Origin of the sequence: Candidatus Pelagibacter sp., assembly GCF_052049935.1 — a bacterium.
Classification (GTDB): domain Bacteria; phylum Pseudomonadota; class Alphaproteobacteria; order Pelagibacterales; family Pelagibacteraceae; genus Pelagibacter.
Window position 1 is genome coordinate 172,316 of sequence record NZ_JBNGZA010000001.1, and the last position, 51,287, is coordinate 223,602.

General features: G+C 29.9%; 51 protein-coding genes, 2 tRNA genes and 1 other RNA gene (1 of these 54 cut by a window edge). 13 read left to right on the forward strand and 41 right to left on the reverse strand.

The annotated features are described in order from the left end of the window. The 6 genes from ACTT90_RS00810 to ACTT90_RS00835 form a co-directional block, all read right to left on the reverse strand. Positions 1–98, reverse strand: the beginning of a protein-coding gene (locus tag ACTT90_RS00810) for an ABC transporter ATP-binding protein (protein ID WP_440936999.1). The gene continues 688 nt to the left of window position 1, outside the view; 98 of the gene's 786 nt are visible here — the first part of the coding sequence; it begins with the start codon at positions 96–98; the stop codon falls past the left edge of the window. After that, positions 98–838 carry an ABC transporter ATP-binding protein gene (locus tag ACTT90_RS00815; RefSeq protein ID WP_440937000.1) on the reverse strand — a complete coding sequence of 247 codons (741 nt, stop codon included), beginning with the start codon at positions 836–838 and terminating at the stop codon, positions 98–100. The genes ACTT90_RS00810 and ACTT90_RS00815 overlap by 1 nt, the downstream gene beginning before the upstream one ends. Continuing rightward, positions 835–1,884 (reverse strand): branched-chain amino acid ABC transporter permease, encoded by a 1,050-nt coding sequence (locus ACTT90_RS00820; protein WP_440937001.1) that lies wholly within the window; start codon positions 1,882–1,884, stop codon positions 835–837. The genes ACTT90_RS00815 and ACTT90_RS00820 overlap by 4 nt, the downstream gene beginning before the upstream one ends. After that, positions 1,884–2,777 carry a branched-chain amino acid ABC transporter permease gene (locus tag ACTT90_RS00825; RefSeq protein ID WP_440937002.1) on the reverse strand — a complete coding sequence of 298 codons (894 nt, stop codon included), beginning with the start codon at positions 2,775–2,777 and terminating at the stop codon, positions 1,884–1,886. Before ACTT90_RS00825 ends, ACTT90_RS00820 begins: the two co-directional genes overlap by 1 nt. Before the next feature lie 68 nt (positions 2,778–2,845). After that, positions 2,846–4,087: an amino acid ABC transporter substrate-binding protein gene (locus tag ACTT90_RS00830; protein WP_440937003.1), complete on the reverse strand. Its 1,242-nt coding sequence runs from the start codon at positions 4,085–4,087 to the stop codon at positions 2,846–2,848. Positions 4,088–4,194: 107 nt separating this feature from the next. After that, a complete protein-coding gene (locus tag ACTT90_RS00835; RefSeq protein WP_440937004.1) occupies positions 4,195–4,809 on the reverse strand; it encodes a LysE family translocator in 615 nt (204 codons plus the stop codon). Between the two features lie 124 nt (positions 4,810–4,933). Between ACTT90_RS00835 and ACTT90_RS00840 the strand changes: the two genes are divergently transcribed. Then, positions 4,934–5,230: a TIGR03643 family protein gene (locus tag ACTT90_RS00840; RefSeq protein ID WP_440937005.1), complete on the forward strand. Its 297-nt coding sequence runs from the start codon at positions 4,934–4,936 to the stop codon at positions 5,228–5,230. 3 nt (positions 5,231–5,233) lie between these two features. Then, entirely contained in the window at positions 5,234–5,488 is a 255-nt protein-coding gene (grxC, locus tag ACTT90_RS00845; protein WP_440937006.1) for a glutaredoxin 3, read from the forward strand. Here grxC and msrB read toward each other — a convergent pair whose 3' ends face one another. From msrB to hflK, 19 genes are all read right to left on the reverse strand, one after another. After that, a complete protein-coding gene (msrB, locus tag ACTT90_RS00850; protein ID WP_440937007.1) occupies positions 5,489–5,860 on the reverse strand; it encodes a peptide-methionine (R)-S-oxide reductase MsrB in 372 nt (123 codons plus the stop codon). A gap of 3 nt (positions 5,861–5,863) precedes the next feature. Further along, positions 5,864–6,757, reverse strand: a complete 894-nt coding sequence (locus ACTT90_RS00855; RefSeq protein WP_440937008.1) for a histone deacetylase family protein — start codon at positions 6,755–6,757, stop codon at positions 5,864–5,866. After that, positions 6,758–7,711: a D-2-hydroxyacid dehydrogenase family protein gene (locus tag ACTT90_RS00860; protein WP_440937009.1), complete on the reverse strand. Its 954-nt coding sequence runs from the start codon at positions 7,709–7,711 to the stop codon at positions 6,758–6,760. Further along, positions 7,704–8,603: a DMT family transporter gene (locus ACTT90_RS00865; RefSeq protein ID WP_440937010.1), complete on the reverse strand. Its 900-nt coding sequence runs from the start codon at positions 8,601–8,603 to the stop codon at positions 7,704–7,706. The genes ACTT90_RS00860 and ACTT90_RS00865 overlap by 8 nt, the downstream gene beginning before the upstream one ends. Further along, positions 8,604–9,848 carry an NAD(P)/FAD-dependent oxidoreductase gene (locus tag ACTT90_RS00870; RefSeq protein WP_440937011.1) on the reverse strand — a complete coding sequence of 415 codons (1,245 nt, stop codon included), beginning with the start codon at positions 9,846–9,848 and terminating at the stop codon, positions 8,604–8,606. 60 nt (positions 9,849–9,908) lie between these two features. Continuing rightward, positions 9,909–11,027 carry a rod shape-determining protein RodA gene (gene rodA, locus ACTT90_RS00875; RefSeq protein WP_440937012.1) on the reverse strand — a complete coding sequence of 373 codons (1,119 nt, stop codon included), beginning with the start codon at positions 11,025–11,027 and terminating at the stop codon, positions 9,909–9,911. A gap of 2 nt (positions 11,028–11,029) precedes the next feature. Further along, positions 11,030–12,895, reverse strand: coding sequence for a penicillin-binding protein 2 (gene mrdA / locus ACTT90_RS00880; protein WP_440937013.1), 1,866 nt, complete (start codon positions 12,893–12,895; stop codon positions 11,030–11,032). Next, on the reverse strand, positions 12,888–13,406 hold the full coding sequence (locus ACTT90_RS00885; RefSeq protein ID WP_440937014.1) for a rod shape-determining protein MreD: 519 nt from the start codon (positions 13,404–13,406) through the stop codon (positions 12,888–12,890). Before ACTT90_RS00885 ends, mrdA begins: the two co-directional genes overlap by 8 nt. Continuing rightward, positions 13,399–14,655 (reverse strand): rod shape-determining protein MreC, encoded by a 1,257-nt coding sequence (gene mreC / locus ACTT90_RS00890; RefSeq protein WP_440937015.1) that lies wholly within the window; start codon positions 14,653–14,655, stop codon positions 13,399–13,401. The genes ACTT90_RS00885 and mreC overlap by 8 nt, the downstream gene beginning before the upstream one ends. Before the next feature lie 11 nt (positions 14,656–14,666). Further along, on the reverse strand, positions 14,667–15,704 hold the full coding sequence (locus tag ACTT90_RS00895) for a rod shape-determining protein (protein WP_440937016.1): 1,038 nt from the start codon (positions 15,702–15,704) through the stop codon (positions 14,667–14,669). After that, the gene (locus ACTT90_RS00900; RefSeq protein WP_440937017.1) at positions 15,705–17,276 is read right to left on the reverse strand and encodes a 2-isopropylmalate synthase; all 1,572 of its coding nucleotides are present in this window, start codon (positions 17,274–17,276) and stop codon (positions 15,705–15,707) included. It lies immediately after the preceding gene. Between the two features lie 78 nt (positions 17,277–17,354). Continuing rightward, a complete protein-coding gene (ilvC, locus tag ACTT90_RS00905; RefSeq protein WP_440937018.1) occupies positions 17,355–18,377 on the reverse strand; it encodes a ketol-acid reductoisomerase in 1,023 nt (340 codons plus the stop codon). Between the two features lie 20 nt (positions 18,378–18,397). Further along, the gene (ilvN, locus tag ACTT90_RS00910) at positions 18,398–18,946 is read right to left on the reverse strand and encodes an acetolactate synthase small subunit (protein ID WP_440937019.1); all 549 of its coding nucleotides are present in this window, start codon (positions 18,944–18,946) and stop codon (positions 18,398–18,400) included. A gap of 1 nt (position 18,947) precedes the next feature. Next, positions 18,948–20,714, reverse strand: coding sequence for an acetolactate synthase 3 large subunit (locus ACTT90_RS00915; protein WP_440937020.1), 1,767 nt, complete (start codon positions 20,712–20,714; stop codon positions 18,948–18,950). A 53-nt stretch (positions 20,715–20,767) separates the two neighbouring features. After that, entirely contained in the window at positions 20,768–21,676 is a 909-nt protein-coding gene (gene miaA, locus ACTT90_RS00920; RefSeq protein ID WP_440937021.1) for a tRNA (adenosine(37)-N6)-dimethylallyltransferase MiaA, read from the reverse strand. Further along, the gene (locus ACTT90_RS00925) at positions 21,677–23,080 is read right to left on the reverse strand and encodes a Do family serine endopeptidase (RefSeq protein WP_440937022.1); all 1,404 of its coding nucleotides are present in this window, start codon (positions 23,078–23,080) and stop codon (positions 21,677–21,679) included. Between the two features lies 1 nt (position 23,081). Further along, the gene (locus ACTT90_RS00930) at positions 23,082–23,267 is read right to left on the reverse strand and encodes a DUF2065 domain-containing protein (protein ID WP_440937023.1); all 186 of its coding nucleotides are present in this window, start codon (positions 23,265–23,267) and stop codon (positions 23,082–23,084) included. 11 nt (positions 23,268–23,278) lie between these two features. Continuing rightward, the gene (gene hflC / locus ACTT90_RS00935) at positions 23,279–24,154 is read right to left on the reverse strand and encodes a protease modulator HflC (protein WP_440937024.1); all 876 of its coding nucleotides are present in this window, start codon (positions 24,152–24,154) and stop codon (positions 23,279–23,281) included. Position 24,155: 1 nt separating this feature from the next. Continuing rightward, positions 24,156–25,259, reverse strand: coding sequence for an FtsH protease activity modulator HflK (gene hflK / locus ACTT90_RS00940; RefSeq protein ID WP_440937025.1), 1,104 nt, complete (start codon positions 25,257–25,259; stop codon positions 24,156–24,158). A 51-nt stretch (positions 25,260–25,310) separates the two neighbouring features. On the opposite strand from hflK, the gene ACTT90_RS00945 reads away from it, so the two are divergent. Beyond that, a complete protein-coding gene (locus tag ACTT90_RS00945; RefSeq protein WP_440937026.1) occupies positions 25,311–26,135 on the forward strand; it encodes an Mrp/NBP35 family ATP-binding protein in 825 nt (274 codons plus the stop codon). A 5-nt stretch (positions 26,136–26,140) separates the two neighbouring features. On the opposite strand, the gene ACTT90_RS00950 is transcribed toward ACTT90_RS00945, so the two are convergent. Next, on the reverse strand, positions 26,141–26,917 hold the full coding sequence (locus ACTT90_RS00950) for a hypothetical protein (protein ID WP_440937027.1): 777 nt from the start codon (positions 26,915–26,917) through the stop codon (positions 26,141–26,143). Between the two features lie 87 nt (positions 26,918–27,004). After that, positions 27,005–27,943 carry an FAD-dependent thymidylate synthase gene (thyX, locus tag ACTT90_RS00955; protein WP_440937028.1) on the reverse strand — a complete coding sequence of 313 codons (939 nt, stop codon included), beginning with the start codon at positions 27,941–27,943 and terminating at the stop codon, positions 27,005–27,007. 4 nt (positions 27,944–27,947) lie between these two features. On the opposite strand from thyX, the gene ssrA reads away from it, so the two are divergent. Continuing rightward, positions 27,948–28,246, forward strand: a transfer-messenger RNA (tmRNA) gene (gene ssrA, locus ACTT90_RS00960). A gap of 25 nt (positions 28,247–28,271) precedes the next feature. Here ssrA and ACTT90_RS00965 read toward each other — a convergent pair. After that, positions 28,272–28,357, reverse strand: a tRNA-Leu gene (locus ACTT90_RS00965). 55 nt (positions 28,358–28,412) lie between these two features. Here ACTT90_RS00965 and nadA point away from each other — a divergent pair. Continuing rightward, entirely contained in the window at positions 28,413–29,402 is a 990-nt protein-coding gene (gene nadA / locus ACTT90_RS00970) for a quinolinate synthase NadA (protein ID WP_440937029.1), read from the forward strand. Positions 29,403–29,408: 6 nt separating this feature from the next. Continuing rightward, positions 29,409–30,242 carry a carboxylating nicotinate-nucleotide diphosphorylase gene (nadC, locus tag ACTT90_RS00975; protein ID WP_440937030.1) on the forward strand — a complete coding sequence of 278 codons (834 nt, stop codon included), beginning with the start codon at positions 29,409–29,411 and terminating at the stop codon, positions 30,240–30,242. Between the two features lie 2 nt (positions 30,243–30,244). Here nadC and ppdK read toward each other — a convergent pair whose 3' ends face one another. From ppdK to ACTT90_RS00995, 4 genes are read right to left on the reverse strand one after another with little or no spacing between them, the layout of a single operon-like run. Next, positions 30,245–32,908, reverse strand: coding sequence for a pyruvate, phosphate dikinase (ppdK, locus tag ACTT90_RS00980; RefSeq protein WP_440937031.1), 2,664 nt, complete (start codon positions 32,906–32,908; stop codon positions 30,245–30,247). After that, complete coding sequence (gene glyS, locus ACTT90_RS00985) at positions 32,905–34,971, reverse strand: glycine--tRNA ligase subunit beta (RefSeq protein WP_440937032.1); 2,067 nt, start codon at positions 34,969–34,971, stop codon at positions 32,905–32,907. Before glyS ends, ppdK begins: the two co-directional genes overlap by 4 nt. A 2-nt stretch (positions 34,972–34,973) precedes the next feature. Next, complete coding sequence (locus ACTT90_RS00990) at positions 34,974–35,852, reverse strand: glycine--tRNA ligase subunit alpha (RefSeq protein WP_440937033.1); 879 nt, start codon at positions 35,850–35,852, stop codon at positions 34,974–34,976. Then, positions 35,842–36,648 (reverse strand): S49 family peptidase, encoded by an 807-nt coding sequence (locus ACTT90_RS00995; protein WP_440937034.1) that lies wholly within the window; start codon positions 36,646–36,648, stop codon positions 35,842–35,844. Before ACTT90_RS00995 ends, ACTT90_RS00990 begins: the two co-directional genes overlap by 11 nt. A 118-nt stretch (positions 36,649–36,766) precedes the next feature. Here ACTT90_RS00995 and ACTT90_RS01000 point away from each other — a divergent pair, with 118 nt between their 5' ends. Continuing rightward, a complete protein-coding gene (locus tag ACTT90_RS01000) occupies positions 36,767–37,780 on the forward strand; it encodes a polyprenyl synthetase family protein (RefSeq protein ID WP_440937035.1) in 1,014 nt (337 codons plus the stop codon). On the opposite strand, the gene pdxH is transcribed toward ACTT90_RS01000, so the two are convergent. Next, on the reverse strand, positions 37,777–38,403 hold the full coding sequence (gene pdxH / locus ACTT90_RS01005; protein WP_440937036.1) for a pyridoxamine 5'-phosphate oxidase: 627 nt from the start codon (positions 38,401–38,403) through the stop codon (positions 37,777–37,779). The two genes, ACTT90_RS01000 and pdxH, sit on opposite strands and share 4 nt — an antisense overlap. A 33-nt stretch (positions 38,404–38,436) precedes the next feature. Here pdxH and aroC point away from each other — a divergent pair, with 33 nt between their 5' ends. Then, positions 38,437–39,519, forward strand: a complete 1,083-nt coding sequence (gene aroC, locus ACTT90_RS01010) for a chorismate synthase (protein ID WP_440937037.1) — start codon at positions 38,437–38,439, stop codon at positions 39,517–39,519. 1 nt (position 39,520) lies between these two features. Here the strand turns inward: aroC and dxs are convergent, their stop codons facing one another. From dxs to ACTT90_RS01025, 3 genes are read right to left on the reverse strand one after another with little or no spacing between them, the layout of a single operon-like run. Beyond that, positions 39,521–41,434, reverse strand: coding sequence for a 1-deoxy-D-xylulose-5-phosphate synthase (gene dxs, locus ACTT90_RS01015; RefSeq protein WP_440937038.1), 1,914 nt, complete (start codon positions 41,432–41,434; stop codon positions 39,521–39,523). Further along, entirely contained in the window at positions 41,431–42,303 is an 873-nt protein-coding gene (locus tag ACTT90_RS01020; RefSeq protein WP_440937039.1) for a polyprenyl synthetase family protein, read from the reverse strand. Before ACTT90_RS01020 ends, dxs begins: the two co-directional genes overlap by 4 nt. Next, entirely contained in the window at positions 42,284–42,538 is a 255-nt protein-coding gene (locus tag ACTT90_RS01025) for an exonuclease VII small subunit (protein WP_440937040.1), read from the reverse strand. The genes ACTT90_RS01020 and ACTT90_RS01025 overlap by 20 nt, the downstream gene beginning before the upstream one ends. Before the next feature lie 20 nt (positions 42,539–42,558). Here ACTT90_RS01025 and ACTT90_RS01030 point away from each other — a divergent pair, with 20 nt between their 5' ends. Genes ACTT90_RS01030 through ACTT90_RS01040 form a run of 3 tightly spaced genes read left to right on the forward strand, consistent with a single transcriptional unit; the run spans position 42,559 to position 45,006 of the window. Beyond that, on the forward strand, positions 42,559–43,494 hold the full coding sequence (locus ACTT90_RS01030) for an L-threonylcarbamoyladenylate synthase (RefSeq protein WP_014953628.1): 936 nt from the start codon (positions 42,559–42,561) through the stop codon (positions 43,492–43,494). Continuing rightward, positions 43,491–44,228: an ABC transporter ATP-binding protein gene (locus ACTT90_RS01035; protein WP_440937041.1), complete on the forward strand. Its 738-nt coding sequence runs from the start codon at positions 43,491–43,493 to the stop codon at positions 44,226–44,228. The genes ACTT90_RS01030 and ACTT90_RS01035 overlap by 4 nt, the downstream gene beginning before the upstream one ends. After that, positions 44,215–45,006 (forward strand): ABC transporter permease, encoded by a 792-nt coding sequence (locus tag ACTT90_RS01040; RefSeq protein WP_440937042.1) that lies wholly within the window; start codon positions 44,215–44,217, stop codon positions 45,004–45,006. The genes ACTT90_RS01035 and ACTT90_RS01040 overlap by 14 nt, the downstream gene beginning before the upstream one ends. 3 nt (positions 45,007–45,009) lie before the next feature. Here ACTT90_RS01040 and ACTT90_RS01045 read toward each other — a convergent pair. After that, positions 45,010–45,086: transfer RNA gene (locus ACTT90_RS01045), tRNA-Arg, on the reverse strand. Positions 45,087–45,106: 20 nt separating this feature from the next. Between ACTT90_RS01045 and ACTT90_RS01050 the strand changes: the two genes are divergently transcribed. Both ACTT90_RS01050 and rpoH read left to right on the forward strand, forming a co-directional pair. Then, entirely contained in the window at positions 45,107–46,087 is a 981-nt protein-coding gene (locus ACTT90_RS01050; protein ID WP_440937043.1) for an RluA family pseudouridine synthase, read from the forward strand. Positions 46,088–46,140: 53 nt separating this feature from the next. Further along, positions 46,141–47,022, forward strand: coding sequence for an RNA polymerase sigma factor RpoH (gene rpoH / locus ACTT90_RS01055; RefSeq protein WP_041487671.1), 882 nt, complete (start codon positions 46,141–46,143; stop codon positions 47,020–47,022). Here rpoH and ACTT90_RS01060 read toward each other — a convergent pair. The 4 genes from ACTT90_RS01060 to folP all read right to left on the reverse strand — a co-directional run. Next, a complete protein-coding gene (locus ACTT90_RS01060) occupies positions 47,019–48,311 on the reverse strand; it encodes an adenylosuccinate synthase (protein ID WP_014953633.1) in 1,293 nt (430 codons plus the stop codon). The genes rpoH and ACTT90_RS01060 overlap by 4 nt on opposite strands. Position 48,312: 1 nt before the next feature. Continuing rightward, complete coding sequence (gene thiD, locus ACTT90_RS01065) at positions 48,313–49,119, reverse strand: bifunctional hydroxymethylpyrimidine kinase/phosphomethylpyrimidine kinase (RefSeq protein WP_014953634.1); 807 nt, start codon at positions 49,117–49,119, stop codon at positions 48,313–48,315. A 2-nt stretch (positions 49,120–49,121) separates the two neighbouring features. Beyond that, the gene (glmM, locus tag ACTT90_RS01070; protein ID WP_014953635.1) at positions 49,122–50,453 is read right to left on the reverse strand and encodes a phosphoglucosamine mutase; all 1,332 of its coding nucleotides are present in this window, start codon (positions 50,451–50,453) and stop codon (positions 49,122–49,124) included. Then, positions 50,453–51,287, reverse strand: an 835-nt coding sequence (gene folP / locus ACTT90_RS01075) for a dihydropteroate synthase (protein ID WP_440937044.1), incomplete at its 5' end; no start/stop codon positions are given. The genes folP and glmM, both read right to left, overlap by 1 nt.

The following is a 51,287-nucleotide window of genomic DNA, read 5'->3' on the forward strand; positions in this document are numbered from 1 at the left end:
TTCAGGCCACTTATTGTTAAATGAACATTACTTGGAGAAAGTTTTTTTAAATCTTCAGGACCTGGGGCTTTCCCTAAAACTTCATACTGATTTCCCATTATTGTACTCCCAGATAAGCATCTATTACTCGCTTATCATTTTTAATTTCATCTGGTGTACCTTTAGCCAACATTTGTCCATGAGCTAAACAATGAATAGTTTGCGCCAATTGCATTATTACTCTCATATTATGTTCAATAACTAAAAGTGTAATTCCAAAGTCTTTATTTACTTTTATTAACCTATCGATGATACCATTTATTAATGTTGGATTAATTCCAGCTGTAGGTTCATCTAACAATAGCATTTCAGGTTCATTCATTAATGCCATTGCTAATTCTAAAAGTTTTTGTTGTCCAAAAGATAAGTCACCAGCTCTTAATTTTCTTTTTTGATAAAGACCAACAAAGTTCAGAAGGTTTTCGGCTTTTTCAGTAAGTTCAGCTGGTACTTTTGAGAAAATTGACATTAAACTTTCATCACTAGCTTTATGGCTGATCAACATATTATCTACACAATTTAATTTGCTGTAAATTCTTGTTTGTTGGAAAGTTCTAAGTAATCCCATTTTAGCAATTACTGGTACAGGTAACTCAGATACCTCTTTACCATTAAACTTTATAGAACCTTGGTCAATTGGGTATGTTCCTACTATTGAATTGAATAGAGTAGTTTTTCCAGAACCATTAGGACCAATTAAACCAACTATTGTTCCTTTCTCAACAGACATTGAGACATCTACGTTAGCTTTAACACCACCAAAAGACTTGCTTACATTGCTAACTTCTAAAATACTCATTTTAATTCTACCTGTGCTTTTCGATCAGCTTCATCAACTACTTCACCAAATCTTTCCGGATATTTTTCTCTTAACCACCCCATAATGCCTTCTGGGAAATAAATTACAATTACTACAATTAAAACTCCTAGTGCCACGTACTGCCAGCCTAAGAAGAAAGTCCAAAAACCTTCTTTAAAAATATGAAATACAGTTGCTCCTATAATTGGACCCCACAAAGTTCCTTTCCCTCCTAATATTGCCATAAGAACCATAAAGACTCCCATTTCTCTTCCATCAAAAGCAACATCAGTTGAGTCTATATAACCAACTAAGCCGCCCATAATTCCGCCAGCAAGACCGCAGAAAAATGCGGATATCATCCATCCTGTAATTTTATATTTCATTGTTTGAATACCCATCGCTTCAGCTTTATCTTCGTTGTCTCTGATGGCATTTAAAACCAATCTAAATCTTGTTGTGTATAAAAATTTAATTGCAATAAATGTTAAAACTAAAAGTCCAAAACTTAGAAAATAGAAAAACTCTCCTCTAGCTTCTGTCGTTCCTATTTCTGGAAAAGGAGGTGTAGTAAAACCTTGACCAGCTCCAATAATTTCTATTCCTCCTGAAATTTCACCAGCCGCAATACCTAAACCTAAAGTACAAATTGCAAAATAATGTCCTCTCAAACCTAAAATTGAATATCCAATAATTCCAGCAACTAAACAAGGAACTAATGCTGCAACTGCTAAGCCTACACCCATTCCTTGAAAGAATTGTTTTGGTGTGTGAACAAAAGTTTTTTCTCCTCCACCCTCAGTCCATTCTGCTAATGGAAAAAACATCCCAACTTGAACTGATGCACATAAATACATTCCAAGCCCATAGAATAAAATATTACCAAATGTATTATAACCCATTTCACCACCTTGAACGTTCCAAGTTGTTGCAAGGACAATTAATATACAAAGTATTGATAACTGAACTTTAAAAGCAGGGAAAACAAATGGAGCTGCTAAACCGAAAATTAAAATTCCTAAATATAATATTAAATTTTTATTCATTATTTTAAGTACTCTCTTTTTCTTGAGAGTTTAAATCTTCTGTAAACTAAAATTAAAACTAATAATAAAAATACAGATCCAATTCTAAATTCGGTTCCTAAAATATAATCTGCAAATTCCTCAAATACACCTAGTCCCATTCCTGACATTGCAACTCCAGGTAAATTTCCTAAACCTGCAACAATAACGATCATGAATGATCTGATTGTATAAGGTAGTCCCATATAAGGATGAATTGTGAAAGTTATTGCAATTAACGCACCTGCGACACCACAAAGTGCAGCATTTATACCAAAAGTGGCTGCATAAACTTTCTCGGTATCTACTCCTAAAATTTTTGCTGCTCTCGCGTTTTGAGCAGTTGCTCTAATTGCTCTACCTAATTTTGATTTTTTCATGTAAAGCACCAAACAAATTGCAAATATAATGCTTATCACAGCAGAAAATATTTTTGAATTTGGTAAAGTTACAGAATTGTCAAATAACATTGTTGTTCCATAATGTGAATTCGCTAAAACCACATCAGCTCCAAATGCAAAGTTCATTAATTGCATCATTAAAATACTAATTCCAAATGTAGCTAAAATTGAAATAAATAAATCTCTATCTACTACTTTATTGATCACAGTTTTATAAATTCCTACTCCAACAAAGTACATTACTATTGGACATATTATTACTCCCCAAGCAGGATGAATTCCCGAGAGATACATAAAGTAAGCTATATACCCACCTAAGATCACAAGATCGCCTTGAGCAATATTAATTATATTCATCACTCCCCATTGAAGAGCCATTCCATATGCTATCAGTGCAAATAAAATTCCTAACAATAATCCATCAAGCGTAGCTTGGACTGTTAACATGGGAGCTTGAAATACTAAAAAATCCATTATGTAAAAAAAATTGTTTTTATACAAAAATGCCCTCTAATACTAGAGGGCATTTTTTTTAATTTAGATTATCTGTCAGACCACTTTGGAATTGGGTGAATTAACTCTGCTGAAGCCCATTTAGTAGGAGCTACAACTTTGTTTTCACACTTACTTCCATCGTCATTACACATAACTTGGAACAATACCATTGGCTTATCTACATTCTGACCACCTGGTGCAAATTTAATATTTCCATAAAAAGTTTGCATGTTAGTGTCAGCTAGAGCATCTCTTACTTTCTTTTTATCGAAAGAATTTGCTCTTTCAAACGCATCTTTGAAAACCAATAATGCAGCTGAAGATTCAGCAGCTTGATAAGGCGGCGCATATCCAAACTCTTTAGTAAAATCCGCATCATACTTTATACCATTACCAAAAAATTTATCTTTGTAAGTCAAAGTCTTGTGCCACTGAGAAGCACATAATGCAAACTCTGAGTTTTTACCATGTTGTTTTGATAATTTAGCAGCATCACAGTGTGTCATTGCTAACATTGGAACATCAACTTTCATCTCTGAAATTTGTCTGATTGCAGTTAAAGCTCCTTTAGTGTGACCTGAAACAACTAATACATCTGGCTTAACTGTTTTAACTTTCGCTAAAGTTGCAGCCATATCATTTAGTTCTTTTGGTAACTTATCATCAATGATTATTTTTGAACCAGTTCTTTCTGCAGCTTCCATAACACCTAATCTAACATCCTGAGAAAAAGCATCTTGTTCAAAAGCTTGAGCTATTTTAACTGGCTTACCACCATTTTTTTCTACTGCTAAGTCAATTGCAACATCAAGATATAAATTTGCTGGTGCTAAAACTGCAAATAAATATTTGTATCCTTTCGTAAATAAAGATCTAGATGCACCATTAGCCTCAACCATTGGTACTCCATATTTCTCAGTTACTGGAGCAATTGCTTTTGTTAATCCTGAAGAGTATGGGCCAAGCATAAACTCAACACCATCTTGAGAGATTAATCTTTCTGCAAGTTGCGCAGCTCTTTTAGGGTTAGACTCATCATCATAGTAAATAATTTCAAACTTATAAGTTTTGCCACCAACTTTGATACCGCCCATGCTATTAATTCTATCAACAGCCATGTTGTAACCGTTTTGTGTATGAACTCCGTTTGAAGAGTATTTACCTGTTAATGAAATCGCAGATCCTAAAATAATCTTATCACCTACTACTTTTGCGAACGAAGTAACTGATGAAGATAATAAAATCGCTAATGCAGAAATAAAACCTAAAAAGATTTTTGTTATTTTCATTTTATTTCCTTTGTTAATTAGTTAATTAAAGTAAAATTTAAACTTAAATTAGAATATTTTTCAAGTAGACACATATTCATTTAAAAGAATAATTGATGAAATTTAATTTAATATTCTTGAGTAAATACAATAATAAATGCAATTATAACCAAAACACTCGCTGAAATTGTATTTATTGTTTTTGGATTAGCAGTAATCCATTTAATTAACTTTTGTGCGAGCATTGCATAACCAATCAAAGATAAAAAATCTAGAACAATATAAGTAGTAATTAAAATTATAAATTGAGTTAATAAATTTGAATTAAAATCAATAAATTGTGGGAAAATAAACGGAAAAAACATCCAAGCTTTAGGACTTGTGCCTGCAACTAAAAAACCATCTCTAAAAAAAGATAAATTACTTTTTTTTATTTCTTCTTTATTTGAAATATTTTTTAGGCGCGACTTATAAATATCATATGCAAGATACAAAATATAAATAACACCTATCCACTTAAAAATATTTAGTATAGTCGAGCTTTCTGAAAAAAAGGATCCAATTACAAAAATAACTAATGTTGCTTGTATTAAATTTGCAGTCACATCTCCTAATGCAGACCAAATACATTTACCTACTCCATAATTCATTGAATATGAAATGATTACAATTCGTGGAGTCCCAGGAGTTATAAATAAAAAGATTATGATTTGAAGATAAAGTATGAAATCTAATGGGAGCATTTTCTAAAAAAAAAGATAGTCCTTAAAAACCGGGAGCTAAAGATGGCTAAGAAGGACTATCTGGACCATTTTAGCAAATCCTATATAAATTGCATTATCTATTTTTTAAAAAATTTCGAGAAAAATGAAAAAAAAAGGCAACTTACCAGTCACCAGAGTAAAAAATCTTGAGCCACCAATTGATGATCCTGATTGGATCATTTGGGCGGCTTGGGCTGACCGGATAACTTTTGAGGAAATTGAAAAAAAAACTGGAAAGTCAGAATCTGATGTAATCAAAATAATGAGACGAACACTTAAGCCCTCCTCTTTTAGATTATGGAGAAAAAGAGTAAATCAAAAGAGTATCAAACATAGAAAAAAATTTGAATATTCTAGAAAACAAATAACTAGTAAAATTAAAAAAGGTGATTATCTATAGCTCATGAAAAATATAACAATTTATACTGGTCCACTTTGTAATTATTGTGAGGCTGCAAAAAGATTACTTCAAAGAAATAATGCAACTTATAACGAGATAAATATTGCTACCGTTGATGGTGCGATGGATGAAATGATTAAAAGAGCAAATGGAAAAAGAACTATTCCACAAATCTTTTTTGATAATCAGCACATTGGTGGTTATGACGATATAAGAGCTTTAGAGAAAGAAAATAAGTTAGAAGAAATGCTAAAGTAATTATTCTTTAGGTTTAAAAACTAAACATACACCATTATTACAATATCTTTTTCCTGTGGGTTGAGGTCCGTCATCAAATATGTGACCATGATGGGCATCGCAGTTTTTACAATGATATTCTGTACGAGCATAACCTAAAAGATGATCTGTTTTTGTTTCAAAAACGTCTGGAAGAGATTTAAAAAATGATGGCCAACCTGATCCACTTTCATATTTAGTTTCGCCATCAAATAATTTTATCCCACAGTTAGCACAATGATAACTTCCATCTCGTTTTTCATGGTTAAGTTCACTAGTTCCAGGAGGCTCAGTTCCATCCTCAAACATTACTAGTTTTTGTTCGGCAGTTAAATTTGGATTTTTCTTTGACATTATTTAAATATACTTAGAACATGTTTCATGTAAATAAGAATGTAATTCAATTAATTTTTCAAAATTTTTGTTATAACCACCTCCTAAAACACCGCATAAAGGTATTCGCTGTGAGAAAAAATTTTCTATAACAATTTGATCTCTCATTCTAACACCTTCGTCCGAAATTTTTAACTTTCCTAGACGATCATTATAATGAATATCAACGCCAGCTATATAAAATACAAAATCGAAAAAATATTGATTTAATTCGTATAAACACTGTTTTAATTTTTCTAAATATATTTTGTCCTCTGTATTATCTTCCAGCTCAACATCATAATTACTTAAAGATTTTTTAGCTGGATAATTAGTTTTAGAATGCATACTAAAAGTAAAAACATGATTATCATCTTTAAAAATATCTGCATTTCCATTACCTTGATGAACATCTAAATCAACTATTAGAATTTTATTTGCTAGACCTCTTTCGATCAAATATTTTGCAGCAACAGCTACATCATTAAATACACAATAACCTGCTCCACCATTAAAGTTTGCATGATGACTTCCGCCAGCTGTGTTGCAACTAATTCCAGATTTAATCGCAAGTTTTGCTGATAAAACAGTGCCGCCTGTTGCAATAAAAGATCTTTTTACAACACTATCAACTAATGGAAATCCAATTTTTTTTACACCATCTTTATCTAAAGTTTTATTTTTTATATTGTTTATGTAGTCTAGAGAATGAGCCTTACTTAGAGTTTCAATTGAGCAAGGAGAGGGATATATGAACTCTTTAACTATTTTTTTTTCTTTCAAATATTTTGCAAGTTCTGAAAATTTATTAATTGGAAATTTGTGGTCATCTCCAATTTTTGCAAAGTAATCCTTATGATTAACTACAGGTAGACCCATTTATTTTTCAATAACTCTGACAGGCTTTCCATCTACGCAAGCCTCTAATGCTTCAATCATTTGAGTGTAAAAAATATGATAATTTTCAGCTGTTACATATCCTATATGTGGAGTTAATAAAGCGTTTGGTAAAAATCTAAGCTTATTATTTTCAGGCAATGGTTCTTTTTCATAAACATCTAATCCTGCACCTGCTATTACGTTTGTTGATAATGCTATAATTAAATCATCTTCATTAACAATAGGACCTCTAGAAGTGTTAATTAAAAAAGAGGTTTTTTTCATCTGATCTAATTCTTTCAATGTGATACAATCTTTGTATCTTTCCCCTCCTTGTACGTGGATAGATAAAAAATCAGAATTTTTTATTAAATCTTCTTTGCTACATGGCAAAACATCTAATTCCTTGCATGTATCTAGGTTTAGATTTTCACTCCATGCCATGACTTGCATACCAAAAGCTTTTCCAATTTTTGCAACTTGAGATCCAACTCTTCCAAGGCCAAGTAATCCTAAAATTTTACCTTTCAGTTCAACTCCAACTGTAGTTTGCCAGTATCCTTGGTACATATTATCTATCTCTTCCTTTAGGTTTCTTGCTAAACCTAAAATCAAAGCCCAAGTTAATTCTGGTGTTGGATGTATATTAATTTCTGTACCGCAAACCAATATATTCTTTTTTTTTGTAGCTTCTAAATTTATTGATTTATTTCTGCTACCACTTGTAATTATAAATTTAAGATTTGGGAGATTATTTATTAAACTCTCAGTCATCGGAGTTCTCTCTCTCATTATGAGTAAAGCTTCAAAATCAGCTAATTGCTCAATAGCATCACCTTCATTTTCAAAAGGTTCGCTGAAAATCTTAAACTCATATTTTCCAGATAATTTTTCTAAATCTACAAATTGTTGAGATACGTTTTGATAATCGTCTAATATTGCAACTTTAAGCATTTTTAATTTTTCTATTTGATAAAATTATTCCTGTTAAAATAAAAATTGCACCGAGAATATGATAAAACATAAATTTTTCATTAAAAATAATCATAGCCATTATTGCACTTAATATTGGCATTAAATGTAAAAAAACTCCTGACCTGTTAGCACCAATCATTGAAATACCTTTTATCCATAAAATAAATGAAGCAAGGCCCGGAAATAAAACAACATAGCTTAAAATTAATATAAATGGTTTTTCAACCTTAATAATGTAGCCCAATTGATACTCAATAAAATAAATTGGTATTAAAAATATAAGACCAAAAGTTATTATAACTTCTAATAAACTAAGTTGAGAAAGCTCATATTTTTGCTTTTTTAATAAAGCAGAGTATAAAGCCCATGAAAACATAGCAATGACCATTGTCAAATCACCTTTATTAAAGTCTAAACTCATGAGAACTCCTAAGTTTGCTTTTGTAATAATTAACAATACACCTGTGAAAGAAAAAATTACTCCTAAAATTTGAGAAATATTAGTTTTTTCAATTTTCAAAATCGATGAAATAAAAATTATCATTACTGGTATGGTAGAGATCATTAAAACTCCACTAATTACCTGAGTAAAGTTAAGTGAATAATAAACAATAGAGTTAAAAATCGTGATACTTGTAATTCCTAAAATTATGAATAATTTTAAATTATTAACAATATAGTCTCTTTTTTTAATTATCTCTGAAAGAGTAAATGGTGCTAATATTAACCAAGCAAAAAACCATCGATAGAAATTTAATGAAAAAGGTGGAACATCATAAAAACTAGCAAATTTTCCAACGATAAAATTACCTGCCCAAAAAGTAACAGTTAAAAATAGAAATATATAAGCAATATTAAATTTATTGCTCACTTAACTGAATCTAGATGAGCTATATGGGTTTAAATTTAAATTAGTATTTTCTTCAGCAATCATACCTGAAACTATTTTTCCAGATATTGGTCCTAATGTCCATCCTAAATGATGATGTCCAAAACAGTAAAAAACATTTTTATATTTTTTAGATGGACCCATTACAGGTAAAAAATCAGGTAATGTTGGTCTAAATCCTAACCATTCATCTTCATGATCAGGTAAATCTCCAAACATATATTTTGCGTTATTAATTAAATTTTTTATTCTAGATTTTGAAAGAGGATTGTCTAAGCCCCCAAATTCAACTGTTCCAACAACTCTCAAACCTTGTTCCATAGGAGTAACACCAAAACCTCTATTCTGAAAAATTACTGGACGACTTAATAAATGATCACAATTTTTAAAGTGAACGTGATATCCTCTTTCTGTATCTAGTGGAATTTTTTCACCTAAGTTATCTGTGAGCTTTTTAGAAAACGCTCCACATGCTATAACAGCCTTATCAAAGACAAAACGTTGTGCCTCAGATATAAAAGTAGGTTTATCTCCATCAAATTCTATATCTTTTATATTTAACTTATTAAATTTTCCTCCTTTTTTCATAAAGAGATCAAAAAACTTTAATAAAATTTTTTTTGGATTTCTTGCGTGTCTCGCATAAGGATAAAAAACTCCAGCATGATAAAATGGTCTTATATGAGGTTCTAAATCATGTATCTCATGTTTGTTAACTAGCTGCTGTTCTACTCCTAATTCTTCTCTGACTTTTATTTCAAGTTCTCTACTTTTTAAATCTTTATCATTCCAAATATAAAGTATGCCCTTGTTTTCAACTAATCCATCTAGATCGTCAATCTCATCAAAAATTTCATCATACGCAGGTAAAGCTAAATCTAAAATTTGATGCATATTTTTAGCTGTATGCATCATTTTACTTTTTGATGTATTTAATAAAAATTTTACAAACCAAGGAATCATTTTTGGAACATAATTCCATTTAAGTGCTAATGGTCCACTAGAACTCATAAGCATAGCAGGCACATCCAAAAGAATATCAGTTCTATTTAAAGATAGAGATGCGTATGGAGAAAAATGACCTGCATTACCATATGAAGCAGCAGGACTTCCAGGTTCATCCCTGTCAAAAATAGTTACATCAAAACCTTTCTTTTGAAGAAACAGTGCATTTGATACACCTTGAATACCTGATCCTATAATTCCTATTTTTTGAAGTTTTGACATTAAAAAAATATACTATCAATGATCAATTTTTTTTAAGCGACAAATTATACTGTGCTTAAATTATGATATATTTTGATTGTGATTAATCTTCGCACTTAGAACTATTGAAAAACCAATCATAGTAGCAAGTAAAGAGGAGCCTCCATAGGACATTATTGGCAAAGGTGAACCAACTATAGGTAGTAATCCTAAAACCATAGACATATTAATTGAAACATATAAAAAAATTGCAAATGCAAAACCGAAACAAAATAGTCTTGAAAAGAAACTTCTTGAAATCAAACCAGTTCTAATAATTCGATATATTATCAAACCATACAGCAGTAATAAAAGTATAGATCCCACAAATCCAAATTCTTCAGAAAATAATGTGAATATAAAGTCAGTATGTTTTTCAGGTAAAAAATCTAAATAACTTTGAGTTCCTTTTAAAAAACCTTTTCCGGTTAAACCGCCAGACCCTACCGCAATTTTTGATTGGATAATCTGGTACCCAGATCCCAAAGGATCTCTATCAGGATCAATAAATGTTAAAATTCTTAGCTTTTGATATGGTTTTAAAAATGAAATAGCAAATGGAAGTGAAATTAGAAATAATATAAACGAATAAACAAAATATTTAATTCTTAGACCTGATAACCATAAAATAATTAGACCAGATAATGAGATTAAAATTGAGGTACCAAGATCAGGCTGTGTAATAACTAAAATTGTTGGAACAATTATAATTGTTAATGAAACTAAAATCGTAGAAAAATGATTTATTCTTTCTGTTCTAATTCTGTGAAAATACTTAGCTAAACAAAGTATTACTGCAATTTTCATTAACTCCGATGGTTGAAGATTTAAAAAGTATAAATTTATCCATCTTTTTGAGCCCGAAGCTTGAACACCATACAAAGCAACCCAAATCAACAAACCAAGTATTATTAAATAAAAGAGATAACTTCCCGCATGCCAAAACTTGATATTAACAAACGATAATATCAACATCATTGGGAAAAAAATTGAAAATTTAACAAAATGACTTTTTGTGTGAAATAAAATTTCTCCACCGTCTGTAGAGTACATTGCAAATATACTAATTACTCCAAGAATTAAAATACTCATTAATAAGACGTAATCATAATCTCTTAACTTTTGAAAAATTGATGTATTTTGAGAAAAATTATTTTTCATTTTTAAATATCTAAAAATTTATTATCTTTTGCTTCCTCTCTTAACTTGTGTCTATCAATTATTAATTTAAATAACTTTTTAGCCATTGGTGCAGCAGTTGTTCCACCTGATCCACCATGTTCAATTATAATACTCAAAGCGTAACGAGGATTTTCAGTAGGTCCATATGCAACATATAATGCATGGTCTCTTTGTTCATAAGGAATTTCTGATGTCTTTAAATCAAGTTCCCTTTCTTCTGCTGTAATCCTTTTAACTTGTGCAGTTCCAGTTTTGCCTGCAAAACGATATTTTGGATCATTTATTCTAGAAGAATAAGAAGTTCCCATAGCTTCATTTGTTGAGCTAAAAATTGAATCCTGAATAATTTTAATATTTTTCTTTTCTTTAAATAATGGTTCATACTTGTCTAAAAAATTGGTTTCTGTATCAACAGTGATTTTTGGGTAAATTTTATATCCACCATTGGCAATTTGGGCTGTCATCAAACAAAGTTGAATTGGGGTTGTTTGAATATATCCTTGACCAATTCCAGTAATCATAGTTTCTCCTAATAACCATCCACTTCCAAGTGCATTTTTTTTCCATTGAGTGTTAGGAACAAGGCCTTTTTTTTCATTGAAAAATAAGTTTTCAAATACTCTTTCACCAAGTCCAAATTTTCTGGCTGTTTCACTTAATCTATCAACTCCAAGTCTTCTTGCTATCTCATAGAAATATGTATCACAAGATTGTTTCATCGCATTTTTTAAACTTACAAATCCATGCCCTTTTTTCTTCCAACAGTGATATGTTTGACCGTACATTTCTGTTTTACCTTCACACTTTATAGTAAACTGAGGGCTAACAATTTTATTTTCTAAAGCAGACAAAGCGACAATTGGTTTAATCGTAGAACCAGGAGAGTATTTACCACTGATAGTTTTATTTACTAAAGGTTTTAATGGATTGTTTCTGATTAATTGCCAATCATCTTGATTGATGCCAAATAAAAATAAATTTGGATCGAAAGATGGTGCAGATTGCATAGCTATAATCTCACCTGTATAAATATCCATTACACAAATGGAACCAGCTCTATCTTTTAGTAATTCACTACAATATTTTTGTATCTCAGTATCTATGGTTAATCTTATATTTTTACCTTTTGATCCTTTTTGTAATTCAATCTGATTTATTTTCTTACCATAAGCATTTACTTCAAATCTTTGAATATCATTTTCTCCAATCAATTCTTTTTCAAATGCTTTTTCTAGTCCAGTTTTTCCAACTCTTAATCCAGGAACAAATTTATTTTTAATATCTTCATTTTCTGAAACATCTTTTTCATTAGCTTGGCTAACGTATCCAAGCACATGAGTAAAATCCTCTTTATGAGGGTAAATTCTCGTTATTGACAAAACTGACTTTACGCCACTTAGTTCATATAGGTAGCTATTAACTCTTGAAAATTGTTCCCACGTCAAATTATCAGATACTACTATAGTATCCCATGGCTTAACTTCATTTTTTTTCTTTAATAATCTTTGAAATTGTCTGTCCGACATATTCAAAATATTTTTCAATCTTAAAGAAACATATCTAAAGTCTTCAACTTGTTCTGGGATTAAATGAAGTTGATATACTTCATTGTTTCCAGCTATTGTTTTTCCAAAATAATCTAAAAATTCACCTCTTACAGGAGGAAGTTTAGACTCTCTAATTCTATTTTTATCAGATAAAGTAAGATATTTATTTTTATCTTTAACTTGTAATGAATAAAGTCTAGTTGAGAGACCTAAAAAAACTAAGATCTTTGCAGCAGTAACGATAAATAATCTTCTATTAATTAAGTTAACTTTTGTTACATTATCGCTGATATTAAACATCAGATTTTCCTATAAATTTTTTATAATAAAGACCAAAAACAACATAAAAGAAAAAGAACAATAAAAATGTTGTAAAATTGTTTACAAGAAGAAATCGATAATCAATTGAAACTCCAAAATATAAATATAAGACTAAATAGTTAATAGAGTTTGCAACAGAAATTGTTATTAGAAAGAATAACCAATCTTTCATAATCGTAGGTCTTAATGTGATACTTCTAAAATAAGATGAAAAAACACAAATTATCATATAACAAAAACTACTAAGTCCTAATGGCAACCCTGTAACAGTATCGTTTATTAATCCTGCTATAAAAATTAATCCATATCCAAAATGATCAATTGCTTTCAAAGTACAAAAAAATATTAAAATATATGCAAAATTAAATGATAAAAAAGGAACACCAAAATAGTTTGCATCGAATTCATTAAAAACACTAATAAATAACAAAAGAAGAGGAAAAACTTTTAAGAAACTTCGAAAAAATGTATTTTGTCTTAAATCAGTCATTTGTTTTTATACCTCTTCTTAAAACACATTTTCTATATTCAGGAGTTCCAACTTTAAATCCTTTTGAAATAATAGTTTTTTTTGTACACTTAGGTCCGTACTCTAAATTGAGTTTTAAAAAATTATATTCTTCTTCATCAATTTTATGAGAATTGATAACTTTTGATTGTTCATTAATTTTTTTTTCTGATTGGAAAAGTTTTTTTTGAATTTGAGATAATTGTTCTTTTAATTTTAAATTTTCAGCTTCAATTTGAGTTCTTATTTGGTCATTAATTTCTTTTTCTTGAACTAAAGCTTCTAATCTTTCATTTAGTTGAACAGGACTTGGTCCTTTAAATAAAATCCCCTCTTTCCAAGAATTTTCTTCTTCAGAGACTTCAATTTCATTTTGTTTCTCAATTTTGTCGAATGAAGCTACTGAAACATATTGTAGCTGAGAAAAATCACTATAAAATTGAATCTTTACTTCATCAGTCATTTGATCAAAATCAATAATTTTACCAATTGGTATACCACTTTTAATAAGACCACCTGTCCCTGAAGTATATACAATTGAGCCATTTGAAATTTTATTAAAATGTATTTTTTTCAGATAATTAACTTTTGCAAAATCATCACTAGTTCCTGTTGCGATTGCTTGTAAATTTCCTGGTGAAATTGAAATTGGAATATTTGAATTAATATCAGATAAAAGTAACACTCGTGAAGTATTAAAATTTACCTCAATAATTTTACCTACTAAATAATTTTGATCTAAAACTACCATTCCAACTTTTACTCCATCTCTAGATCCTTTATTAATTACAAAAGATTTTAAATATGGGCTGTTGTTATCAATAATTATTTTTGAATAAATTATTTCACTTGAAACTAAATAATCATCTAATTGTTCTCTAAGTTTTTGATTTTCAAATTCTAGTATCTTTAAAGATACGTCTTTAGATTTAAAATCTGCTAATTCATCTTCAAGGATCATTGCTTTAGTATGAACATTAAGATGATGGTTAAATTCTTCTGAAATACTGCTTAATGCTTTTTCAGGAGCGGATATTACAAATGATCCTCTATAGATAACTTCATTTATTGTCGATTTAACAAATGAAATTATTTTAAAATTTTGATTGCTTAAGAATAAAATAAAGATTGATAGAAAAATAAGAGATAATAACGAAAATCTTTGTTTGGTTTGTTTTTTTAAAAAAGCAGATCGTATTGCTATTACAAAATCATCTCTGCTTACACTCATTTTTCATATTCCTAATACTCTGAAAGCATCGTTGAAAAAGTTTCTTCTTGTTCGAGAGCTTTTCCTGTACCAATAGCAACACATGATAACGGATCATCTGCAATATGAACTGGTAGACCAGTTTCTTTAGAAAATCTTTTATCGATATTCTTCAATAAAGAACCACCTCCAGTTAATGTTAAACCCATATCTACTAAATCTGCAGATAATTCTGGTGGTGTATTTTCAAGTGCATCTTTTATGCCATTAACCATGTCTCTTAAAATATCATTTAATGCTTCTGCTGTATCTTCTTCTGTTATATTCACTTCTTTAGGTGTACCAGATCTTAAATCTCTTCCTTTAACAGCATAGGTGTTATTATTAGAAGGGATTGCAGTTCCGATTTCTTTTTTAATTTTTTCAGCAGTACTATCACCAATCATAAGGTTGTATTCTTTTCTCATATAATTGACCATTGCCGTATCCATTGCATCTCCAGCAACTCTTAATGATTTTGAATAAACTAAACCTCCTAGAGACATTACTGCTATTTCACTAGTACCACCTCCAATATCTACAACCATAGAGCCTGTTGCTTCTGAAATTGGTAAGCCCGCACCGATTGCAGCAGCTATAGGTTCTTCAATTAATTGTACTCTTCTAGCACCCGCTGCTAAAGCACTATCTTGAATTGCCTTACGTTCTACAGGTGTAGATCCAGTAGGCACACAAATTAAAATTCTTGGGTTTGCAAAAGTGCTTCCTTTATGAACTTTCTTGATAAAGTGTTTTATCATTTCCTCAGTAACTATAAAATCAGCAATTACTCCATCTCTTAATGGTCTTATTGCACTTATATTACCAGGTGTTCTTCCTAGCATTGTTTTTGCTTCATCACCAACTGCTAATACATTTTTTTTTCCACCCCCATTGTCAACAATTGCAACAACTGATGGTTCATTTAAAACTACACCTTCACCTTTTACTACTACTAGCGTGTTTGCGGTTCCAAGATCTATAGCCATATCTTGGCTCCACATATCTTTCATTTTATCAAAAAATCCCATTTAAATTCCTTTCACCTTCTTTTCTTCCTGATCCATAGGAGCAGTTTTTTCTCTTTTAATAATCATTTTATTCAAAGCACTAATATAAGCGTTTGCTGAAGCAACTAACGTATCAGTATCTGCTGCTTGTCCAACAGTAGTTTTTCCATTTTCCTCAATACGAACACTTACTGTTGCTTGTGCATCTGTACCCTCTGTGACTGCATGTACTTGATATAATTGTAAGTTAACATCATGAGGATATAAATTTTTAATACATTTAAATATAGCATCAACTGGTCCATCACCAGTTTCTGTCGCAGATTTTACTTCTCCATTTACATCTAAAGTCATATCTGCTTTTTGCGGTTCTCCAGTTCCAGCAAATACTTTTAAAGATTTTAATGAGATCGTGTTTGATTTATTATCAATAATTAAGCTATCATCAACTAGAGCAATTATATCCTCATCGTAAACATGTTTTTTCTTATCAGCTAAAATTTTAAATTTTCCAAAAGCTTTTTCAATTATATCATCAGTTATATCTGCATAGCCTAGACTTATTAGTTTGTCTTTAAATGCATGTCTTCCAGAGTGCTTACCCATTACTAATGATGTTTGTTTTACCCCAACACTTTCTGGCGTCATAATTTCATAAGTATTTCTATTTTTTAACATTCCATCTTGATGAATGCCTGATTCATGAGCAAACGCATTTTTCCCAACAATTGCTTTATTATATTGAACAGGAAATCCTGTAACATTTGAAACAAGTTTTGAAGCTTTACTTAACAAAGTTGTATTTATTCCAGTTTCATATGGCATTAAATCATTTCGAGTTCTAATAGCCATTACAACTTCTTCTAATGCTGCATTACCTGCTCTTTCACCAATTCCATTAATCGTACATTCAATTTGTCTTGCACCTGCTTGAACTCCTGCAAGTGAATTTGCTACTGCTAAACCTAAATCATTATGACAATGTGTTGATAAAATTGCTTTATCAATGTTTGGAACTTTATTTAATAATGTATTTATAATTGTAGTAAACTCAGAAGGAACTGTATAACCGACTGTATCAGGAATATTAATTGTAGTAGCACCACTAGCAATAGCAAGCTCTACAGTTTTACACATATAATCCATGTCTGTTCTTGTTCCATCTTCACAAGACCACTCAACATCATCAGTTAAATTTCGTGCATATGAGACATGTTCTCTAATAGAATCGTATACTTGTTCTGGAGTTTTATTTAACTTGTGTTTCATATGAAGTGGGCTTGTAGAAATAAAAGTATGAATTCTAAATCTTGGAGCATGTTTCAAAGCTTCATAACATCTATCAATATCTTTTTTTGAATGTCTTGATAAACCACAAGGAATTGATTTTTTTAAAACTTTACTAATTGCAGTTACTGCCTCAAAATCACCAGGAGACGCAATTGGAAAACCAGCTTCAATTATATCTATACCCAATTCATCAAATACTCTTGCTATTTGAATTTTTTCTTCAAGACTCATTGATGCGCCTGGAGATTGTTCTCCATCTCGCATAGTTGTATCAAATATAATTACTCTATCTTTGTTGCTCATAACAAATTTTTGAATGAAATTGACAATACAATCTATAATAGAGATTGTAAATTATTATGTTTAATTTTGGATATATTTTTAACTTTTGTCGCTATCAACAAGTTTCTTTTTACCAATCCAAGGCATCATAGCTCTCAGTTTGGTACCTACTTGTTCAATAGAATGATCAGCTAAATCTTTTCTTGTTTTTAAGAAGTTTTTCTGACCATTTTTACACTCATCCATCCATTGTTTGGTAAACTTACCTGACTGGATGTCAGCTAGAACTTCTTTCATTCTTTTTTTAGTCTCTTCTTTATTGACTATTTTTGGGCCTGAAACATATTCACCATATTCAGCAGTGTTTGATATAGAATAATTCATATTTGCTATTCCACCTTCATATATCAAATCAACAATTAATTTAACTTCATGCAAACATTCAAAGTAAGCCATCTCAGGTTCATAACCAGCTTCAACTAAAGTTTCATAACCATTTTTGATTAGTTCAACCAAGCCACCACATAAAACTGTTTGTTCACCAAATAAATCTGTTTCACACTCATCCTTAAATGTAGTTTCAATAATTCCTGATCTTCCGCCACCAATAGCTGAAGCGTAAGATAAAGCTAAATCTCTTGCTTTACCTGTTCCATCTTGATGGACAGCCATCAAACAAGGAACACCACCGCCTCTTTCATATTCACTTCTTACTAGATGACCTGGGCCTTTAGGTGCAACCATAAAAACATCCAAATCTTTTCTAGCGTTTATTAAGTTGTAATGAATATTCAAACCATGAGCAAAAGCTAAACTAGTTCCTTCTCTAACTCTCTGTTCGATATGATTTTGGTAAATTGTTGCTTGTAATTCATCTGGTGTTAATATCATACAAACATCTGCCCATGCAGCTGCATCTGATAAGTTCATTACTTTTAACCCTTTAGATTCTGCTTTAGCTTTACTTGCTGATCCATCTCTTAGCGCTACAACAACTTCTTTCACACCACTATCTTTTAAATTTAATGCGTGAGCGTGTCCTTGGCTACCATAACCAAATATAGCAACTTTTTTTTCTTTGATCAGATTTACATCAGCATCTTTTTCATAAAACATTTTCATTTTTATTCTCCTTCTAATAATTAATTAAAAACTTTATCCCCTCTAGTCATTGCTACTGCACCTGTTCTTGAAGCACTGATCAATCCTAATGGTTTTAGTTTAACACTCATTTTGTCAATTTCTCTTCTTAATGCTGTAATTTGAATTACTGCAGAATTATTTGTTTTATCTAATATTACTGGATTAAATTTTTTACAAGCATTTAAACACTTGTCTATCTTATTTTTTTTAGCGACAATCTTAAATAAAGCCATTTCTTTAAATATCACCGACTTATCTTCTCTTTTAAAGTCAGCAACTTTATGAACTGGCACTAATTTCTTTAACTGAAGTTTAATTTGATCAATGACTTGTGGTGTTCCAGTTGTAACTATTGTTATTCTCGATATATTTTTTTTCGAATCAATTTCTGCAACTGCTAAGGACTCAATGTTGTAACCTCTGCCAGAAAATAAACCAACTACACGAGCTAAAACTCCTGCTTCATTATCAACCCATACTACAATTATATGTGTATCAATTTTTTCCTTTTTTGTTGCAACACTGTAAGCTGATTTAGATTTTACCATTTTAAACTAACGCTTTACCTTTACCGGTAATTTTATTTTCCTCTTGTTCATTTGGACCTAGTATCATTTGATTGTGTGGTTTACCTGAAGGTATCATTGGAAAACAATTTTCATTTGGATCAACATGACAATCAAAAATTACTGGGCCTTTATGATCTACCATTTCTTGGATCTTTTGATCTAATTCATCAGGTGTTTCTGCTTTTATTCCTTTACATCCATAAGCATCTGCCATTTTCATAAAATCTGGCAATGCTTCTGAATAACTCTCAGAATAATTTTTTTCATGTAAAAGTTCCTGCCATTGCCTCACCATTCCCATGTATTGGTTATTTAAAATAAATATTTTTATTGGAAGATTGTACTGAACTGCAGTTGACATCTCCTGCATTGTCATAAGAACTGAAGCCTCACCAGCAATATCAACCACTAATTTTTCTGGATGAGCTATTTGAACACCGACTGCTGCAGGCAATCCGTATCCCATAGTTCCTAACCCACCAGATGTCATCCATCTATTTGGTTTATTGAATTTATAATGTTGAGCAGCCCACATTTGATGTTGACCAACTTCAGTAGTAATAAATGTGTCTTGATTTTTTGTTAATTCATACAACCTTTGTACTGCATGTTGAGGTTTTATAGTTTCATTACTATTAATAAAGTTTAATGAATTTTTTTGTCTCCATTTTTGGATTTGTTCCCACCATTTTGAAATTTGCTGTTTATTAGATTTATTTAAATCTAATTTTTTCTTATTTATCGTCTTTGTAATTTTATTGATAACTTCATTAACATCTCCAACCAGTGCTAAATCAACTTTGATAATTTTATTTATTGACGATGGATCGATATCTATATGAACCTTTTTTGATTTTGGTGAAAATTCATCTATCTTACCTGTTATCCTATCATCGAATCTTGCACCAATATTTATTAGTAAATCACTGTCATGCATTGCATTGTTAGCTTCATAAGTTCCATGCATTCCTAGCATTCCTAAAAATTGACTATCATCTCCTGGATAAGCACCTAAGCCTTGTAATGTAGAAGTGATAGGAAATCCTGTAAGCTGAACTAATTCTCTCAATGCTTCACTTGCTCGTGGTCCAGAATTTATAACACCGCCACCAGAATAAATAATTGGTTTCTTTGCTTTGGACATCATTTCAATTAATTTATCTACTTGTTCTTGAGTGAAACGATTAAAAGAAGAACCATTAAGTTTTTTTTCAGCTTTTGGTTTTGAATATTTTGATTTTGCAAACTGAATATCTTTAGGAATATCGACTAATACTGGACCTGGCCTACCTGTTGTAGCAACTTTAAATGCTTCATGTAAAATTTTTGATAAATCTTTTATATCTTTTACTAACCAATTATGTTTAGTGCATGGTCTTGTAATTCCTGTTGTATCACATTCTTGAAAAGCATCTGTTCCAATTAAATGAGTTGGAACTTGTCCTGAGATACAAACTAGTGGCACTGAGTCCATGTAAGCATCTGTTAAAGCAGTGACAACATTTGTTGCTCCGGGACCAGATGTTACAAGTACAACACCAGGTTTTCCTGACGACCTTGCATAACCTTCTGCTGCGTGTCCTGCACCTTGTTCGTGTCTTACTAAAATATGTTTTATTGAATCATGATTTTTTAATTCATCATAAATTGGAAGAACTGCACCACCTGGATATCCAAAAATATATTCAACTCCCTGATCCTCAAGGCACTTGAATACTATTTCAGCTCCGGATAATAATTTTGACATCTACGCAATCTAGCTGAAGTTGTGCTCTTTGGTCAAGAATTAGAATTAAAAAATTAAATTTTTTTTAAAAATTTATTAAGACTATGTGGTTGGATCTTTATCCAATCAGACATATTTCCTCTGCTCCATGTGGATTGACGCTTCGCATATTGTCTAGTCTTTATAGCAATTTTTGTAATTATTTCGTTTAAATCTGCTTTTTGATCAAAATAATCCGCAATTTCATTAATTCCGATAGCTTTCGTTGCTGTTTTATCTTTTTTGACTTTTAATTTCAAAAACCTTTGAGCTTCATTGATCGCACCATCCTTAATCATCTTTTTAGATCTAACATATATTCGCTCAATCAGTTTTTCTCGAGGATAATCAATGTAAATTTTAAAAAAGTTATCTTTATCATAAATTGATTTTGTATTTTTAAACCAATCTACCAATGATTTATTTGTGTGATGTTTTACTTCATACGCCCTGATTGATCTTTGTATATCATTTGGATCAATTTTATTTTTAATCTTTTTATCAAGTATCATTAATTTTTTATAAAATTTTTCTTGTCCAATATTTTTATTTAATGATCTTATTTTGTTTCTTATTTTAACTGGAATATTAGGAATCTTGATCAATCCATCTGTTAAAGATTTAAAATATAAGCCTGTGCCACCAACTAAAATGGGAACTTTCTTTCTATTTTGTATTTCTGTAATTTTTTTTTTTGATAACTTTAACCAATCTCCAACTGAAAAATTTTTTTTAACTGACTGAAAACCATACAAATGGTGTTTGATATTTTGATAATTCTTTATTTTTGGTCTTGCTGATAATATTTGGAGTTCTTTATAAACTTGCATACTATCAGCATTAACTATCTCGCCATTAATTTTTTTTGCTAGCTTAATTGCAAATTCAGATTTTCCTGAAGCAGTTGGTCCTGAGATTAATACTATCTTAGAACTTAGATCCATTTAATCTAGTTTAACACCAATATATCTTCTTTGATTTTCAGTATTATAAATTGCAAGTAGAATAGTCTTTTGGTTTGATCTTAATACTTGTTTTACAACCTGCTTTAAATCACCAATAGTTTTTATTTTTCTTTTTTGAGCTTCAACAATAATACTATTAACTCTAATTGAGTTAATTAATGGACTATCATTTTCAATTTTAGTGATTACTAGTCCTGTTGTGCCTTCTGGAAGATTTCTAGTTTTAATATCCTCATCTGTTAAACTTTTTACAGTAATTTTAAGATCTTCAACTATAGAATCTTTTGGAGTTGTTTTTTTTGTTACTTTAAAATCTTCAGAAGTTTCTAATCTACCAAGCTTAACTTTCTTAGATATTTCTTTTTTATTTCTCCAGATTTTTACTTCAACATTCTTTCCAACTTCTGTTTGAGCCACAATAATTGGAAGCTGTTTCATTTCTTTTATTTCTTTACCATTAAATTCTAAAATGATATCTCCAGCTTCTATTCCTGCTTTTTCAGAAGGACTTCCTTCTGCAACACTTGCGACTAATGCGCCTCTTGGTTTATCCAATTCTTCAATCTCAGCAATTTCTTTTGTTACATCTTGAATTCTAACACCTAACCATCCTCTTTTTGTTTCACCAAATTTTATTAACTGATCTATTACAACTTTTGCATTGTTTGATGGAATAGAAAAACCAATACCTATTGAACCGCTTCTTCCAAGTATTGCAGTATTAATTCCAATAACATCTCCTTGCATATTAAATAATGGACCACCAGAATTACCTGAATTTATAGAAGCATCAGTTTGAATATAATCTTCATATCTTGAAAGACCGATAGATCTATTTCTAGCTGAAATAATTCCTGATGTTACTGTACCACCAAGACCAAAAGGATTACCAATTGCAATAACCCAATCACCTATTCTTGCTTTATCTGAATCTCCAAATTTTACAGGTGTGAAAGTTTCTTTTGTATTCAATTGTAAAACTGCAATATCTGACAAGGGATCTGTCCCTATCACATCAGCTTTGAATTCTTTATCTCCATCTACTCTAACAATAATGTCATCTGCATCCTGAATTACGTGGTTGTTAGTTATAACAATACCTTTTTTATCAATAATAAAACCAGAACCTAGAGCACTTGATTTTCTCTCTTGTGGAGTTCCAAATTCTTTAAACATATCTTCAAATGGAGATCCTGGAGGAAATTGAAATGGAAATGGGTTTTGATTTGAAACAACTGTTGTAGTTGTTGAAATATTTACTACTGAAGGCATTAATCGTTCAGCTAAATCAGCAAAAGATGCTGGTACTGAGTTTGAATTAGAATTTGTTGAAATAAATAATGTTAAAAAAAAGCTAACTATAAATGTTTTTAATGTTTTCATATTATTTTTTAATAAAGTAAATAATTACAAATCCCAAGATTGTAAAAATTAATCCTCCAGTTCTAAGTTGTTTGTCATCTACGGTTTCTAATTTTTTCAATATACTTTTCATTTTTGATGGAAATAAGGCATATAAAAGACCTTCTATAAATAAAAAAAGTCCAAAAGCTATTACTAGCTCATTCATATAATGAAGAATTATTCTTGTTGAATTTTTGGTTTTATGTTTCCAAAAAATTTAAAGAACTCACTGTCAGGAGACAATATAAGAGAAGTTTCTCCTCCGATTAATGCTTTTTCATAAGCTTGCATAGCTCTATAAAATGCAAAAAACTCAGGATCTTGACCAAAGGCATCAGCAAAAATTTTATTTCTTTGACCATCACCTTCTCCTTTCATTATTTGAGACTCTTTTTCTGCATCTGCTAAGATTACTGTTACTTCTTTATCAGCTGTAGATGTTATTGTTACAGCCATTTCAGCGCCTTTTGCTCTAAATTCTTTAGCTTCCCTTTCCCTTTCAGTCTGCATTCTTCTAAAGATTGCATCACTATTAGCTTGAGGAAGATCTGCTCTTTTAATTCTGACATCATTTATTTTAATTCCAAAATTTTGAGCCTCTTTGTTTACACCTTCTTGAATTAATGCCATTTGTTTTGATCTATCTTCAGATAGCAATGTTTGAAGCTCTTGTTGACCTAAGACATTTCTAATTCTTGAATTTAAAATTGTAGCTAATCTAGATCTTGCTACTCTTTCGTTTCCAACTGAAATATAAAATTTAAGTGGGTCTATAATTTGAAATCTAGCAAAAGCATCTACAATTAACCTTTTTTGATCTGACGCAATCACTTCCTCTGGTGGTGTATCTAAATTTAAAATTCTTTTATCTAAATAAACAACGTTTTGAATGAAAGGAATTTTAAAATTTAAGCCAGGCTTTGAAATAATTCTTTTTGGGTCACCAAACTGAAGCACAATCGCTTGATTTACTTCTTTAACAATAAAAATAGAAAAGAATGCTAAGACAGCTAATGCTACAATTAATCCACCTAAAATTTTCATTGCTTTCATTCTAGTTAGTCGCTTTCTTTTTTAATTCAGGTAAAGGTAAGTAAGGAACTACGCCTGAACCTGCGTTATTTTCAATAATTACTTTATCAATATCTGCTAAAACTTTTTCCATTGTTTCTAAATACATTCTTTCTTGTGTAACAGCTTTTGCATTTTTATATTCATTATAAATTGATAAAAATCTACTCGCATCACCCTCTGCTTTTGCAACAACTTCTTTTTTATATGCTTCAGCAGCTTGTAAAATTTTTGCAGCTTCCCCACGCGCTCTTGGTATAACATCGTTAGCATACGCTTCAGCTTCATTTTTAGATCTTTCCATATCAGCTCTTGCTGCCTGTACATCTCTGAATGCATCAATTACTTGATCAGGTGGATCAGCTTTTTGAGTTTGTACCTGTGTTATTTGAATACCACTTGAGTATTCATCTAAAATATTCTGAATAATTTCCTGAGTTTCTGTTTCAGTTATTGATCTACCTTCAGTAAGTATCGGTTGAATATCAGATCTTGCAATTACTTCTCTCATTGCTGTTTCTGCTGCAGCCTTAACTGTTCCTTCTGGATCTTGGATTTTAAATAAAAAATTTCCAGCATCTTTAATTACCCAAAATACTGAAAAATCTATGTTAACTATATTTTCGTCTCCAGTTAACATCAAACTTTCTTGCGGAACATCAGCAACACCACCGCTTGAAGAAAACCCACTATCTCTTTCTGATCTAAAACCTATATCGATTCTATTAACTTTTGTTACTTTAGGCGTAATTACTGACTCAACTGGAAATGGAATGTGATAGTTTAATCCTGGTTGAGTAGTTTTTACAAATTTTCCAAATCTTAATACTACACCTTGTTCATCTGGTAATACCCTATAAAGACCACTTGCTAACCAAACAAATCCTAAAATTAATAAAACTAAAATAGCTTGTTTGCCACCTGAACTAGATCCACCTGGTAAAAAATTTTTTATCTTGTCCTGAAATTCTCTAATTATTTTATCAACGTCTGGTGGTGTTGGTCCTTTTCCAGATCCATTACCGCTTCCTCCTGGAGGAGATCCCCAAGGGCTTCCACCACCTCTTTGTTGAAAATTGTCAGACATACATTATCTATATAGTGTCTTAAATCTCAAAAACAAGGTAAGAAGAAGATTATGCCAGATAAAAAACCTGAACTTAGTGCCGCAATGAAAAGCAAAATGGAGCCAAAAGTGTTTAAGAAAAACCCTATTTCAGGAACGAAATTTACAATTGCAATATCTAGCGCAAAAGGTGGAGTTGGAAAATCTACTTTTGCAACGAATCTTGCTTTAGCCTTAAATAAAGTTGGATGCAAAGTTGGTATTTTAGATGCAGATATATACGGACCTTCAATACCTAAAATGTTTGATATAAATGAAAAACCAAAGAGTGATGGACAAAAACTTGATCCAATTACAAAATATAACATCCAATGCATGTCTATTGGTTTTCTTGCTGACCAACAAACACCAATGATATGGCGTGGCCCAATGGTTACAAGTGCAATAAAAACATTTACTCAAAAAGTTAATTGGAAAGATTTGGATTTTATAATTGTTGATATGCCTCCAGGAACAGGTGATACGCAACTTACTTTTTCTCAAGAAATAAAAATGGATGGAGCAATTATCGTTTCGACACCTCAAGAGGTAGCTTTGCTAGATGTCAAAAGAGGAATAAAAATGTTTGATAAACTTGGTGTTAAAATTCTTGGATTAGTAGATAACATGAGTCACTTTACAGGTGATGATGGGAAAAAATATTCAATCTTTGGAGAAGGTGGAGTTAAAAGAACAGCTGATGAATTTAAAAAAGAATTTTTAGGTGAAGTGCCTATTAATCCTGATGTTGGAAAATTTGGTGACAAAGGAAAACCAATTGTTGAAGAAAATCCTGAGCATGAAATTTCAAAAATATATCTAAATTTTGCAAAAAAAATAAAAAATTACTTTATCTAAAATAATTATTTATAAAAAATTTTAGGTAGCACAATATCATTATCATGAGGATTATTTTTACTATCTAGCAAATTAGGAAGATCATAATTGATTTTTTTCTTATCTTTAACTAAATCATTGTTTAAGAAAGTAAATTCCATTAGATTTGGTATTTTAATTCCTTCAATATTTCTAAAACTCCCATAGTTATTTGGATGAATATGACAAATTGTAAAATTTTTTAATATCTTTGAAAATACCTCGTCTAAAATTTTATTACCAAAATTAGATCCTAAATAAACAAAGTCATGGAACTCAATAACTATTACCTTAATATTATCAAAAAATTTTTCATTTATATTATAAATTGCACTAATCTCTGAACCTTCAATATCAAGTTTTAATAATATACCGTCATTTTTTAAATTAATACTTTTTGAAATCCAATCATTAATTGTAATATTATTCTCATCATTGAAACAATTTATGTTCTTCCTTATAAACTCAAAATTCTCTACTGGCTCAATTGTGCCATCAGCTAAAAAACACTTAATTGATCTTTTTTTTAAGTCTTGTTCAAATGTATAGTTGTTACCTACGCCTCCTGAAAAACAATATTTTATTTCTTGAAGAACATCGGGAATTAAATAACCACCATCAAATTTATTACCTATTCTTATAAGTTTATACCCACAATCGTACACAAAAATTTTATCTATAAAATTTTTGAAAAGTTTTTTATTTATGTGATAATTGTAATTGCCAGATAACATCAATAAGTTTTTAAGGATTTTTTTCAACATTTTATGTATTTTTATTTAAAACCGCTATAGTGCCTGAGGTTTCAAGAAACAACATTAATTTTTTTTCATTTAAAAAGATCTTGGCGACTATTTTTTAATATCGAATGCTTCCATCAATTCATTCCATTCTCTTTTTGATAATCCAGAGTCTTCCATTTTTACATTCTCACCTTTAATTAATTTTTGAATAACCGATTTTCCTTTAGCAGATACTTCTGTCCCTCCTACTCTATAATCCATAAATGCATCATAGGTAATCGGTACCCATTTTTTAAGTGTATCAAGCATTATATCTGCATAAACTCTTATTTCATATTGTGCATGATGATCTGCTCTCAATCTTAAAAAATTCATAAGATTTAATAAGTCAGTTTTCCAATACCATTGAGTATAGGTATTTAATGTTAAATTCATTCTTGCTAATTCCCTAGCTAAACCTTTTTTGTTTTCATCTATTGTTGAACCATCGTATCTTTCATTCAACATTGTTTCATAATTATCATAAGTTCTTTCTGCGTCACCCTTTAATAATTCTAAAACTTTTTGTGCTTGTTCTCCCTCCAGGACTTCTCCTCTACCTTGTCTGTTACTTGTTGATTGTGCTGCTAAGTTTTCAGGAGATGGTAAGTAAAACTCTTTATCTAGAATTGAATATCTTGCTGAATATTCATTAACATTAGCCGTTCTATGTCTAATCCATTGTCTAGCTATAAAGATAGGAAGTTTTATATGATATTTGATCTCACACATTTCAAAAGGTGTACTATGCCAATGTCTCATTAAATATTTTATTAAACCTTGGTCTGTTGAAACTTGTTTTGTGCCTTTGCCGTAAGAAACTCTTGCAGATTGAACAATAGATGTATCATCGCCCATATAATCAACTACTCTCACAAAACCATGGTCTAAAGCTGGTAAAGCCTCATATAGAATTTTTTCTAACTCTGGAGCAGTAACACGTTTTGTTTGATTGCTTTGATTTTGTTGATTTTTAATCTCTTCTGTTTGTTCTTTGGTTAATTTCATGAATGTTATTGAATCTGTATTAATTCCTTTTATATTAATAATGTTGGTTTTCCAACTATGACGATAAACGAATTTCGTAATAACCATTGCGGACGTGGGGGCAGTACCCACCACCTCCACCAATTACAACTTATGGGGGTGAACTAGAATCGACGGGTGACTAAAGGTTGTTCTTTCGTTCGGCATTGTTCCACCGTAAAGGGCTAATTTATAATTGCTAACGAAAGTTACGCACTTGCTGCTTAATTAACTTGTTTAGTTAAGTTACGGGGTTTGGGGCACCTGGCAACAGAACGCCCCGCTCATAAAAATTTTAAATATAGTTTTTTGGTGCGGCTAGAGAGACTCGAACTCTCATGGACAATGTCCACACGGCCCTCAACCGTGCCTGTCTACCAGTTTCAGCATAGCCGCAATATGTAACATATTAAAACAATGACAAAATTGTTTCAAATTGTTAGATTTAAATATGGAATTTAATCAAGAAGTAAAAAAAGCTACAAATCATATTTATCAAAAAATTTCTAAAGTATTACCTGAAATTGAATGGGCTTCTCACGCACCTTATATTCATGAAATTAATAAATTAAAAAAAGAAAAAAACGCAGTCATACTTGCTCATAATTATCAAACACCTGAAATTTATCATGGTGTTTCAGATTTTGCCGCTGATTCTCTTGCTCTGGCTGTAGAGGCATCAAAAACATCTGCTGATATTATTGTTATGGCTGGAGTTCATTTTATGGCTGAGACTGCGAAATTAATGAGTCCAAATAAAAAAGTGCTTTTACCAGATATGGGTGCTGGTTGTTCATTATCTTCATCTATTACTGGTGAAGATGTTAGAAATCTTAAAAAGCAACACCCTGGAGTACCTGTAGTTTCTTATGTGAATACATCAGCTGAAGTAAAAGCTGAAACAGATGTTTGTTGCACATCAGCTAATGCAGTTAAAATTGTAAAGTCATTAGGCGTGAAGAAAGTAATTTTCCTACCTGATAATTATTTAGCACAATATGTGGCTTCTCAAACTGATGTTGAAATTATTTCTTGGAAAGGAATTTGTGTGGTTCATGATCAATTTAATGATCAAGAAATTCATGAAATTCGAAAAAACAACCCTGAGATTAAAATTATTGCTCACCCAGAATGTCCACCAGATGTAATTAAAGCAAGTGATTTTGCGGGATCAACTTCGGGTATGATCAAATATGTAAAAGATAATCAACCAAAAAAAGTGATGATGGTAACTGAGTGTTCTATGAGCGATAATATACAAGTAGAAAATCCTAATGTTGAATTTATTAGACCATGTAATTTATGTCCACATATGAAAAAAATAACTCTGCCAAAAATTTTAGATTGTTTAAAAAATGAAACAGGTGAAATTGTAATGGATCAAGAAACAATTATTAAAGCAAAAACATCTGTTGAAAAAATGGCTGCTATTGGCAGATAAACGTTTGTGTCTCAAGTAAAGTTAAGTGAAAACTATATAAAAGATAGAGTAAAACTTGCGCTAAATGAGGACTTATATCCTTATGGAGATATTACAACTAGTCTTGTTAAAAATAACAAACATATAAAGTTCAAACTTATTTCTAATCAAAACTCAATTATAGCTGGAATATTATTTGCTAAATTTACATTTCAAATAATTGATAAAAAAACAAAATTTATAATAAAAAAAAAAGATGGTTCTTCTGTAAAAAAGAATTCTGTAATTGCAATAATAGAAGGAAAGGCTCAATCTATTTTAACAGCTGAAAGAGTGGCATTAAATTTCTTGTCTCACATTTCAGGAATTGCAACTAAAACTAATCAATTTGTGAAATTAGCTGGAAAAAAAACTAGAATTTGTTGTACTAGAAAAACTATTCCTAATATGCGAGTTATTCAAAAATATGCAGTAAGAATTGGTGGAGGAAAAAATCATAGGTTTAATCTAAGCGATGAGTACCTAATTAAAGATAATCATATCGCTAGTTCAAATCTGAAATCTCTTGTAGAGCTGGCCATTAAAAATAAAAAAGGTAGAAAAATTACTGTTGAGGTAGATAATTTAAAACAATTGAAACAAATATTAGGATTAAAATTTAATACAGTTTTGTTTGATAATATGAGTTTAAATTCATTAAAGACAGGTATTAAACTTTCAAAAAAATATTATGAAACTGAGGCTTCAGGTAATATTAATGTAAATAATATTAAAAGAGTTGCTGCTACAGGTGTAAATAGGATTTCCATTGGAAGTATAACTCATAGCGCTCCTGCAGTTGACTTTAAATTACAATATTAAAGTTAATTTTTTTTTTGTATTTCTGATTGAGCAGCAGCCAACCTTGCTACTGGTACTCTATAAGGAGAACAAGACACATAATTTAGTCCAGCTTTAGAACAAAATTCTATACTTTTTGGATCGCCACCATGTTCACCACAAATACCAAGTTTAATTGTTTTATTTTCTTTCTTTCCTTGTTCAACTGCAATTTTTACTAAGTCGCCAACTCCATCATCAATAGAAACAAAAGGATCAATTGAAAATATTTTATTTTCTATATAGTCATTTAAGAATTTTCCACTATCGTCTCTACTAATACCAAATGTGGTTTGTGTTAAATCATTTGTACCAAAACTAAAAAATTCTGCATGTTTTGCAATATCTCTTGCTTTGATTGCAGCTCTTGGCAATTCGATCATTGTACCAACTAGAAAATCAATTTTAACTTTATTCTCATTTTGTACATTCTTTGCAGTATTAATTACCAATTCTTTCATTAATCTTATTTCCATCTCTGTAGAAACTAAAGGAATCATGATCTCTGGAAATGCAGATTTAATTTTATTTTTCTTTAATTCACATAAAGCTTCAAAGATTGCTCTACACTGCATTTCATAAATTTCAGGAAACGATATTCCTAATCGACAACCTCTGTGGCCTAACATTGGGTTTTGTTCATGCAGTTCATTAATTCTATTTTCAATTTCCTTAGCTGGCAAATTTACAACAGATGCTACTTCTCCTATCTCTTTTTCTGTTCTTGGTAAAAATTCATGTAATGGAGGGTCCAATAATCTAACAGTTACCGGCAAACCACTCATTATTTTGAATATTTCCATGAAATCTTTTTTCTGATGCGGAAGTAGTTTGTCCAGTGCTTTTGCTCTATCTTCTTTAGTTTTAGATAAAATCATTTCTCTTACTGATAAAATTCTCTCTTCATCAAAAAACATATGTTCTGTTCTGCATAATCCAATTCCTTCTGCACCAAATTCTCTTGCAGTTTTAGTATCTAATGGCGTTTCAGAATTAGTTCTAACTTTTAATTTTCTAAAACTATCTGCCCAACTCATAAGTTTTGAGAAATCTCCAGAAATTTCTGGTTGAACTGTTGGAACATTTCCTAAGATTACTCTTCCAGTTGATCCATCTATAGTGATTACATCACCCTCTTTTACAGTTTGATCTGCTGTTTTAAATATTTTTTCATCATAATTAATTTCAATTTCACTAGATCCAGAAACGCAAGGTCTTCCCATTCCTCTTGCAACGACAGCAGCATGACTGGTCATTCCTCCTCTTGCTGTCAGAATTCCTTTTGCTGCATGCATACCATGTATGTCTTCTGGAGAAGTTTCAACCCTAACTAAAATAGTATCTTGCATCATGTCATTTAATCTTTCAGCTTCATCAGAATCAAAAACAACCTTACCTGAAGATGCCCCTGGAGAAGCTGGAAGTCCATTAGCAATCACATTTATTTTTGTTTTTTCATCTAAAGTTGGATGTAATAATGTATCTAAAGAATTTGGATCTATTCTTAATACAGCTTCTTTTTTAGAAATTAATTTTTCCTTAACCATGTCTACAGCAATTTTAACTGCTGATTTTGAAGTTCTTTTTCCAGATCTAGTTTGTAGCATCCATAATTTTTGATTTTCGACTGTAAACTCAACATCTTGCATATCTTTATAATGCTTCTCTAGTTTAGTTAAAATCTTATCTAATTCTTTGTAAACTTTTGGCATAGACTCTTCCATTGATAAAGCATCTACACCTGCAGACTTTCTTGCTTTTTTTGTGATATATTGTGGTGTTCTTGTTCCAGCAACTACATCCTCACCTTGCGCATTTATCAAGTACTCTCCATAAATATCATTTGAACCATCTGAAGGGTTTCTTGTAAAAACAACACCAGTAGCACAATCATTACCCATGTTGCCAAAAACCATTGATTGAACATTCACAGCAGTTCCCCATTCAGAAGGTATTTGATTTAATTTTCTATAAACTTTTGCTCTATTACTTTCCCAAGACAAAAATACAGCACTGACTGCACCTAAAAGTTGGTCAAAAACATCTTGAGGAAAATCTTTTCCAGATTTTTCCTTAACTGTTTTTTTAAAGTCATCAATCAAACCATCCCAGTCATTCTCATCTAGGTCAGTATCAAGTAAAACACCTTTCGTAAGCTTATAATTTTCAATTAATTCCTCGAAATGGTAACTTTCAACACCCATTACAACATTTCCATACATTTGAATGAAGCGTCTATAGCTATCTTTGGCAAATCTGCCATTAGATGTTTTTTTAGATAACGCTTCTACAGTTTTGTCATTTAAACCTAAATTAAGAATAGTATCCATCATACCTGGCATGGATACTCTAGCACCAGATCTTACTGATAATAATAATGGATTTTTATTGTCTCCAAACTTTTTGGATACATCTTTTTCGACAACTTTTAATTCTTTTTTAATTTGTTCAATTATTTTTTTTCCTAATCTTTTTTTTTCTTTATAAAATAATTTACAGACTTCTGTTGATATCGTAAATCCAGGAGGCACAGGTAAACCCATCTTTCCCATTTCTGATAAATTTGCACCTTTCCCACCTAGAAAATTTTTTGGGTTCTTTATTTTCTTTGTTTCTTTTGATTTAAAATTTAAAATTAGTTTTTTCACTTAGTGGTTTCTAGTTTTGAAAAATTTGTAAAATTTTCAAACGTTTTACAAAACATTTGTAAAAGTTCCAATCTGTTTTTTTTTATATTTTCATCTTTGTCATTTACTTGAACATTATCAAAGAAAGCATCCAAAGGTTCTTTTGCACTGGCTAAAATTGATAAAGATTCCTCATAATTTTCTGAATTATCTATTGATGAAAAATATTTTCGAATATCATTGATTTTGTTTAAAAGATTTCTTTCAAAATCTGACTTAAAAATACCAGGATCAGTTGTATTATCTAATTTAATTTTTTTTCTATTTTCACTCTCAATTATATTTGAAGCTCTTTTATAAATTGAGATTACATCTTTGCCAGATTGATTTGTAATTAATTTATTTAAAGTTTTTGCTTTATCAAATTCTATCGTAGGAGTATTCAGGTTTATATTTTCAATTGAAGCTTCAATTATATCATGTCTTATGTTTTTTTCACGCATGTAATATTTAAATCTATCTATCAAGAAATCTTCTAGATCATTGAACAAATTTTGATTTGTAAGTTTTAAGTTTTGAGTTTCATATAAACTTGCAGAATATCTTATTAAATCTTTAATCTTAAAATCTTTTTTATTTTCAATTATCGTTCTCACAAGACCAAGTGCTATTCTTCGCAACGCGAAAGGATCCTTAGAACTTGTGGGTTTTTTATCAATTCCAAAAAAACCTACCAAATTGTCTAACTTATCAGAAATAGACAAAGCTATACTGTAGGGTTTTTTAGAAATTTTTGAATCTAAGCCAATAGGTAAATACTGTTCGCTGATTGCTATTGAAATATCTTTTTCAAAACCCTGTGCCTCTGCAAAATATCCACCCATTAATCCTTGTAACTCTGGAAACTCACCAACAATTTCTGAAATTAAGTCAACTTTAGAAATTGATGCGGACAATTCTACTTTTTCTTTACTAATTAAAAGTTCATCCGAAATCATTGATCCCAATTTTCTCATTCTCTGAGCTTTGTCATAGTATGTGCCAAGTCCTTCAAAATAATTCATTGCTTTTAATTTTGAAACTTGTTTGACTAAATTTAAAGATTTATCTTTGTTCCAAAAAAATTCAGCGTCTGTTAGTCTTGCTTCAACCACTCGTTCATTTCCAAGCTTAATCAATCCTTTTTTATCTAACTTATTAGAAACAACTATAAATTCATTAGTAAGATCACCTTTAATATTATGGGTTGGAAAATATTTTTGGTGATGTTGCATTGTTATTATTAAAATTTCCTTTGGAATTTTTAAAAATCTTTCATCAAACTTACAAATGATACAATTAGGTTGATCTGTTAAATTTATAACTTCATCTAATACTTTACGATTACGATCAATTAAGAAATTTTTTTTATTTTCAATTTTATCAAATTGTTTTTCTATTATTTTTTCTCTCTCATCATTATCTACAATTTTTTCTATTTTTTTTAAACTGGATTGGTAATCTTTATAATCTTTGACTATCTTTGTTCTTTCTTCAAATTGAGCATCCAAGAAAGTATAGTTATTAGATTGTATATGATGAAATTTAAAATCTATTTTTTTTTTGTCATATATAGCTAAAATTGACTTTAAAGGTCTACCCCAATTTAATTCACCATGGCCCCATCTCATTGATTTTTTCCATTGTATTCTGTTCAAATTTTCTAAAATTAAATCTTTTAGAATATTCTGAGTTTTTATTTTTTGTTGTTTTTTTTTAAAAAAATAGAAATCACCTTTGTCTGTTTTTTTTATGATCAAATCTTTTTTTGTAATATTATTAGATCTTAAAAATCCTTCTGTTGCTTTTTCAGGTGCTTTGATATTTGGTCCTTTTATTTCTTCAGATTTTATTATTGTCTCTTTTTTAAGTCCTTCGAAAACTATTACAGCACGATTGGGAGTAGATTTGCTAAAACTATTTTTAAATTCAATTGATTTTTCATTAAAACTTTTTTGAAAATTTTCTAATAAATCATCTCTTAATTTTTTTTGTAAATTAGAAGGTATCTCTTCACTGAATAATTCTAAAAAGAATTCTGACATTTTTAATTTTGACTTTCTACCCAAGCTGCTGCTGCAGTTTTTGTAATGTCCCTAATTCTTGCAATATACCCTGCTCTTTGAGCAACACTTATTGCTCCTCTAGCATCTAAAATATTAAATATGTGACTCGCTTTTAAACATTGATCATAAGCAGGTAGTGATATTTTTTTTTCAGCTAAAGATTTTGCTTCTTCCTCATGCATATCAAACATTTTAAATAAATTTTCTACATTCGCTTTTTCAAAATTGTAAATTGAAAATTCTTTTTCAGATTGATGAAAAACATCTCGGTATAGCAAGCCTTCAGAATTCCAAACTAAATCAAAAACATTTTTTTTCTGCTGGGTAAACATACAAATTCTTTCTAAACCATAAGTTAATTCTACTGATACTGGTTTGCACTCAAAGCCAGCCATTTGTTGAAAATATGTAAACTGAGTAATTTCCATACCATCACACCAAACTTCCCAGCCCAATCCTGCAGCTCCTAAAGTTGGACTTTCCCAATCATCTTCAACAAATCTAATATCATGATCTTCATGATTTATGCCTATACTTTGTAAACTTTTTAAATAAAGTTTTTTAATATTGTTCGGTGATGGTTTAATCAAAACTTGAAACTGATAATAATGTTGTAATCTATTTGGATTTTCTCCATATCTACCATCAGTAGGTCTTCTTGATGGCTGGACATAAGCTGTTTTCCAAGGTTTGGGTCCTAAAGATCTCAGAGTTGTTGCAGGATGAAATGTTCCTGCTCCAACCTCCATATCATAAGGTTGTAAAATAGCACATCCTTCCTTACTCCAAAACTTTTGGAGGTTCATTATAGTTTCTTGAAAAGTAAGTGTTTTTGGGTGAGTTTTTTTTTTAGAAACCATATCTTTGCCAAATAGATCTTTCCTCAACAATATTAGCAAACTGATCAATCTGATCTGTTGAAGATGAAAGTTTTTTGCTTAACCAACTTTTTGATTTTTCAAACTTTTTAATAACAACATCTTCTCCATACTTATTCCTCAAAACTTCATTAGCATCACCAATTCCATCAATTAGTCCTAATTCTTTTGCTTTTGAACCTGACCAAAATTCACCGGAGAATAATTCTACATCATTTTTATTTAACTTTATGCCTCTACTTTCTTCAACAACATTTATAAAATCTTTATGTAAATCTAACTGAATCTTTTTTAATCTTTCTATATCTTCAGTTTTTTCTTCCATAAAAGGATCTAGCGTACTTTTATTTTTTCCAGCAGTGTGTACTCTTCTTTCTACTCCAACTTTTTTAATTAATTCTGTAAATCCAAACGAAGAATAAATTACTCCAATGGAGCCTATGATAGAACTTGAATTTGCGTAAATTTCATCTCCAGCACATGCAATTAAATAACCTCCTGAAGCAGCAACATCTTCAGCAAAAACAATTACTTTTGTTTTATTTTTTTTTGCTTGATATCTAATAAATTTATAAATCAAATGAGATTGCACTGGTGACCCTCCTGGTGAATTAATAGTCACTGCAACACATGGTGATTTTTTAAGCTCAAAAGCCTTTTTAATAATTTCTTCTTGGCCAGCAAAATCTATACCTTGCTTAAATTTTCCAACATTACCAATTACACCACTTAGTTTTATATGAGGAATAATTTTTTTTTTTTTAAACAATGAGAACATATTTGATTTTTATAGTTTTTTTCTAGATTATAAAGACACCTTATAATTGAAGTTTAAGGTGCGTCAATTGATAAGTGATAATTACAAACTAATTATACTAATTATACCCAATCAAATTATGGGAACAGTAGTACAATTAAAAAACAAAATAAATAATTCTTACTTTCAACTGAGAGATTCTAATCAACAGAGGCTCGCTTTAGTTGAAGAGAGAATCGAAAAAAAATTAGACAGTCGTGTAGAATTAGTCAAAGAGATGACTGATTATCATATTAAAACTGGAGGTAAAAGACTTAGAGCTTTATTAACTCTAATCTCAGCAAAATTATGTGGTTATAACAGTGGGTCAAGGGATGTTAACTTGGCTGCATGTGTTGAGTTAATTCACAGTGCAACTCTTATGCATGACGATGTAATCGATAACGGATTAGTCAGAAGAAATAAAAAAACATTAAATCAAATATGGGGGAATCAATCATCAGTTCTAGTTGGTGATTATTTATTAAGTAGATGTTTTGAAATGATGGTTGAAGATGGAAACTTAGAAGTTTTAAAACTTTTATCATCGACTTCTTCTACAATTGCGCAAGGTGAAGTGCTTCAGCTTCAACACAAAGGTGAAGTTGATATGCTTGAGGAAACATATTTAAAAATAATTACAGCCAAAACTGCAGAATTATTTGCTGCTGCAACAAAAGTTGGTGCAATTTTATCTAATGTAGATAGCAAAAAAAAAGAGGCTTTAGAATTTTATGGAAGAAACTTAGGTCTTACGTTTCAAATCGCTGATGACACTCTTGATTATAATTCTGAGTTAAAACTATTTGGTAAGAAAATTGGTAAAGATTTTTTCGAAAATAAAATTACTTTACCAATAATTTTACTTTGTCAAAAAACTTCTGAAAAAGAAAAAGAAAATATAAAAAATATTTTTTCAAAAGAAAATAAAGATGATGAAGATTTTAATTATATTTTATCTTTAATTAAGAAACATAATATTATTTCAGATTGTTATAGAAAAGCAGAACACTATATTAATCTTGCTGGAAATGCTTTAAGTGCATTTGATGAAGACGAAAATAAGAAAATAATGCAAGGTTTAACATCTTTTAGCCTTGAAAGAGATTTTTAGGGACTTAGCAATACTTTATACCAAGATTTATTTTCATTTTTTATATACTTTAATCTCTCGTGAATTCTGCTCTCGCCATCTAACCAAAATTCAATTGATTGTGGGCTTAAATTCCAACCAGACCAATGATCTGGTCTTGGAACATTATTTTCATCATTAAATTTCTTTTTAAATTCATCAATTGAATTTTTTAATTCATCTCTATTTTTTAAGATACTACTTTGCTTTGAAGCCCATGCTCCAATTCTACTTTCGTATCCTCTCGAATTATAATATTCATCCGCTACTTCATCTGAAACTTGAGAAACTTTTCCCACAATTCTGATTTGTCTTAATAAACTTTTCCAATGAAAACACATTGCCACATTAGGGTTCTCTTTAATATCATTGCTTTTTTTGCTGTTTAAATTTGTATAAAATATAAAACCATTAGAATTAAACCCTTTAAGCAAAACCATTCTAACTGATGGAATACCATCTTTAGTAGACGTACTTAATGCCAGAGCATTTGGGTCATTTGGTTCACTTTTTTTTGCTTCTTCAAACCACTTTTCAAACAACTCAAAAGGATCTGATAAATCTAAAAAACAGTTATTTAGACCTAAGGTGTTTTTTTCGTTCATAATTTTAACAAAATAATTTATACAATATAAATAATGTCATTTAACACTTTTGGAAAGATATTTCGATTCACAACATGGGGAGAATCTCATGGTCCTGCTATTGGATGCGTAGTTGATGGCTGCCCACCTATGATTCAATTAAATGAAAAAGACATACAAATTGAATTAGATAGGAGAAAACCTGGACAATCAAAATTTACAACTCAAAGAAAAGAGAATGACAAAGTTCAAATCTTATCTGGTGTATTTGAAGGAAAAACAACTGGAACTCCAATTTCAATGATTATCTACAATCAAGATATGAGATCAAAAGATTATGGAGATATAAAAGATAAGTTTAGGCCAGGCCACGCAGATTTAACATATTTTAAAAAATATGGCATCAGAGACTATAGAGGAGGAGGCAGGTCTTCTGCAAGAGAAACAGCAGCAAGAGTTGCTGCAGGAGCAATTGCAAAAAAAGTTTTAGAAAAAAATTTTGGAAAAAAATTTAATGTTTCAGGTGCTGTAACTCAATTAGGAATACTTGGATGTGATACCTCAAAATGGGATAAAAAATTTATTAATAAAAATCCATTTTTTTGTCCTGACAAATCAATGTTGAAGATTTGGGAAAAATATCTATTAGGTATTAGAAAAGCTGGTTCATCATGTGGGGCTATAATCGAGGTAAGAGCTAATGGTATTCCTGCAGGATTAGGAGCTCCTATTTACTCAAAATTAGATATGGATTTAGCATCGGCTATGATGAGTATTAATGCTGTGAAAGGAGTAAATATTGGTTCAGGTATGAATTCAGCACAATTAAGTGGTGAAGAAAATTCTGATGAAATATCTCAAAATAATAACACACTTAAGTTTAAATCCAATAATGCCGGAGGTATTTTGGGAGGAATTTCGTCTGGGCAAGAAATAATTGTATCTTTTGCAGTGAAACCAACATCATCAATTTTAACATCTAGAAAAACAGTAAATAAATTTGGAAAAAACACAACTATATCAGTAAAAGGTAGGCATGATCCGTGTGTTGGAATAAGAGCTGTGCCTGTTGGAGAGGCAATGATGAATTGTGTTTTATTAGATCATTACCTAATGCACAAAGCTCAGTGTAAATAACTTAGTTTTGTTTTTGTAAAACTATATTTGAATTTATCAAATCCATTATTTTTTCCTCTATAGAACTTGAATCTAGCAAGGCTTCTGAGTACATTCTTTCTGGTTTGTCCTGGTCAATAAATAAATCTGGTAATATCATTGATCTAAATTTTAAATTTGAATCTAACAGATTTTTTTTCGTTAAAAAATTGACAACATGCGAACCAAAACCACCTATTGCACCCTCTTCAATTGTAAGAATTGATTCATGTGTAGTGGCTAATTGCCAGATTAAATTTTCATCTAAGGGTTTAGCAAACCTTGCGTCTATAACAGTAATATTTATTCCTTTTTTTTTTAAATTTTCTGATGCTTTTAGTACTTCACTTAGTCTAGTCCCAAAATTAAGAACTGCTAATTTTTTTCCTTCTTGAATAATTCTTCCCTTACCAATTTCAATTTTTTCAGAAATTGGTGGTAGTTCTGTCCCTAATCCAGTTCCCCTAGGATATCTAAATGCACAAGGTTTATCATTTATATCTACAGATGTGTTAATCATTCTTACTAATTCCGCTTCATCACTTGCAGCCATTATTATAAAATTTGGTAAAGTAGATAAGTAAGTAATATCAAAACTTCCTGCATGTGTTGGGCCATCAGCTCCAACTAGTCCAGCCCTATCAATTGCAAATCTTACAGGTAGACTTTGTATTGCAACATCATGAACAATTTGATCATAAGCTCTTTGTAAAAAAGTTGAATAAATTGCGGCATAAGGTTTATAATTTTCTGTAGCTAAACCTGCAGCAAAAGTTACTGCATGTTGTTCTGCAATTCCGACATCATACATTCTGCTTGGAAATTCTTTTCCAAACACATCTAAACCTGTACCGCCAGGCATAGCAGCTGTAACTGCAACAATTTTACTATCTTTTTTTGCATGCTCAATTAAAGTTTTAGCAAAAACTTTTGTGTATGATGGAGCTGATGCAGAAGTTTTTACTTGTTCACCTGTACCTACATTAAACTTAGATACTCCATGATAATGATCATCAGCTTTTTCAGCAAATGAATAACCTTTGCCTTTTTGAGTTTTAATATGAATTAAAATTGGGCCTTGGTGTTTAGATTGTTTAACATTTTTTAATATTGGTACAAGAGTAGTTAAATCATGTCCATCGATAGGACCAATATAATAAAATCCTAATGAGTGAAATAAAGTTCCTCCCGTTACAGCTGATCTAAATAAATCTTCAGCTTTTCCAGCTTTAGCACTAAATCTTTTTGAAAAAGCAGAAGTAATAAGTTTTATTGTTTCTCTTAGGCTAAAATAAATCTTTCCAGAAAAAATTTTTGCAAGATAAGTGCTCATAGCACCAACTGGTTTTGCAATAGACATTTCGTTATCATTCAAAATTACAATCATTTTTGCTTTTGAGGTTCCTGCGTTATTCATTGCTTCATAAGCCATACCAGCGCTGATGGCACCATCTCCAATAACTGCAATGACATCATCATTTTTATTAGATAACTTGTTAGCTTCAGCAATACCTAGCCCAGCAGAAATTGAGGTTGAGCTATGTGCGGCTCCAAATGGATCATACTCGCTTTCAGTTCTTTTTGTAAAACCTGAAATTCCTCCACCTTGTCTTAAGGTTCTAATTTTATCTTTTCTACCTGTGAGAATTTTATGGGGATAAGATTGATGACCAACATCCCAAATTATTTTATCCTGTGGTGTATAGAATACATAATGAAGAGCCACTGTTAATTCTACAACCCCTAAACTGGCACCAAGATGTCCTCCAGTTGTGGAAACAGCATCTATTACCTCTTCTCTTAATTCATCCGATACAACTTTTAAATCTTTTTCAGAAATTTTTTTTAAATCAGATGGGAAATTAATTTGATTTAAAAATTTATATTTTTTACTCATTTATTTCTATTTAAAATAAAGTTTAAAGTTTTTCTTATTTCGTTTGTTCTAGAACCGTATTTATTTATTTTTTTTAAAATTTTTGTTTTTATTTCCTCACTGTATTTAATAGTATTTTCATAACCGAGTAAACTAATTAAGGTTGCTTTTCCTTTTTTATGATCTTTTTTAGTCTTTTTTCCTGCAGATGAAGCTGATCCTTTATGATCGATCAAGTCATCAGCTACTTGAAATAATAAACCAATTTCAGAACCAATATTTTCAAACATTGATATTTCTTTAGCACTTTTATCTTTTATGATTAATGGAGCCATACAACAAAAACTAAAAAGTTTCCCAGTTTTTTTTATCTCCATTTCAACAATTCTTTTTTTTGAAACTTTTTTGTGTTCGAAATTTAAATCTAAAAATTGTCCTCCAGCTATACCTTGATGACCTGAACATTCTGATATTTTCTTTATAAGTTTTAATTTAGTTTCATCTTTAATCTTAAGTTTTTTATTACTTAAAATTTCATAAGCTAAAGTTAAAAGTGAATTACCGGCAAGTACAGCAGTGGATTCGCCAAATTTTTTATGAGTTGAAGGTTTGCCTCTTCTCATATCGTCATTATCCATACATGGTAAATCATCATGTATTAAAGAATAAGCATGAATACATTCAACAGCGCTACCAATTATTATTAAAGTTTTGTAGTCTACATTAAATATATAACCAATGTCTTTTAGTATTTTTGATCTAATTTTTTTACCTCCAGAGAATAAACCGTATGACATTGGTACAATTAGTTCTGTTTTTTTTTGAGTTTTTATAAAAGTCTTAAGAAAACTATTTGTGTCTTTTGCAATTTTAGTTAGATCTTTTAACATTTAATATTGAGGTTAATTTTTGAATTTTTTCTTTAGAATTGATAGAAATTTGGCGTGTATCTTCTTTAAATTTTTTCTCTATTAAATTATTTAATTGTAATAATTTTTGATAACTATCTATTGAACTTTCAAGATTTTTTTCTTTCTCTAAAAAATCAACAATTTTATTTGCCTCATCTTTTAATTCTTGAAGAGAATATGAGTTATATTCATTTGGTAAAATTTTATCTTTCATATATTAATCACTGATATTACATGAAAAGAAACTATTCAAATATTAAAAAAGCAAAATATTATTTAGATAATAATGAATGTGTAGCAATTCCTACAGAAACTGTTTATGGACTTGCAGGAAATGCTTACTCTTCAAATGCTGTCAAAAAAATTTTTAAACTTAAAAAAAGACCTTCTTTTAACCCTTTGATTGTGCACTACTCAAAAGTCAGAGATTTACAAAAAGATTGTGAAATTAATCAATATTTTATTAAACTTTATAAAAAATTTTGTCCTGGCCCATTAACATTTGTTTTAAAACTTAAAAAAAATTCTCAAATATCAAAATATGTTACAAATAAGAAAAAAACATTAGCCGTTAGATTTCCAAAACATTCTATAACAAGATTACTTTTAAAAAACTTAAATTACCCATTAGCTGCTCCTAGTGCAAACTTATCTACAAAAGTCAGTGCTGTAGAGCCAAAACATATAAATGAAGATTTTGGAAATAAAATTAAATTTATTTTAAAAGGAAAGAAGTCAAAAATAGGAATTGAATCAACTATAATTGACTTAACAAATAAACCGAAAATTTTAAGACTGGGTGGATTAGAAATAGAAAAAATTGAAAAAGAAATCAAAACTAAACTTCATTTTAAATTAAACCCAAAAAAAATATCAGCACCAGGACAACTAAAATTACATTACTCTCCTGGTTTACCAATCAAATTAAATGTAAAAAATGCTAATGATAATGTTGCACATATACTTATAAATAAGAGGAAAAATGATAAAAAAAATTTTTTTTACTTGAGTAAAAAATCTGACTTAAAAGAAGCTGCAAAAAATTTATATAGTACGTTAAGAAAAATAAAGAAAGATGGTTATAAAAGAATTGCAGTTGAAAAAATTCCTAAAATTGGTTTAGGACTGTCAATAAATGATAGACTTAATAGAGCAGCTAAATTTAAATGAAAAATTCAATAGAAGTTATAAACTTATCAAAAAACTATAAATCCAAAAAAGCAGTAAACAATATAAGCTTTAAAATAAACGAAAATGAAATTATTGGACTGCTAGGTCCAAATGGTTGTGGCAAAACCACAACTATAGGAATGATACTTGGTTTATTAAAACCTACAAATGGTAAAGTTTTGATCAATGGATCTAACCTAGAAACAAACAAAATCCCAATTTTAAAAAAATTAAATTTTATATCTCCATATATAGAATTACCAAAAAAACTCAAAGTTAAGCAAAATTTAATTGTTTATGGAAAATTATATAACGTCAAAAATTTAGATGATAGAATAAATTATCTTTCAAAAAAACTTCGTTTAGAAAATTTACTTGATAAGATTACTGGAGAATTATCATCAGGACAAAAAAATAGAGTAAGTTTAGCAAAAGCTTTAATTAACGATCCAAGTGTTCTTTTGTTAGATGAACCAACTGCTTCATTAGATCCTGAGACAGGTGATTTCATAAGAACTTTTCTTGAAAATTATAAAAAAGAAAAAAAAATTTCAGTACTATTAGCTTCTCATAATATGGATGAAGTTAAAAGATTATGTAATTCTGTGTTGATGATGAAAGATGGAAACATAGTTGACAAAGGAACTCCAGATGAACTGATTGAAAAACATGGAAGAAAAAATTTAGAGGAAGTATTTTTAAAAATAGCGAGGTATGAAAATGAATATAACTAGAATTTATGGTCTTTTTTTACGTCACTTTTATTTAATTACTAGATCTTTCCCAAGAGTTCTGGATTTAATTTATTGGCCATCAATTCAAATAACATTATGGGGTTTTATTTCAAATTTTTTTGCTGATCATAGTAATTATTATAATGGAGCTGTTGGCGTAATACTTTCGTGTGCTGTACTTTATGACTTTCTTTTTAGAACAAGCATTGGTTTTAATATGTTATTTTTAGAAGAAATATGGAGTAGAAATTTCACTAATCTTTTCATAGCACCCATGAAGATTAGTGAAATTATAATCTCTTTAGTTATCACGGCTTTGATAAGAGCATTGATAGGTTTAATACCTGCAATACTACTAACTTCTCCATTATTTGGGATTTCATTATTAAACTTAGGTATACCTTTGGCTTTTCTTTTTTTAAGTCTATATATTTTTGGAATTACTTTAGGATTATTAGTTTCAGCAGGATTACTTAGATTTGGACCATCTTTTGAAAACATTGCATGGTCAACAATGTTTTTATTAGCCCCATTTGGATGTATTTACTATCCAGTTGAAACTTTACCAGATTTTTTTCAAACGATCGCTTACTGTCTGCCATTAGTTTATATTTTTGAAGAAACTAGAAATATATTGGTTAGTGGGTTTGTTGATTATTCAAATATTATTAATGCACTTTATTTGAATGGGTTATATCTTTTTATTGCGATAGCAATATTTTATTATTCATTTAATATAGCTAGAGTTAAAGGAACTTTAATAAATATGGGTGAATAAATGTGGCGCGCCTGCTAGGAGTCGAACCCAGAACCTCCAGAGCCGAAATCTGGCGCTCTATCCAGTTGAGCTACAAGCGCATATTAAATTAATACACTAAATGAATGATAAAATAAAATATATTGTAGAGAGTAAGGAAGAAAATCAAAGGATTGATATATTTTTAAATAAAAAAAATACAGAACTAAGTAGAACAAGAATAAAGAACCTCATTCTTAATGGAAATGTAAAATATAATGGTGATATTCTAACTGATCCTTCAAAAAAAATTAATGCTGAGGATAATATACTTATTACAATACCTGAGCCAAAAAAATTATCATTAAAACCATACAAATTTAAGTTAGATATAATTTTTGAAGATGAAGATCTAATTATAATAAATAAACCAGCTGGTATAGCTATGCACCCAGCACCTGGTAATTATGATAATACTATTGTCAATGCTTTAATTAGTTATGATAAAAATTCATTATCAACAATTGGAGATGAGTTAAGACCAGGCATAGTTCATCGTATAGACAAAGATACTTCAGGTTTAATTGTTGTTGCAAAAAATAACAAAACACACGAAAATTTATCAAGTCAATTTAATGAACATACAATAACAAGAGTTTATCAACTCCTCATTTGGGGAAAAATTAGACCATCTAAAGGTAAAATAGAAACTTACATCACAAGAAGTTCAAAAAATAGACAAATGATGGAAGCTTCTTTAACAAAAGGAAAACGGGCAATAACAAATTATCAAACTTTAGAAGTTTTTGAAAATGACAATACTCCAACTTTAAGTTTAATTGAATGTAAATTAGAAACAGGACGTACTCATCAAATAAGGGTACATATGAATTATTTGGGAAATAGTATTTTAGGAGACACAAAATATAAAAAAAAATATAAAAAAATAAAAAACATAAACGAACAACTAAATAAATTAATTACAGGACTTAATCGTCAATTTCTTCACGCGAAGACCCTAGGATTTATTCATCCTAAGAATGGTAAAGAATTGATATTTTCATCAGTTTTGCCACCAGAACTTGAAATAATTTTAAAAACACTAAGAAATACTGAAAAATAAGTTATTGAAATATTTAGATTATTTATTAAGTAATTCTCACAATGAGTTTTGCTATGAATAGTAACTTGCCAATATTAAGTAATGAAGGTGGTTTATCAGCTTACTTGGAGCAAATTAAAAAGTTTCCAATGTTAGATGCTGAGGAAGAGTACATGCTTGCAAAAAATTGGAAAACTACTGGAAATATTAAATCAGCGGAAAAACTTGTAACAAGCCATCTTAGATTAGTTGCTAAAATTGCAATGGGTTATAAAGGGTATGGTCTTCCAATAAATGAAATGATTTCCGAAGGTAATGTAGGCTTAATGCAAGCAGTGAAAAAATTTGAACCTGAGAAAGGTTTTAGATTGGCAACATACGCAATGTGGTGGATTAAAGCTTCAATACAAGAATATATTTTAAGATCATGGAGTTTAGTTAAAATTGGCACAACAACAGCACAAAAAAAATTATTTTTTAATTTGAAAAAACTTAAAAATCAAATTGCTCCTGATGCTGAAGGTGACTTAAGAAATGAGCACGTAACAGAAATTGCTAATAAATTAGATGTGAGTAAAGATGAAGTTGTTTCTATGAACAGAAGACTTTCTGGAAAAGAATTTTCATTAAATGCTCAAGTTGGTGAGGACGGTGATGAATGGCAAGATTGGTTAGTAGATAAAGAATTAGACCACGATCTAAAATTTGCTCATCAAGAAGAAATGGAACAAAGAAGAGATTTGCTCAAAGATTCAATTAAAGTTCTTAACGATAGGGAAAGAGAAATACTTTATTCTAGAAGATTGAATGATGATCCAGAGACCCTAGAAGATTTGAGTAAAAAGTACAGCATAAGTAGAGAAAGAGTCAGGCAAATTGAAAATAAGGCATTTGAAAAACTCCAGAAACAAATGTTGCTTTTAGCTAAATCAAAAAATTTACTTCCTGCTAACTAAATTTCAAAAGGATTTTCTACTAAAATAGTATCTTTTCTTTCAGGGCTTGTTGAAATACTAGAAATTTTAGCTTCAATAAATTTTTCAATTGCTTTGATATAAATTTTTGCATTCTCAGGTAATTTGTCAAATTCTTCTATTCCATTAGTTGAAGATTTCCATCCTTTGAAAATTTTATAAATAGGTTTTATTTTTATTTGATCTTCAACAGCTGCTGGTAAATAATCTATTTTTTTTCCATCCAAATCGTACTGAACACACATTTTAATTTCATCTAATTCGTCAAGTACATCTAATTTTGTCAAAGCTATACCATCAATACCAGAAATTTTTATAGTTTGTCTCACTAGAACTCCATCAAACCAACCACATCTTCTCTTTCTGCTTGTGACTGTTCCAAATTCTTTTCCTCTGTTTCCAAGCAACTCTCCAATGTCATCTTGAAGTTCGGTTGGAAAAGGCCCTTCACCTACCCTTGTAGTATAAGCTTTTGTAATTCCCAAAACATAATTAATGGAATTTGGTCCACATCCTGTTCCAGTTGCAGCACTTGCCGCTACTGTATTGGAAGAAGTTACAAATGGATATGTACCATGATCAACATCTAACAAAATGCCTTGAGCACCTTCAAATAATATCTTTTTCTTTTGTTTTTTAAATTCATCAATCTTCAACCAAACAGGTTGAGAATATTTTAAAATTTGTGGAGCAATTTCTAATAAATCTTTTTTTAATTTTTCCTTTTCGAACAATTTCCTGCCTAAACCTTTTCTGATTGCATTATGATGGATTAAAACCGCTTCTAATCTTTGATCTAAATTTTTTTCAGATCTTAGATCCATTACACGAATTGATCTTCTACCAACTTTATCTTCATAAGCTGGGCCAATTCCTCTTCTCGTTGTTCCTATTTTTGATTTTCCAGCAGCATCTTCTCTGATTTCATCCATTTCTCTATGAAATGGTAAAATTAAATTCGCTGATTCTGAGATAATAAAATTTTCTATATCAACATTTACGCCTTTAGATTTTATTTCCTCAATTTCATCTAATAATGCCCATGGATCAACAACAACTCCATTTCCAATTATTGAAATTTTATTTTTTCTAACAATACCAGAGGGTAAAAGTCTTAATTTATAAGTTATCCCATCAATAACCAAAGTATGACCTGCATTATGACCACCTTGAAATCTAATTACTACATCTGCTTGTTCAGATAACCAGTCTACAATTTTTCCCTTACCTTCATCACCCCATTGAGAGCCTACTACTGCAATATTTTTCATATTAGAGATTTCTCACTAAGATTGAATTGAGATGATTAATTGGACCATGGCCTTTACCTAATTTAGGGTTACTTTTGATAGCAGAATTAACATACTTAATAGCTAACTCACAAGATTTCTTTATACTTTTTCCACATGAGTAAAAAGTAGTAATAGCGCTAGATAATGTACAACCTGTTCCATGAGTGTTTTTAGTTATAAATTTTTTGCTCTCAAATATTTTAAAATCCTTTTTACTTAAAAAAATATCAAATAATTTTTTTTTATTCAAATGTCCTCCTTTAATCAGAACATTTTTTGCGCCTAAAACTATTAATTTATTTGCTGCAAGTATCATGTCTTCAACTGTATTAATCTTCATCTCAGTCAATACTTCTGCTTCTGGAATATTTGGAGTAATTAAATCTACTTTTTTAATTAATTCTTTTTTTAAAATTTTAATTGCTTTTTCATCAATTAGCCTAGCTCCACCTTTTGCGATCATTACAGGATCTAGAATTATTTTTTTAACTTTAATTTTTTCTAAAGCTTTTAAAACTTTCTTAATGACTTCTGTAGAATGAAGCATGCCAATTTTAATTGCATCAGGTTTTATATCTTCTGATGTAAAAACTATCTGCTCATAAATTTTTTTTGGATCTATAGATACTACAGATTTTACTCCTGTTGTATTTTGAACAGTAACTGCAGTTATTGCGGTCATTCCATATGAACCCAAACTTGTAACTGTTTTTAAATCAGCTTGAATTCCTGCGCCTCCCGAAGAGTCGGATCCAGCTATAATTAATATTGTCGATTTAGGTATCATTACTATTTAATTTCTTTTTTAACTATATGGATACATTTTTTGACAAGATTAATATTTTCAGACTCAGCCATTATTCTAATTTTCGCTTCCGTTCCTGATTTTCGAATTAAAACTCTTCCTTTTCCCTTAATCATTTTTTTTGCTAGTTTTATTGCTTTAAGTAAAGATGGTGATTTTAAAATTTTTTCATCTTTGTAACTAACATTTTCTAATACTTGTGGAGTTTTTTTAAAAACATTGAAAAATTTACTAGCTTTTATCCCTTTTCTAATAGCAAATAAAGACTCTAAGGCAACAAGTAATCCATCTCCTGTAGTCGCAAATTTTCCTAAAATTATATGACCAGACTGTTCCCCACCTAGATTATAATTTTTTTTTTGCATTAACTCTTTAACATATCTGTCTCCTACATCCGATCTAGAGAATTTTATATTTTTTGATTTAAAAAACTTCTCTAATCCATAATTTGACATCAACGTACCAATGACACCACCTTTGAGAATTTTCTTTTTCTTCCATCTTTGTGATAAAGCTGCAATTATTTGATCTCCATCGATAATTTTACCTTTTTCATCACACATGATAACTCTATCTGCGTCCCCATCTAAAGAAATTCCAATATCAGCATTATTTTTTTTTACTGCTGTTTGTATTTTCTTAGGAAAAGTTGAGCCACATTTTTCATTTATGTTTAAGCCGCTTGGATTATTTCCTATAATTATTACTTCAGCTCCTAAAGATTTAATTAATTTTGGAGCCGCTTTGTAGCCTGCACCATTTGCACAATCTATAACAATTCTCATGTTTTGCAGATTAAATTTTTTTGGAAAATTTTTTTTTAAAATATTAATATAAGTATCTGTTCCAGTTTCTAATCTTTTTACTCTTCCAAGCAAACCAGGTTTGGAAAGTAATAATTCGGTTTTACGGTCAATCAGTTTCTCAATTTTTTTTTCAATTCTATCTGACAGTTTTAATCCATCTGGACCAAATAATTTTAAACCATTATCATAATATGGATTATGTGATGCAGTAATCATTATACCCATATTAGCTTTCATAATTTTTGTTAACATGGCTAGACCGTTTGTTGGCAATGGACCTAAAGTGTATACATGCATACCTGCTGATGCTAAGCCTGATACTAAGGCTGGTTCCAAGCTATATCCAGATAATCTAGTATCTTTAGCTATTATTGCTGTTTGTTTTTTTTTCTTTAAATTAGTGAAATATCTCCCAGCAGCTAAACCAAATTTAAAAAACATTTCACCATTAATCTTACTTTGATTAACTTCGCCTCTAATTCCATCAGTACCAAAATATTTTTTTTTCATTAATTATCTAAAAGTTTATTAAAAACTTTAATACTTTGTTTAACTTCATTTACATCATGAACTCTTAATACTTGGACTCCCTTCATGATCGCAAATAAACTAGCACCAATAGTTCCTCCTATTCTTTCTTTGCTATCATTATTTTCTGAAATATCCTTAATAAATCTCTTTCTAGAGATACCTAGTAATATAGGAAAACCTAATGAATGAAAAATACTTATATTCCTTAATATGGACAAATTATGTTTCAAATTTTTTCCAAAACCAATACCAGGATCTAAAATAATATTATTATGACTTATGCCTATTTTTCTGAAGAATTTTATTTTAGTTTCAAAGTAATCAAAAATATCTAAAAGAACATTTTTATATTTTGGATTTTTCTGCATAGTTTGTGGATTGCCTTGGGAATGTTGTAAAACAAAAGGTGTTTTATATTTTTTTAATATTTGAATAGAATTTTTATCAAATTCTAAACCTGATACGTCGTTAATCAAATTAATTTTATTCTTAATACCTTTTTCCATTATACTTGATTTTCTTGTATCTAATGAGGTATTAAATTTTTTTAATTTATTTAAAACTTTAGAAATTCTTTTCCATTCTTCTTCAACACTAATTGCTGATGAGCCCGGTCTTGTTGACTCACCACCAATATCAATAATATCTGCTCCAGACTTATTGAGGTTTAGGGCTTGCTTGTATGCTAACTGTAAATTATTAAATTTTCCTCCATCTGAGAAACTATCTGGAGTAAGATTCAAAACTCCCATAATATTTGTTTTATTAAATCTTAAGTAAGAAAAATTATTTTTTTTTTTTTTAATATTTAAT

What these genes read in the sequence shown, in the direction of transcription:
- ACTT90_RS00815 (WP_440937000.1), bottom strand. Translation starts at nt 838, where the DNA reads ATGAGTATTTTAGAAGTTAGCAATGTAAGCAAGTCTTTTGGTGGTGTT.
- ACTT90_RS00820 (WP_440937001.1), bottom strand. Translation starts at nt 1,884, where the DNA reads ATGAATAAAAATTTAATATTATATTTAGGAATTTTAATTTTCGGTTTA.
- ACTT90_RS00825 (WP_440937002.1), bottom strand. Translation starts at nt 2,777, where the DNA reads ATGGATTTTTTAGTATTTCAAGCTCCCATGTTAACAGTCCAAGCTACG.
- ACTT90_RS00830 (WP_440937003.1), bottom strand. Translation starts at nt 4,087, where the DNA reads ATGAAAATAACAAAAATCTTTTTAGGTTTTATTTCTGCATTAGCGATT.
- ACTT90_RS00835 (WP_440937004.1), bottom strand. Translation starts at nt 4,809, where the DNA reads ATGCTCCCATTAGATTTCATACTTTATCTTCAAATCATAATCTTTTTA.
- ACTT90_RS00840 (WP_440937005.1), top strand. Translation starts at nt 4,934, where the DNA reads ATGAAAAAAAAAGGCAACTTACCAGTCACCAGAGTAAAAAATCTTGAG.
- grxC (WP_440937006.1), top strand. Translation starts at nt 5,234, where the DNA reads ATGAAAAATATAACAATTTATACTGGTCCACTTTGTAATTATTGTGAG.
- msrB (WP_440937007.1), bottom strand. Translation starts at nt 5,860, where the DNA reads ATGTCAAAGAAAAATCCAAATTTAACTGCCGAACAAAAACTAGTAATG.
- ACTT90_RS00855 (WP_440937008.1), bottom strand. Translation starts at nt 6,757, where the DNA reads ATGGGTCTACCTGTAGTTAATCATAAGGATTACTTTGCAAAAATTGGA.
- ACTT90_RS00860 (WP_440937009.1), bottom strand. Translation starts at nt 7,711, where the DNA reads ATGCTTAAAGTTGCAATATTAGACGATTATCAAAACGTATCTCAACAA.
- ACTT90_RS00870 (WP_440937011.1), bottom strand. Translation starts at nt 9,848, where the DNA reads ATGTCAAAACTTCAAAAAATAGGAATTATAGGATCAGGTATTCAAGGT.
- rodA (WP_440937012.1), bottom strand. Translation starts at nt 11,027, where the DNA reads ATGAAAAATAATTTTTCTCAAAATACATCAATTTTTCAAAAGTTAAGA.
- mrdA (WP_440937013.1), bottom strand. Translation starts at nt 12,895, where the DNA reads ATGTTTAATATCAGCGATAATGTAACAAAAGTTAACTTAATTAATAGA.
- ACTT90_RS00885 (WP_440937014.1), bottom strand. Translation starts at nt 13,406, where the DNA reads ATGACTGATTTAAGACAAAATACATTTTTTCGAAGTTTCTTAAAAGTT.
- mreC (WP_440937015.1), bottom strand. Translation starts at nt 14,655, where the DNA reads ATGAGTGTAAGCAGAGATGATTTTGTAATAGCAATACGATCTGCTTTT.
- ACTT90_RS00895 (WP_440937016.1), bottom strand. Translation starts at nt 15,704, where the DNA reads ATGGGATTTTTTGATAAAATGAAAGATATGTGGAGCCAAGATATGGCT.
- ACTT90_RS00900 (WP_440937017.1), bottom strand. Translation starts at nt 17,276, where the DNA reads ATGAGCAACAAAGATAGAGTAATTATATTTGATACAACTATGCGAGAT.
- ilvC (WP_440937018.1), bottom strand. Translation starts at nt 18,377, where the DNA reads ATGAAAATGTTTTATGAAAAAGATGCTGATGTAAATCTGATCAAAGAA.
- ilvN (WP_440937019.1), bottom strand. Translation starts at nt 18,946, where the DNA reads ATGGTAAAATCTAAATCAGCTTACAGTGTTGCAACAAAAAAGGAAAAA.
- ACTT90_RS00915 (WP_440937020.1), bottom strand. Translation starts at nt 20,714, where the DNA reads ATGTCAAAATTATTATCCGGAGCTGAAATAGTATTCAAGTGCCTTGAG.
- miaA (WP_440937021.1), bottom strand. Translation starts at nt 21,676, where the DNA reads ATGGATCTAAGTTCTAAGATAGTATTAATCTCAGGACCAACTGCTTCA.
- ACTT90_RS00925 (WP_440937022.1), bottom strand. Translation starts at nt 23,080, where the DNA reads ATGAAAACATTAAAAACATTTATAGTTAGCTTTTTTTTAACATTATTT.
- ACTT90_RS00930 (WP_440937023.1), bottom strand. Translation starts at nt 23,267, where the DNA reads ATGAATGAGCTAGTAATAGCTTTTGGACTTTTTTTATTTATAGAAGGT.
- hflC (WP_440937024.1), bottom strand. Translation starts at nt 24,154, where the DNA reads ATGAAAGCAATGAAAATTTTAGGTGGATTAATTGTAGCATTAGCTGTC.
- hflK (WP_440937025.1), bottom strand. Translation starts at nt 25,259, where the DNA reads ATGTCTGACAATTTTCAACAAAGAGGTGGTGGAAGCCCTTGGGGATCT.
- ACTT90_RS00945 (WP_440937026.1), top strand. Translation starts at nt 25,311, where the DNA reads ATGCCAGATAAAAAACCTGAACTTAGTGCCGCAATGAAAAGCAAAATG.
- ACTT90_RS00950 (WP_440937027.1), bottom strand. Translation starts at nt 26,917, where the DNA reads ATGTTGAAAAAAATCCTTAAAAACTTATTGATGTTATCTGGCAATTAC.
- thyX (WP_440937028.1), bottom strand. Translation starts at nt 27,943, where the DNA reads ATGAAATTAACCAAAGAACAAACAGAAGAGATTAAAAATCAACAAAAT.
- nadA (WP_440937029.1), top strand. Translation starts at nt 28,413, where the DNA reads ATGGAATTTAATCAAGAAGTAAAAAAAGCTACAAATCATATTTATCAA.
- glyS (WP_440937032.1), bottom strand. Translation starts at nt 34,971, where the DNA reads ATGTCAGAATTCTTTTTAGAATTATTCAGTGAAGAGATACCTTCTAAT.
- ACTT90_RS00990 (WP_440937033.1), bottom strand. Translation starts at nt 35,852, where the DNA reads ATGGTTTCTAAAAAAAAAACTCACCCAAAAACACTTACTTTTCAAGAA.
- ACTT90_RS00995 (WP_440937034.1), bottom strand. Translation starts at nt 36,648, where the DNA reads ATGTTCTCATTGTTTAAAAAAAAAAAAATTATTCCTCATATAAAACTA.
- ACTT90_RS01000 (WP_440937035.1), top strand. Translation starts at nt 36,767, where the DNA reads ATGGGAACAGTAGTACAATTAAAAAACAAAATAAATAATTCTTACTTT.
- pdxH (WP_440937036.1), bottom strand. Translation starts at nt 38,403, where the DNA reads ATGAACGAAAAAAACACCTTAGGTCTAAATAACTGTTTTTTAGATTTA.
- aroC (WP_440937037.1), top strand. Translation starts at nt 38,437, where the DNA reads ATGTCATTTAACACTTTTGGAAAGATATTTCGATTCACAACATGGGGA.
- dxs (WP_440937038.1), bottom strand. Translation starts at nt 41,434, where the DNA reads ATGAGTAAAAAATATAAATTTTTAAATCAAATTAATTTCCCATCTGAT.
- ACTT90_RS01020 (WP_440937039.1), bottom strand. Translation starts at nt 42,303, where the DNA reads ATGTTAAAAGATCTAACTAAAATTGCAAAAGACACAAATAGTTTTCTT.
- ACTT90_RS01025 (WP_440937040.1), bottom strand. Translation starts at nt 42,538, where the DNA reads ATGAAAGATAAAATTTTACCAAATGAATATAACTCATATTCTCTTCAA.
- ACTT90_RS01030 (WP_014953628.1), top strand. Translation starts at nt 42,559, where the DNA reads ATGAAAAGAAACTATTCAAATATTAAAAAAGCAAAATATTATTTAGAT.
- ACTT90_RS01035 (WP_440937041.1), top strand. Translation starts at nt 43,491, where the DNA reads ATGAAAAATTCAATAGAAGTTATAAACTTATCAAAAAACTATAAATCC.
- ACTT90_RS01040 (WP_440937042.1), top strand. Translation starts at nt 44,215, where the DNA reads ATGAATATAACTAGAATTTATGGTCTTTTTTTACGTCACTTTTATTTA.
- ACTT90_RS01050 (WP_440937043.1), top strand. Translation starts at nt 45,107, where the DNA reads ATGAATGATAAAATAAAATATATTGTAGAGAGTAAGGAAGAAAATCAA.
- rpoH (WP_041487671.1), top strand. Translation starts at nt 46,141, where the DNA reads ATGAATAGTAACTTGCCAATATTAAGTAATGAAGGTGGTTTATCAGCT.
- ACTT90_RS01060 (WP_014953633.1), bottom strand. Translation starts at nt 48,311, where the DNA reads ATGAAAAATATTGCAGTAGTAGGCTCTCAATGGGGTGATGAAGGTAAG.
- thiD (WP_014953634.1), bottom strand. Translation starts at nt 49,119, where the DNA reads ATGATACCTAAATCGACAATATTAATTATAGCTGGATCCGACTCTTCG.
- glmM (WP_014953635.1), bottom strand. Translation starts at nt 50,453, where the DNA reads ATGAAAAAAAAATATTTTGGTACTGATGGAATTAGAGGCGAAGTTAAT.